The sequence below is a fragment of the Bradyrhizobium sp. 191 genome, assembly GCF_023100985.1.
In the GTDB taxonomy this organism is placed as follows: Bacteria; Pseudomonadota; Alphaproteobacteria; order Rhizobiales; family Xanthobacteraceae; genus Bradyrhizobium; species Bradyrhizobium diversitatis.
This window is the reverse complement of sequence record NZ_CP064692.1, coordinates 57,672-114,256: the sequence shown is the minus strand read 5'-3', so window position 1 is coordinate 114,256 and position 56,585 is coordinate 57,672. Positions and strand designations below refer to the sequence as shown.

Annotated in this window: 55 protein-coding genes and 1 riboswitch (2 of these 56 cut by a window edge); of the genes, 17 read left to right on the top strand and 38 right to left on the bottom strand. The window is 64.5% G+C overall.

The features are described from left to right. Positions 1-136, bottom strand: partial view of an AAA family ATPase gene (locus tag IVB23_RS00535; protein ID WP_247802189.1) — the beginning only. Its footprint begins 632 nt before the window's first position; 136 of the gene's 768 nt are visible here — the first part of the coding sequence; the start codon lies at positions 134-136; its stop codon lies beyond the left edge, outside the window. A 286-nt stretch (positions 137-422) separates the two neighbouring features. Here IVB23_RS00535 and IVB23_RS00530 point away from each other — a divergent pair, with 286 nt between their 5' ends. After that, positions 423-2,495 carry a DUF1217 domain-containing protein gene (locus IVB23_RS00530; RefSeq protein WP_247802188.1) on the top strand — a complete coding sequence of 691 codons (2,073 nt, stop codon included), beginning with the start codon at positions 423-425 and terminating at the stop codon, positions 2,493-2,495. A gap of 13 nt (positions 2,496-2,508) precedes the next feature. On the opposite strand, the gene IVB23_RS00525 is transcribed toward IVB23_RS00530, so the two are convergent. From IVB23_RS00525 to IVB23_RS00515, 3 genes are all read right to left on the bottom strand, one after another. Next, positions 2,509-3,369 carry a DUF296 domain-containing protein gene (locus IVB23_RS00525; RefSeq protein ID WP_247802187.1) on the bottom strand — a complete coding sequence of 287 codons (861 nt, stop codon included), beginning with the start codon at positions 3,367-3,369 and terminating at the stop codon, positions 2,509-2,511. A 9-nt stretch (positions 3,370-3,378) separates the two neighbouring features. Beyond that, complete coding sequence (locus IVB23_RS00520; RefSeq protein ID WP_247802186.1) at positions 3,379-4,980, bottom strand: acyl-CoA synthetase; 1,602 nt, start codon at positions 4,978-4,980, stop codon at positions 3,379-3,381. 105 nt (positions 4,981-5,085) lie between these two features. Next, positions 5,086-5,583 carry a hypothetical protein gene (locus IVB23_RS00515; protein ID WP_247802185.1) on the bottom strand — a complete coding sequence of 166 codons (498 nt, stop codon included), beginning with the start codon at positions 5,581-5,583 and terminating at the stop codon, positions 5,086-5,088. A 93-nt stretch (positions 5,584-5,676) separates the two neighbouring features. On the opposite strand from IVB23_RS00515, the gene IVB23_RS00510 reads away from it, so the two are divergent. Then, a complete protein-coding gene (locus IVB23_RS00510) occupies positions 5,677-6,036 on the top strand; it encodes a hypothetical protein (RefSeq protein WP_247802184.1) in 360 nt (119 codons plus the stop codon). 83 nt (positions 6,037-6,119) lie between these two features. Then, positions 6,120-6,395, top strand: a complete 276-nt coding sequence (locus tag IVB23_RS00505; RefSeq protein WP_247802183.1) for a GNAT family N-acetyltransferase — start codon at positions 6,120-6,122, stop codon at positions 6,393-6,395. A gap of 49 nt (positions 6,396-6,444) precedes the next feature. Here the strand turns inward: IVB23_RS00505 and IVB23_RS00500 are convergent, their stop codons facing one another. Beyond that, entirely contained in the window at positions 6,445-6,840 is a 396-nt protein-coding gene (locus IVB23_RS00500; RefSeq protein ID WP_061881860.1) for an SPW repeat protein, read from the bottom strand. A 319-nt stretch (positions 6,841-7,159) separates the two neighbouring features. Between IVB23_RS00500 and IVB23_RS00495 the strand changes: the two genes are divergently transcribed. Continuing rightward, a complete protein-coding gene (locus tag IVB23_RS00495) occupies positions 7,160-7,435 on the top strand; it encodes a GNAT family N-acetyltransferase (protein WP_247802182.1) in 276 nt (91 codons plus the stop codon). Positions 7,436-7,487: 52 nt separating this feature from the next. Here IVB23_RS00495 and IVB23_RS00490 read toward each other — a convergent pair whose 3' ends face one another. After that, the gene (locus tag IVB23_RS00490) at positions 7,488-7,886 is read right to left on the bottom strand and encodes a DUF3597 domain-containing protein (protein WP_061881776.1); all 399 of its coding nucleotides are present in this window, start codon (positions 7,884-7,886) and stop codon (positions 7,488-7,490) included. 342 nt (positions 7,887-8,228) lie between these two features. On the opposite strand from IVB23_RS00490, the gene IVB23_RS00485 reads away from it, so the two are divergent. Continuing rightward, a complete protein-coding gene (locus IVB23_RS00485) occupies positions 8,229-9,137 on the top strand; it encodes a DUF2189 domain-containing protein (RefSeq protein WP_247802181.1) in 909 nt (302 codons plus the stop codon). Positions 9,138-9,272: 135 nt separating this feature from the next. After that, on the top strand, positions 9,273-10,097 hold the full coding sequence (locus IVB23_RS00480; RefSeq protein ID WP_247802180.1) for a lytic murein transglycosylase: 825 nt from the start codon (positions 9,273-9,275) through the stop codon (positions 10,095-10,097). A 103-nt stretch (positions 10,098-10,200) separates the two neighbouring features. Here the strand turns inward: IVB23_RS00480 and IVB23_RS00475 are convergent, their stop codons facing one another. After that, entirely contained in the window at positions 10,201-10,605 is a 405-nt protein-coding gene (locus IVB23_RS00475) for a hypothetical protein (RefSeq protein ID WP_247802179.1), read from the bottom strand. Between the two features lie 475 nt (positions 10,606-11,080). On the opposite strand from IVB23_RS00475, the gene IVB23_RS00470 reads away from it, so the two are divergent. The 5 genes from IVB23_RS00470 to IVB23_RS00450 all read left to right on the top strand — a co-directional run bounded on the left by IVB23_RS00470 (position 11,081) and on the right by IVB23_RS00450 (position 15,795). Then, a complete protein-coding gene (locus IVB23_RS00470; protein WP_007590701.1) occupies positions 11,081-11,233 on the top strand; it encodes a DUF1127 domain-containing protein in 153 nt (50 codons plus the stop codon). Between the two features lie 124 nt (positions 11,234-11,357). Beyond that, complete coding sequence (gene trmFO, locus IVB23_RS00465; protein ID WP_247802178.1) at positions 11,358-12,785, top strand: methylenetetrahydrofolate--tRNA-(uracil(54)-C(5))-methyltransferase (FADH(2)-oxidizing) TrmFO; 1,428 nt, start codon at positions 11,358-11,360, stop codon at positions 12,783-12,785. Positions 12,786-12,792: 7 nt separating this feature from the next. Next, complete coding sequence (locus IVB23_RS00460; RefSeq protein WP_061881780.1) at positions 12,793-13,887, top strand: serine/threonine protein kinase; 1,095 nt, start codon at positions 12,793-12,795, stop codon at positions 13,885-13,887. 94 nt (positions 13,888-13,981) lie between these two features. Beyond that, positions 13,982-14,539 carry a CAP domain-containing protein gene (locus IVB23_RS00455; RefSeq protein WP_247802177.1) on the top strand — a complete coding sequence of 186 codons (558 nt, stop codon included), beginning with the start codon at positions 13,982-13,984 and terminating at the stop codon, positions 14,537-14,539. Between the two features lie 77 nt (positions 14,540-14,616). Continuing rightward, positions 14,617-15,795, top strand: coding sequence for an aminotransferase class V-fold PLP-dependent enzyme (locus IVB23_RS00450; protein ID WP_247802176.1), 1,179 nt, complete (start codon positions 14,617-14,619; stop codon positions 15,793-15,795). Between the two features lie 19 nt (positions 15,796-15,814). Here the strand turns inward: IVB23_RS00450 and IVB23_RS00445 are convergent, their stop codons facing one another. From IVB23_RS00445 to yajC, 6 genes are read right to left on the bottom strand one after another with little or no spacing between them, the layout of a single operon-like run. Continuing rightward, entirely contained in the window at positions 15,815-17,056 is a 1,242-nt protein-coding gene (locus IVB23_RS00445) for a threonine ammonia-lyase (RefSeq protein ID WP_247802175.1), read from the bottom strand. 45 nt (positions 17,057-17,101) lie between these two features. Beyond that, positions 17,102-17,965: a phytoene/squalene synthase family protein gene (locus tag IVB23_RS00440; RefSeq protein ID WP_247802174.1), complete on the bottom strand. Its 864-nt coding sequence runs from the start codon at positions 17,963-17,965 to the stop codon at positions 17,102-17,104. Further along, entirely contained in the window at positions 17,962-18,345 is a 384-nt protein-coding gene (locus IVB23_RS00435; protein WP_061881784.1) for an Mth938-like domain-containing protein, read from the bottom strand. The genes IVB23_RS00440 and IVB23_RS00435 overlap by 4 nt, the downstream gene beginning before the upstream one ends. 60 nt (positions 18,346-18,405) lie before the next feature. After that, the gene (secF, locus tag IVB23_RS00430; RefSeq protein ID WP_247802173.1) at positions 18,406-19,425 is read right to left on the bottom strand and encodes a protein translocase subunit SecF; all 1,020 of its coding nucleotides are present in this window, start codon (positions 19,423-19,425) and stop codon (positions 18,406-18,408) included. Between the two features lie 10 nt (positions 19,426-19,435). After that, a complete protein-coding gene (gene secD, locus IVB23_RS00425) occupies positions 19,436-21,040 on the bottom strand; it encodes a protein translocase subunit SecD (RefSeq protein WP_061881786.1) in 1,605 nt (534 codons plus the stop codon). A gap of 47 nt (positions 21,041-21,087) precedes the next feature. After that, positions 21,088-21,456 carry a preprotein translocase subunit YajC gene (gene yajC / locus IVB23_RS00420; RefSeq protein ID WP_028179502.1) on the bottom strand — a complete coding sequence of 123 codons (369 nt, stop codon included), beginning with the start codon at positions 21,454-21,456 and terminating at the stop codon, positions 21,088-21,090. A 182-nt stretch (positions 21,457-21,638) separates the two neighbouring features. Between yajC and IVB23_RS00415 the strand changes: the two genes are divergently transcribed. Next, complete coding sequence (locus tag IVB23_RS00415) at positions 21,639-22,631, top strand: ATP-binding protein (RefSeq protein WP_247802172.1); 993 nt, start codon at positions 21,639-21,641, stop codon at positions 22,629-22,631. Between the two features lie 159 nt (positions 22,632-22,790). Here the strand turns inward: IVB23_RS00415 and IVB23_RS00410 are convergent, their stop codons facing one another. Next, the gene (locus IVB23_RS00410; RefSeq protein ID WP_247802171.1) at positions 22,791-24,179 is read right to left on the bottom strand and encodes a LysM peptidoglycan-binding domain-containing M23 family metallopeptidase; all 1,389 of its coding nucleotides are present in this window, start codon (positions 24,177-24,179) and stop codon (positions 22,791-22,793) included. A gap of 108 nt (positions 24,180-24,287) precedes the next feature. Next, positions 24,288-24,938 (bottom strand): protein-L-isoaspartate(D-aspartate) O-methyltransferase, encoded by a 651-nt coding sequence (locus IVB23_RS00405; RefSeq protein WP_247802170.1) that lies wholly within the window; start codon positions 24,936-24,938, stop codon positions 24,288-24,290. A 225-nt stretch (positions 24,939-25,163) separates the two neighbouring features. On the opposite strand from IVB23_RS00405, the gene IVB23_RS00400 reads away from it, so the two are divergent. After that, positions 25,164-25,535: a response regulator gene (locus IVB23_RS00400; RefSeq protein WP_061881864.1), complete on the top strand. Its 372-nt coding sequence runs from the start codon at positions 25,164-25,166 to the stop codon at positions 25,533-25,535. 104 nt (positions 25,536-25,639) lie between these two features. Here IVB23_RS00400 and surE read toward each other — a convergent pair whose 3' ends face one another. The 12 genes from surE to IVB23_RS00340 form a co-directional block, all read right to left on the bottom strand. Beyond that, entirely contained in the window at positions 25,640-26,407 is a 768-nt protein-coding gene (surE, locus tag IVB23_RS00395; protein WP_061881789.1) for a 5'/3'-nucleotidase SurE, read from the bottom strand. Positions 26,408-26,613: 206 nt separating this feature from the next. Next, the gene (locus IVB23_RS00390) at positions 26,614-26,976 is read right to left on the bottom strand and encodes a hypothetical protein (RefSeq protein ID WP_197966455.1); all 363 of its coding nucleotides are present in this window, start codon (positions 26,974-26,976) and stop codon (positions 26,614-26,616) included. A 120-nt stretch (positions 26,977-27,096) separates the two neighbouring features. After that, a complete protein-coding gene (gene serS, locus IVB23_RS00385; RefSeq protein ID WP_247802169.1) occupies positions 27,097-28,428 on the bottom strand; it encodes a serine--tRNA ligase in 1,332 nt (443 codons plus the stop codon). Positions 28,429-28,627: 199 nt separating this feature from the next. Beyond that, positions 28,628-29,440, bottom strand: a complete 813-nt coding sequence (gene tatC, locus IVB23_RS00380) for a twin-arginine translocase subunit TatC (protein WP_197966378.1) — start codon at positions 29,438-29,440, stop codon at positions 28,628-28,630. Continuing rightward, entirely contained in the window at positions 29,437-29,940 is a 504-nt protein-coding gene (gene tatB, locus IVB23_RS00375; RefSeq protein ID WP_197966379.1) for a Sec-independent protein translocase protein TatB, read from the bottom strand. The genes tatC and tatB overlap by 4 nt, the downstream gene beginning before the upstream one ends. An 87-nt stretch (positions 29,941-30,027) precedes the next feature. Then, complete coding sequence (locus IVB23_RS00370; protein ID WP_018317874.1) at positions 30,028-30,261, bottom strand: twin-arginine translocase TatA/TatE family subunit; 234 nt, start codon at positions 30,259-30,261, stop codon at positions 30,028-30,030. A gap of 164 nt (positions 30,262-30,425) precedes the next feature. Next, entirely contained in the window at positions 30,426-31,178 is a 753-nt protein-coding gene (gene scpB, locus IVB23_RS00365) for an SMC-Scp complex subunit ScpB (protein ID WP_061881794.1), read from the bottom strand. 21 nt (positions 31,179-31,199) lie between these two features. Continuing rightward, positions 31,200-32,039, bottom strand: coding sequence for a ScpA family protein (locus IVB23_RS00360; RefSeq protein WP_028179491.1), 840 nt, complete (start codon positions 32,037-32,039; stop codon positions 31,200-31,202). Next, on the bottom strand, positions 32,036-33,064 hold the full coding sequence (gene nagZ / locus IVB23_RS00355; protein WP_247802168.1) for a beta-N-acetylhexosaminidase: 1,029 nt from the start codon (positions 33,062-33,064) through the stop codon (positions 32,036-32,038). The genes IVB23_RS00360 and nagZ overlap by 4 nt, the downstream gene beginning before the upstream one ends. Before the next feature lie 46 nt (positions 33,065-33,110). Continuing rightward, a complete protein-coding gene (locus tag IVB23_RS00350; protein WP_247802167.1) occupies positions 33,111-34,691 on the bottom strand; it encodes an SPOR domain-containing protein in 1,581 nt (526 codons plus the stop codon). 141 nt (positions 34,692-34,832) lie between these two features. Next, positions 34,833-36,623: an arginine--tRNA ligase gene (gene argS / locus IVB23_RS00345; protein WP_247802166.1), complete on the bottom strand. Its 1,791-nt coding sequence runs from the start codon at positions 36,621-36,623 to the stop codon at positions 34,833-34,835. A 9-nt stretch (positions 36,624-36,632) separates the two neighbouring features. Continuing rightward, a complete protein-coding gene (locus IVB23_RS00340; protein WP_197966384.1) occupies positions 36,633-37,841 on the bottom strand; it encodes a deoxyguanosinetriphosphate triphosphohydrolase in 1,209 nt (402 codons plus the stop codon). Positions 37,842-37,951: 110 nt separating this feature from the next. Between IVB23_RS00340 and erpA the strand changes: the two genes are divergently transcribed. Then, positions 37,952-38,281, top strand: a complete 330-nt coding sequence (erpA, locus tag IVB23_RS00335) for an iron-sulfur cluster insertion protein ErpA (RefSeq protein ID WP_024342679.1) — start codon at positions 37,952-37,954, stop codon at positions 38,279-38,281. A gap of 4 nt (positions 38,282-38,285) precedes the next feature. Here erpA and IVB23_RS00330 read toward each other — a convergent pair whose 3' ends face one another. Further along, positions 38,286-40,616, bottom strand: a complete 2,331-nt coding sequence (locus IVB23_RS00330) for an ATP-binding protein (protein WP_247802165.1) — start codon at positions 40,614-40,616, stop codon at positions 38,286-38,288. 133 nt (positions 40,617-40,749) lie between these two features. Between IVB23_RS00330 and xth the strand changes: the two genes are divergently transcribed. After that, positions 40,750-41,547 (top strand): exodeoxyribonuclease III, encoded by a 798-nt coding sequence (gene xth / locus IVB23_RS00325; RefSeq protein ID WP_061881800.1) that lies wholly within the window; start codon positions 40,750-40,752, stop codon positions 41,545-41,547. A 60-nt stretch (positions 41,548-41,607) separates the two neighbouring features. Here xth and IVB23_RS00320 read toward each other — a convergent pair whose 3' ends face one another. The 8 genes from IVB23_RS00320 to IVB23_RS00285 form a co-directional block, all read right to left on the bottom strand. Continuing rightward, entirely contained in the window at positions 41,608-42,435 is an 828-nt protein-coding gene (locus IVB23_RS00320) for a tetratricopeptide repeat protein (protein WP_247802164.1), read from the bottom strand. After that, positions 42,422-44,143: a dihydroxy-acid dehydratase gene (gene ilvD, locus IVB23_RS00315; protein WP_247802163.1), complete on the bottom strand. Its 1,722-nt coding sequence runs from the start codon at positions 44,141-44,143 to the stop codon at positions 42,422-42,424. The genes IVB23_RS00320 and ilvD overlap by 14 nt, the downstream gene beginning before the upstream one ends. 1,391 nt (positions 44,144-45,534) lie before the next feature. Continuing rightward, a complete protein-coding gene (locus IVB23_RS00310) occupies positions 45,535-46,116 on the bottom strand; it encodes a hypothetical protein (RefSeq protein ID WP_247802162.1) in 582 nt (193 codons plus the stop codon). 61 nt (positions 46,117-46,177) lie between these two features. Then, positions 46,178-48,406, bottom strand: coding sequence for a TonB-dependent receptor (locus IVB23_RS00305; RefSeq protein ID WP_247802161.1), 2,229 nt, complete (start codon positions 48,404-48,406; stop codon positions 46,178-46,180). Positions 48,407-48,519: 113 nt separating this feature from the next. Next, a riboswitch (cobalamin riboswitch) is annotated at positions 48,520-48,734 on the bottom strand. 93 nt (positions 48,735-48,827) lie between these two features. Beyond that, positions 48,828-49,085 (bottom strand): hypothetical protein, encoded by a 258-nt coding sequence (locus IVB23_RS00300; protein WP_061881804.1) that lies wholly within the window; start codon positions 49,083-49,085, stop codon positions 48,828-48,830. 267 nt (positions 49,086-49,352) lie between these two features. Next, the gene (locus IVB23_RS00295; protein WP_061881805.1) at positions 49,353-49,565 is read right to left on the bottom strand and encodes a hypothetical protein; all 213 of its coding nucleotides are present in this window, start codon (positions 49,563-49,565) and stop codon (positions 49,353-49,355) included. A gap of 154 nt (positions 49,566-49,719) precedes the next feature. Next, positions 49,720-49,896 (bottom strand): hypothetical protein, encoded by a 177-nt coding sequence (locus tag IVB23_RS00290; RefSeq protein WP_165935731.1) that lies wholly within the window; start codon positions 49,894-49,896, stop codon positions 49,720-49,722. Between the two features lie 102 nt (positions 49,897-49,998). After that, complete coding sequence (locus tag IVB23_RS00285) at positions 49,999-51,735, bottom strand: adenylate/guanylate cyclase domain-containing protein (RefSeq protein ID WP_061881807.1); 1,737 nt, start codon at positions 51,733-51,735, stop codon at positions 49,999-50,001. A gap of 318 nt (positions 51,736-52,053) precedes the next feature. Between IVB23_RS00285 and IVB23_RS00280 the strand changes: the two genes are divergently transcribed. After that, positions 52,054-54,240: a lytic transglycosylase domain-containing protein gene (locus IVB23_RS00280; RefSeq protein ID WP_247802160.1), complete on the top strand. Its 2,187-nt coding sequence runs from the start codon at positions 52,054-52,056 to the stop codon at positions 54,238-54,240. 75 nt (positions 54,241-54,315) lie between these two features. Here IVB23_RS00280 and IVB23_RS00275 read toward each other — a convergent pair whose 3' ends face one another. Then, positions 54,316-54,678: a hypothetical protein gene (locus tag IVB23_RS00275; RefSeq protein WP_247802159.1), complete on the bottom strand. Its 363-nt coding sequence runs from the start codon at positions 54,676-54,678 to the stop codon at positions 54,316-54,318. Further along, entirely contained in the window at positions 54,675-54,863 is a 189-nt protein-coding gene (locus IVB23_RS00270) for a hypothetical protein (protein WP_061881810.1), read from the bottom strand. Before IVB23_RS00270 ends, IVB23_RS00275 begins: the two co-directional genes overlap by 4 nt. 1,056 nt (positions 54,864-55,919) lie before the next feature. Here IVB23_RS00270 and IVB23_RS00265 point away from each other — a divergent pair. Further along, positions 55,920-56,585 carry the 5' end (the start) of a PAS domain S-box protein gene (locus tag IVB23_RS00265; RefSeq protein ID WP_247802158.1) on the top strand. The gene runs 1,320 nt beyond the window's last position, so 666 of the gene's 1,986 nt are visible here — the first part of the coding sequence; the start codon lies at positions 55,920-55,922; its stop codon lies beyond the right edge, outside the window.

Sequence of the window (56,585 nt, the reverse complement as noted above, 5' to 3'; positions counted from 1 at the left end):
TGAGCTCGAAATCATCGGGGAAGATAGGCAGGCAAAACGGATAGGCCTCCCGATCGTGAACTTGCGACGGATCGAGCCAGACCCGCTTCAGATACGGCGCAGGCAGGTTGATCGTTCGAGCGCTTCTTCGGCTCATGCTAGCTCCCAATTCGGACCCATCCCTGAATTGGGACATATCAGGAACACAACCCTCGCGAAAGCTGCATTTGGGAAACATCCAGAAACAACCGGAGATAAACTCGATCTGCGTTACCTGATCTGCGCAATTTGGGCGCGAGCTGAAAAATCTCAGATTGCAGTTCGGAATCGTCCTGGAAAAACGTGACCACGAGACAGTCTTGCTGGCATGAGGCCAGCTTCCACCTCGCGACCCCGCAATGATTGACGGACGTCCGGGACTGCAAAGCCGCGAGGAATGCACGATGGTGACAACGTATTTCAGCTACAGCTACATCACGCACAATCTCAAGCAGTCCCTCACCCGGGTCGAACAGCAACCAGACGTCGCGCGGGAAGCCGCCTATTACAAAGCCAACATCGGCAAGGTGAAAACCATTGACGATTTCATGAAGGACTATCGCCTGTATCATTATGCGATGAAGGCATATGGCCTGGAGGACATGGCGTATGCCAAGGCTTTCATGAAGCAAGTGCTCGAGAGCGACCTCAACGACTCAAAAAGCTTCGTCAACAAGCTCGTCGACAAGCGGTACCGGGAGTTTGCCGCGGCATTCTCCTTCGCCGGCGGCACCACGCCGGTCGCACAATCGGAGCACCAGACCGATGAGATGATCGGCCTGTATACGGCGACCAAGAAAAGCCAGGTGGATGCACTTGCTGACGACTCGAAATACTACAGCGCCCATATCGGTAGTATCACAAGCGCAGACCAACTCCTGAACGACGACCGTCTGCGCGACTATGTCTATTCGGCATACGGGATCGATCAAAGCAAGTGGCCTCGTGATACGATCAGTCAGGTCCTGCGCAGCGATCCATCCGATCCAACCAGCTACGTCAACACCACCTTTGCTTCCCAGTTGAATGGCCTCAAGGCCCAGCTTGCTCAAGCCCAATCCGATGTCAGCGCCGCAAATTCAAGGATAGCCGACTACACGGCGCAACTATCGCAACCGGGAGCCAATGTGACCCAGTTGAAGGTCCAGATACTGGTCGAAAAACATCACCTGGAGTCTTACGCGAGCAGCATTTCCGGCCTCAGCGGCCAGATCGCGACCATTAACGGGTTCGTGGACGTGGCCGGCGCCTTCGAGTTTTCGCCCGACGGATCGCTTCCGTCAGGCGTGTCCGCACAGACTGCTGCAAATGTCACGATCACGAAACAGCGGTTCGACGACAGCAAGGCGGCCGTCTATTCGGCGGCAAGCCCGCTGAACGAAGCTTTCGCAATCAGGCAATTCAGAACGGCTCTCCTCACCGTCAATTCGGTCGACGCGTTCGTATCGACGCCGGATGTGTATGTCTTTGCGCTGGGCGCCGTCGGCCTCGATCCCAAGGAGGTCTCCCAGGCCACGATCAAGGCCGTTCTCGAAAGCGACCTCAGCGATCCCAAGAGCTACGTCCATACCCTCAAGGACGATCGCTATGTCCAGCTCGCGCGCGCCTTCAATTTCGATGCAAAGGGCAATCTGACGACCCCCCTGGTAGCCCAGGACCCTGCTGAAGTGCTCAAGATCACAAAGGACTACGTCATTTCAGCGGTGAAGAGCGCAAGCACGGCGAGCACCCAGCAGCAGGCGGCAGTTCGGGCACAGGCGACCAAGGATGCGACGGATTATCAGGAGGCGATTGCAGGCATCGACAGCGTGTCCGATCTTCTTGCAAACAGGCCGATGGTCGATTTCATTCTCTTGGCCAAGGGTTTGGATCCCAGGAAGGTCAGCACCGATTTTCTCAAGAAGATCTTCGCCTCCGACCTGAACGACCCAAAGAGCTTTGCGAACACGCAGAGCGATCCCCGCTTTGCCGACATCGTGGCGTCGTTCAACTTCGACGGCAAGGGCAACGTCGCACGCCTCCCGATGATGGGCCCCCAGAAGCGGGATCAATTCCGGGAAACACAGGCGAACTATCTCCAGCAAAGCCTGGAGCAGCAGCAAGGAGACACGAATCCCGGCGTGCGCCTGGCGCTCTACTTCCAGCGAAAGGCGGGCGACATCACGTCGGCATACGACATCCTCGCCGACAAGGCGCTTTCGGAGGTGTTCAGGACCACCTTCAATTTGCCTGATCAGATGGCGGCGATGCCGATCGACCGGCAAGCCAAGTACGTGGACAAATTCATGAAGATCAAGGACCTGTCCGATCCTGCGAAGGTTGCAAAGCTGTTGAATCGTTTCTCCGCCATGTATGACATCAAGAACAGCCAGAGCACCGGCCAGGCTCAATCTCCCTTGCTCAACCTGTTTCAGGGATCAGGCTCAGGGATAAGTCAATCGACGTTCTTGGCCATTGCCAAGCTACGTGCTCACTGACCGCTCGCCGCAACTAGTCCTGCACCTCGAGCACCAGCTCCATGGTCATCAACACAGGATTATCGCCACGGATCAGCCGTCCCTCCGCAATGCCGCCGGTGTAGTCGATCAGGGCAACTTCGAGCGCGGCTTCCGGCGCGCCGGAGGCGCCGGGCGCGATCGCCCCGGCTGTTATGGCAAGCTCCGTCGCAAAAGGCTCGGTCATGCCGCCATGGGTGAAGCGCGCGCCGATGGTCGAGCCGACGCCGCCATGAATCCTCGCGCGCGCGATGCCGTGCGCGCGGCAGAAATCTTCGAGGCAGAAGGCAAAGTCCTGATTGGGCCGCAGCCGCAGCGCGAAGGCGCGGCTCGTCGTCCACGCGCCGGTGCTTTCGGCCGACACCGGCCCGAACAGCTTGAAATTGGTCTCCGGATCGGGCTCGGCGGTGAACATCGCGCCCTCGATGCCGAAGGCCTCCACCTCGAACGGTTCGGCAACCATGGTCTCATCCGGCATCATGTGGCCGCCGCTCGCCTTGCCATCGGCCTCGGTCCACAGCCCATGGCAATGAAAGAACGGCGCGCCGTCGCGCATGCCGAGCGTCATGCTGCCGAGCTTCGTGCGGGTCACGCCGCCGGGCCGGTAAGTGTCGCTGTAGAACGCGGCGTTCTCGCCGGTCTTCGACAGCGCCGGCATGACATAGGCGAACGGTCCAAGCGTGCCGCGCCGGAAGTTCAGCACGCCGCCGGCAAAACCTTCCGCGGCAAAACCGCGCCGCGCGGCTTCCAGCAGCGGCAGATCCGCTTGAAGCGTGAATGCGAAAGCGCGCCCCCTCGCCTCCATCCATTGAATGCGTTCCGGGACTGGCGCGCCCGGCTGCTTGATACTGCGCATCACCTGCGCTCAGCCCGTCTTCGCTTTGTCGAGGTCGAGCAGCCCGCGCGCCTCGAGTTCGTCACGCACCATCCGCTTCGGCACCTTGCCGTACCCGGACTTCGGCAGCGCCTCCCAGAAGAAGAACCGCTTCGGCATCTTGTAGCGCGGCACTTTTGGCGAGAGGAACGCCGCCATCTCCGCTTCGCTCACTGGCTTCGCGCCTTCGCGCGCAACGCAGACAGCTATTCCGATCTCGCCCCAGGTCGCATCGGGCACGCCGAGCACGGCGACCTCGCCCACCGCCGGATGCGTCAGGATCTTCTCCTCGATCTCGCGCGGATAGATGTTGGAGCCGCCGGAGATGTACATGTCGGAGGCACGTCCCGTGATGTAGACGAATCCCTCCTCGTCCATGTGGCCGAGATCGCCGGTGCGGAACCAGCCGTTGCGAAATGCCTTCGCATTGGCTTCGGGATTGTCGTAGTAGCCGGCGAACACGGCAGGCCCGATCACGCAGATCTCGCCGCTCTGGTTGGCTTTGAGTTCGCGGCCCTCGTCGTCCTGGATCGAGACCTGCATGCCGGTGCGTTCGAAGCCACAGGTGCCGATCTTCGCGTGCGGGCCGTCCTCGGGATCGTGCAGCGCGGCCGGCAGCACGGTGATGTTGCCGGTGACCTCGCCAAGGCCGAAATACTGCACGATGACCTTGCCGAGCTTCTTCAACGCGGCCTTCTGGTCCTCGCGATACATCGGCGCGCCCGCATAGATCACCTGGCGCAGCGAGGAATGATCGTATTTGTCGGCGGCGGGATGCTCGACCATCATCTTGAGGATCGTCGGTACGGTGAAGAGATTGCGGACGCGATGCGCCTCGATCAGGCGGAACGCCTCGTTGATGTCGAATTTTTCTGTCGGCAGCAGCACGGTGCATGCGCCACGCGCGGTCTGCATCAGCTGGTGCACGCCGGCGCCATGCGACAGCGGTGCGACCACCAGCGAGGCATCCTGCTCCGTCACGCCTGGCGTCAGATCGGCGAGATGATTGGTGACGACGAACCCCATCTGGCCGTGGGTGAGCACTGCCGCCTTGGAACGGCCGGTGGTGCCGGACGTGAAGAAGAACCAGCAGGGATCGTCGTGCTCGACAGCGACATTCTCTACAACAGCTCCGATATGCGAGGCTACGGCGTCAGCCACCGAGCGCTCGGCGAACGCCGCCTTGCCGTCGATGCTCCAGGTGAATTCCAGCGCCTTCACGGCCGCAGCGTGCTCGGGGAAATCGACATGGCACAGGAACGCCTTCGCCCCGGAGGCCTGCGCGAGATAGCTGACCTCGTCCGGCATCAGGCGGAAATTGGTGGGTACCCAGACCGCGCCGAGCCGGAACGCGGCGAACATCGAGACGAACATCTCCTCGCCGTTCTTGGAATGGACGAGGATGCGGTCGCCCCTGGCAATGCCGCGCGCGGCGAGCGCCGCGGCCAGCGCCGAGACCTGTGCATCGATCTCGCGCCAGGTCCAGGACTTGTCACCCCAGACGAAGCCGGGGCGCGATCCATGCCGCCGCGCATTCTGGGTCAGCATGTAGGCGAGATTCATGACGCGGCGGGACATGCGCAGGGGCTGCATCGGGCTTCCTCTTCGACGACGGGCGGCGCACAAGCTGCCCGCTCATTGCCGCCCATTTATCGCCATCGCCAGCGCCCCTGCAAGGCCGGCGGCTGCGAACGAGCTCTACGGCTGCCTGAACGCAAACGGCGTCGCCGCGATGGTCTTCTGCTTGATGCAGGTCTGCGGACCGAAGCCGCCGCAGAAGCTGCCATGCAGATCGAAGCGGATGGTGCGGGCGGCGCCGCGCTTCGACGGCGGCGCCATGATCCTATAGCGGAGAACATGGCCGCCAAACACCTCGCGCACCCTGCCCTCCGGCAGCGTCACCAGGATCTTCATGACGCAGCCGCCGGTTCCGCAATACGTCGTCTCGCGGTCGCCGCATTTGGTGTCCTGGAAATCGACGATGTAGTCCTCGCGGCCATCGCCGGTGAGGTCGATCTTGCGCACGGTGTTTGGCGCGAAGGTCACCTCGCCGCCCTCCTGGGCGTCGCATTCCTCATTGGCGTAGTGCAGCGCGGTCTGCACGCCCGGTGGATAGTCGGCCGGACTGAACGGCTTTGCGTCGTCGGCGCGCGCACTGGCCACGAGCAATGTGAGCAGGAGGATCAGAGATCGCATTGGCGTTGGTCGCAGCCACGACTGCAATTGTTCAGTGAATCTTAAACATGATCGGCGCACCCTCCATCCGTCTCCGCGTACAGAGTGCATTCCATGATCAAAGCGCCCGCCGTCCTCCTGCTCACGCTGGCGCTCGCCGGATGTGCCGTTGCGCCACAGGCGCATCTGGCTTCCGATCCCGCCTTCAAGCCTGCGCGTTATGCCTGGGATGGCGCCGGCGAGGATCCCAACAGCCCGCGCGCTGCTTCACGACCAACGCGCACCGCTGCCCACTCCGAGCGCAACAGGTCGCAAGCCGGCGTTCAGCCCTATTCGAAGGAATGGTGGCAGGCGCAGGACGGCATCGAGGCCGAGCAGGACGCCAGGGTCAACCGCTCCCTGGTCATCTGCCAGGGTTGCCTTCGCCAGCCGCCGCAGCCCGAAGATGCCAGGCTGGCCAAAGCGACCGATTGAACCGAACGACCGCATCGGAAACCTGCCGACCCGACCACGCGTTACGGCCTCGTGCGCGAGGCTGGCAGCTGGAGGGCCACGACATGAGCGACGTCATCAACAACAAGGTGCAACACCGCTACGAGCTCGCAGTGGAAGGTCATCTCGCGACCGAACATTACAAGCTCGATGGCGACGTGATCACGTTCGAGCATACGGACGTGCCGAAGGAACTTGGTGGCAAGGGCATTGGCTCGAAGCTGGTACAAGGCGCACTCGACCAGGTCCGCGCCGCCGGATTGAAGCTGATCCCACAATGCCCGTTCGTGAAGGCGTGGATCGACAAGCACCCGGAGTATGCAGATCTCGTAACAAGATGAGTGCACGGGCCCGCCGCCCATGACCGGCGGGCCTGCCGGCATCTACGGCCTATTGCCCATGCTTGAGCAGGTCCTGGTCAGTCTGATCCCAGTCCTGCCACAGCTGGAGTATGCCGAGCAGCACCACCACCGCACCGAGGGTCGTGTGATAGATGCGGAGGAAGCCGTCGGCGGAATAGCCGATCACGTAAGGCGAGGCGATGAGCCACAACCCGACCAGGATCGTGGTCACCTCTTGCCACCGCTGCAAGGCGACGTATTCGAGCTGGCTGAGGCCAAACACGATCAGACCGATCGCGACGGTGTTGAGGATGGCCGTCTGGTGCCCGGTGATCGCCGGATCCTGAACGGGAAACCACGGCGAAGCCACGATCGCCGCACCAAGCAGCATCCCGCACCAGTCCTCCCATGTTCGATGAGTCTTCAAGAAACCAGAGTCCGACATCGTACCCTCCTGCAAAAGAGGCATACGTCTGCGGCTGGCGATCACGACACTCCGAATGTCTGGCGACCTGCCGGCCGCATTCGGGCGTATGTCCTCTCCAGGACGTGGGAACCGAAGTTCGGCTTGCAAGAGCCGTATCGAGGATTATTTGCGGTCGCCGCACCATGCTCGCAGAACACTATTTCCATACTGCACTGCGGTCACGGCCGCACCCATTTGCGGATATCTCCTCTGCGCCAATCTGCCTTGGTCTCACCTTGGCAAGGACGGAATTCGCCTCCTAGATCACAAGGCAATCTGCATTTCGGAAGGATCCCTGATGGCGGCATCGGTACGCGACAACAAGGACAGGAGCCGCTTCGAGCTCGATGTCGGCAGCGACGTCGCCTTCGCCAATTACCGGCTGACGCCGTCGGCCGTCATCATCACCCGTACCGAGACGCCGCGCGCGCTGCGCGGCCGTGGCATCGGCTCCGAACTGGTCAAGGGGGCACTGGACCTGATCCGGCGCGACGGCAGGAAGGTGATCGCCGGCTGCGGCTTCGTCGTCGACTATCTCGACAGGCATCCGGAGGATGCAGATCTGGTCGCCTGAGTGCAAAAGGGCCCGTGAGATCGCGGGCCCCTGCGGCACGACCCGGCGCGGGTCAGTGCTTGATCTCCGGCGGCAGCTTGCCGCCGTTGGCGGCGAGCTTGGACATTACCTGCTTGTGCAGCCAGACGTTCATGCTGGCCGAGTCGTTCATGTCGCCGCCGTACCCGAGCTCCTTGGCAAGATCCTTGCGCGCAGCGAGGCTGGAATCGATGTCGAGCGCCTTCATGAGGTCGACGATCGAGGTGCGCCATTCCAGCTTCTCGCCCTTGTGGGCGGCCGCCGCCTTGTCGACGATCGCCGCCACGTCGACGGCAGCCATGGGCGCGGCAGCCGGCGACGAAGCGCCTGGCGCGCTTGCGGGCGCGCCGGGCGAAGCTGTGCCGCCGGCGGGCGCGGCGGAGGCCGGCTGGCTGCCGAAGATCGCGCTCATGATTTTCCCGAAAATGCTCATGTCTGCTCCCCGAAAAGGAATCCGTTGGAAGGGCCTTGAGTGGCACTTATAGACGAAGTTGCCGCGCTGCGCCCGCGAAGTTCCGCAGGCTAACAGCAGCATCAGCTTATCTGCGGCGAAATGACGACAGAATGACGTCGTTGTGGTTGCGGTTGCGGCGCGGCATCGAATTTCACCCAAGCATGAGGGACAGGACTTGGACTTGGGAGTATGGTTGGCGTTCAGCTCGCGATGCCAGCCGGAATTCGCGTGTGGTCGGGATCGCGAGATTTCAGAGAATGGCGGCCGCTTGCGCCGTTTACCGGCGCCGGTCTTGGCTGCCCGGCAAGGGAGCTAGCGACCATGGCCACACTCTACCAGGGCAATGTCCCCACGATGGCCCAGCCCGCGGATGCGGCTGGACCGGTGATCCGAACCATCCGACTGTCCGATCTGCGGGACGCGCTCAGGCGCGGGTGGGAAGACTTCAAGGCCGTTCCGAGCCACGCCATCATCCTGTGCGTGATCTACCCGGTGCTCGGCCTCGTGCTCGCCCGCGTGGTGATGGGCTATTCGGTGCTGCCGCTGTTGTTTCCACTGGCTGCCGGTTTCGCCCTGATCGGGCCCTTCGCGGCGCTCGGACTTTACGAACTCTCCAGCCGGCGCGAGCGCTATGAACCGGCCAGTGCCTGGGATGCCATGGAGGTGCTGCGCTCGCCTTCGTTCGGTGCGATGCTGGGCCTCGGCACGTTGCTGCTCGCCCTGCTCGTCACTTGGGTCGCGACCGCGCAGGCGATCTACATCGCAGCGTTCGGCTATGAGGGCGTGACCGGCCTCTCGGACTTCGTGACGCGTGTGCTGACGACTCAGCAAGGCTGGTGGCTGATCGCGGTTGGCTGCGGCACCGGTTTCCTGTTCGCACTCGCCGCGCTCTGCATCAGCGTCGTGTCGTTCCCCTTGATGCTCGACCGTCATGCCGGCGCATTCGAGTCGATGGTGACGTCGCTGCGGGTCGTCGCAAGAAACCCCGTGCCGATGGCGGCGTGGGGCTTCATTGTGGCGGTGCTGCTCGCGCTCGGCACAATACCGGCCTTCGTGGGCCTTGCCGTGGTGATCCCGCTGCTCGGCCATGCCACGTGGCACCTCTACCGCAAGGTGATCGTCTCGGAGCCCGGGGCGCGCCCGGTGCCGCCCCCGCCGCATCGTCCGCGCAAGCCGGCCGCCGACTTCCCGGCCAACCTCTTCCCCTGGCGCAATCGGACCGACGCCTGACGATATCGTGACATGCGATCCTGCCTTGCCCTGGTTCGGGCAGGATCGCACCCTGCTGTGCGCCTTGCTTTGGCCGCGGTTCCGACCGAGATTGCACCGACCGGTCGGATCGCTTCACGGAATTCATTTACTCGAATGACCCCGACGATTTCTCGTCTTGCTCTCGCAGCCTTCGCCCTCTCCGCTTCAATCCTGTCAGGCCAGCCAGCGCTCGCTGCTGTTGCCTGCGGCTCGGGCAATTTCGATGCCTGGCTTGCGGATTTCAAAACCGACGCTGCGACGAAAGGCATCTCGCAGCAGGCCATCACCGCGGGGCTTGCCGGCCTGACGCTCGATCAGAGCGTGCTCAACCGCGATCGCTCGCAAAAAGTCTTCAGCCAGAGCTTCGAGGAGTTCTCCGGCCGCATGGTGCCGCCGCGATTGGAACGCGGATCCAACAGGATGAAGCAATACGGCTCGGTGCTGTCGCGCATCGAGCAGACCTATGGGGTGCCCGGCGAGGTCTTGGTTGCGATCTGGGGTTTGGAGACCGATTTCGGCGTCAACATCGGCAAGTTCGCAACGATCCGTTCGCTGGCAACGCTCGCTTACGATTGCCGTCGATCCGAGCAGTTTCGCGCCGAGCTGATGGACGCGCTGCGCATCGTCCAGCGCGGCGATCTTGCGCCTGCCGACATGAAAGGCGCCTGGGCCGGTGAGCTCGGCCAGACCCAGTTCATGCCGTCATCCTGGATGAAATATGCCGTCGATTTCGACGGCAATGGCAAGCGCGATCTCCTGCACAACGCGCCCGACGTGCTCGCCTCCACCGCCAACTATCTCGCCGGCTATGGCTGGCAACGAGGCAAGGATTGGCAGCCGGGCAGTCCGAATTTTGCGGTGCTTCAGCAATGGAACAAGAGCGAGGTCTATTCCAAGACCATCGCCTATTTCGCCACCCAGCTGGCGCGCGCCCCTTAGCCCCTCGGACAAGCGAGTAAGGGCCGATCGCGCGGCGATCGGCCCTCTCTTTGATGCCCTGACTTCTCAGTTTTTATTTGGTTCTATTTGGTTTTATTTGGTTCTATTTGGCCATGCTAGCCTGCATCGCCTTGTTCAGATGCGCACCGCACACACCCATCTTGCCGTTGAGCAGCGCGTCCTGCGCCGCCGCGATTTCCTTCTGCGCGACGAGCTTGCTGTCGCCGTCGGCCATGTTCTCGATCGCGGTCTCCGTCTTCTCCAGATTCGTCCCGCTGCAGCCGCCCGCGGCGTGCTTGGCGGCCTCAGCCGGCGCAACGGCGAACGCGACGGTAGCAATTGCGATAACCCCGAGTAACTTCGACATGACGTTACCTTCCTTCTTGTCCTTGCACAGACCAGCGACATTGCCGGATTCTGCGGCACGACTTTCATCTGAGCGCGTCAACTTGTCGCAATAAATTCTTCGCGAGAATTGCGTGATGCCGCGCATGGCGCAGAGCGGCATGCAGAAATGCTGTCTTCATGAAAGCGATGCTGCACGCAAAGCGTGCACTCAGCGTGCAGGGACGTTCACCGGTCGAAAAAGCGACAGACATCAGGGCGATCCGCAGCAGATACGAATGAATTAATATTCATATCTTTTATTCCTGACTCATGCGAATCGCGCATGTGTGACTTGGGTTCAGTAGCTAGTGCGGGTCCTAGCGGGCGCAGGAAACGCAACATATTTCCCTGACGCATCGCAGCTCACTCTGGCGCGATAAGTCCGTGAATTCACGGACATTTGTTGCTCGCTCCACGAGACTCTGCCCGTTGCTTGGGCGGAAGCGCCCTCAGGTTAATCGTTCGTTACAGACGCTATGCACCCCGCGCTTAGCTGCATCGCAACATAGGAACTTTCGCACTGCACTACTCCCATCTATATTCACTTCAACGATGAGGCTCGGGCAAGAGCTGAATCGAACTACAGGAGACTACCAATGCTGCTCTCGCTCATCCGCATGATCCAGGCCTTCCGGGACTATCAGCGCAATGTTGCCGAGCTGTCCCAGCTCAGCGATCGCGAACTGGCCGATATCGGCCTCGATCGCTCGGACATCCCGCGCGTTGCCGCCGGTCAGTATCAGGGCTGATCATTTCAGCCCCGACCGGACGACCCGATAGCGCCCGCCTCGTGCGGGCGTTGTCGTCTCTAGTGGCAGAAAACTCGATCTCGGCGATTCCACTCTCCGCCGAAAAGCGCTACCTGTCCGCCCCATGACAGGACCCCAATCCAACATCGTCCACGTGATCGGCGCCGGCCTCGCCGGTTCTGAGGCTGCCTGGCAGGTGGCGAAATCCGGCGTGCCGGTGGTGCTGCACGAGATGCGGCCGACCCGCATGACCGAGGCGCACCGCACCGATGGGCTCGCCGAGCTCGTCTGCTCCAATTCGTTCCGATCGGACGACGCCGCCAACAACGCCGTCGGCCTCCTGCACGCGGAGATGCGCCGGCTCGACTCGCTGATCATGCGCGCGGCCGATGCCAACCAGGTGCCCGCCGGCGGCGCACTCGCGGTCGACCGCGACGGCTTCTCGGCGGCCGTTACCAAGGCGCTGAAAGATCATCCCCTGATCGAGATCGCCCGTGGCGAGGTCGCGGGCCTGCCGCCGGCCGACTGGAGCAACGTCATCATTGCCACCGGCCCGCTCACCTCCGCGCCGCTGGCCGACGCCATCCGCGAACTGACCGACGAGAACGCCCTCGCCTTCTTCGACGCCATCGCGCCGATCGTGCACCGCGAGTCCATCGATATGTCGGTGGCATGGTTCCAGTCGCGCTACGACAAGGTCGGCCCCGGCGGCAATGGAGCCGACTACATCAACTGCCCGATGACAAAGGAGCAGTATGACAGCTTCGTCGCCGCGCTGATGACCGGCGAGAAGACCGAATTCAAGGAATGGGAGACCAATACGCCCTATTTCGACGGCTGCCTGCCGATCGAAGTGATGGCGGAGCGCGGCCCCGAGACGCTGCGCCATGGTCCGATGAAGCCCGTCGGCCTCACCAATCCGCACGATCCCGCCACGAAGGCTTATGCGATCGTGCAGCTCCGTCAGGACAACAAGCTCGGCACGCTCTACAACATCGTCGGCTTCCAGACGAAATTGAAGTACGGCGAGCAGCAACGCATCTTCCGCACCATTCCCGGTCTCGAGAAGGCCGAGTTCGCCCGACTCGGCGGCCTGCATCGCAACACCTTCCTGAATTCGCCGAAGCTGCTCGACACCCAATTGCGGTTGCGGGCACAGAAGCGGCTGCGCTTTGCCGGCCAGATGACGGGCTGCGAGGGCTATGTGGAATCCGCCAGCGTCGGCTTGATCGCCGGTCTCTATGCGGCAGCGGACGCACGCGGCGGGATGCTTGTCAGTCCGCCGGGCACGACTGCGCTCGGATCGCTGCTCGGCCACATCACCGGCGGCCATATCGAGACCATCGAGCCGGGCACACGGTCGTTCCAGCCGATGAACGTCAATTTCGGCCTGTTCCCGCCGCTCGCAACGGTACCGACGAAGAAGCCCGACGGCACGCGATTGCGCGGCAACGAGAAGACGGTGGCCAAGAAACAGGCGCTGAGCGCACGGGCGCTCGCCGATCTCGATCGCTGGATCGCCGATCATCTTCGCATTGCCGCCGCCGCATGAGTCTTCGATGAGCCTCCCTAAAGACGACGCCGCAGAGCTGTCGGCGCGCTGGACCGAAGGCGTGCTGCTCAAGCGCGACGTGTTCTCGACCGTGGAGCGCGGCCGCTTCCGCGCCGAGAGCGGCGAGACCGACGCGGTGCTGCGCCGGCTCGACGAGGTGCCATGGTGGTCGTTTCTGCTGGCACGCCATCTGTTCGCCCGCGAGAAGCATGCACTGGTGCGCGCCAAAGGCCTCAACGTCGGTCCCGAGCTGCTGTGGGCCGGACGCCGCGCGCTGGTGCGCGGCTTCGTCGACGGCGTCGCGCTGCATCTGGCAAAGCCGCATGGCGATCTCGCCTATTTCCGCTCGGCCAAGGCCGCGCTGCGCCGGCTGCGCCGCGCCGGTATCTGCCACAACGATCTCGCCAAGGAGCAGAACTGGCTGGTCGGCCGCGACGGCCGCGCCTACGTGACCGATTTTCAGCTCGCCGCGTGCTTCAGCCGTCGCGGCCGGCTCTATCGCATCCTGGCCTATGAAGACCTGCGGCATCTTCTGAAGCACAAGCGCTCCTACGCGCCGGAGGCGCTAACGCCGCGGGAGCGGAAGATCCTGGCGAAGAAGTCGTTCGCCGCGCGCCTGTGGCTCGCCACCGGCAAGAAGGTCTATCGCGCCATCACCCGCGGCCTGTTCAACTTTACCGACCGCGAGGGCGGCGGCCGCCGGCTCGTCAACGACGCGCCGGTGCTCGCCGAGCTGATCCGCCGGAATCCTGCCGTGCGCGACACCGCCATCGTCGCCTTTGCCGACCGCCGCTCCGGCGTCGGGCTCTATGCCTTCGTCGAAGCCGATCAGGCCGCGCTCGAAGGCCAGCTCCGCAGCGAGCTTGCCGCCGCCAAGGGACCGAAGCCGCCCGAGCACATCCAGATCGTGCACGCCTTGCCGCGCAACGCGAGCGGCGCGCCGCGCACCGAGGTTCTGCAACTGGTCGCCATGAACCAGCTCGACCTGATCGAGCCGATGATGAAGAACGAGCAGGACCGCGCCTTCCTCAAGGATATCCTGGAGCAGCGCAAGAACCTGCGCGACCGCTTCAATTTCGAGGCGAAGCTGCCGGCGGGTTAGTATTGCGGCGTGCCTTGAAGCGTCCACATTGGCGATAGAGAAACGCTTGGATGGCGCAGGGCTGGCAAAGCTCATGGGCACTCGGGGGAGGATGATGCATCGTGTGATTGGCGGGATGATGGCCGGCCTTCTGCTGCTGGCAGGCGCGCCCGCGATGGCCGACTCGCCGGCCGAGCTGATCTCGAGCTTCCGTCTCAAGCACGGCGAGGTCCGCGTCGTTCGCGACGCCACCCTCGACCGCATTGCCATGGATCAGGCCCGCGCGATGGCGGCGAAGGACGACCTCAGTCATGATGCGCTCGGGCCCTTCAACCGCCGCGTCGCGCCGGCGGGCGCGGGCCGCGCCGCCGAGAACATCGCCTACGGCTACGACAATTTCGAGAAGACGCTGGGACAGTGGATCGACTCGTCCGGGCACCGCAAGAACCTGCTGCTGCACAACGCCTCCCGCGTCGGCATCGCCAGCGCCAAGAATGCCAGCGGCAAGCGCACCTATTGGGCCATGGTGATCGCCGGCGATTACGAGCCGAAGGGCAAGGGTAAGGGCAAGAAGGACAAGGAGCCGCTGGTTGCCGTGAAGCGCGAGGCGGCGCCCGCAACCAAACCCAAATCCAGCACCTGCACCATCAAGCTGCTCAGCCTCTGCATCTGAGCAAGACTGCGCCGTCTTGCTCGCAGTCCTCGACGCGTCTAATTCATGCATGAAGATCGCGAGAAGCGGAGGCGCAAGTGATTGACCTCGACCGGATACGCGCCGACACGCCTGCCGCCTCCCGGCTCGCATACCTGCACAATGCGGGTGCGGCTCTGATGCCGGCGCCGGTCGTCGCGGCGGTGAAGGGACATATCGACCTGGAAAGCGAGATTGGCGGCTATGCCGCCGCCGACCGTGAGTCCGATCGGCTCGACGCGGTCTATGGCTCGGTCGCGCGCCTGCTGAATGCCGCCCCAGACGAGATCGCCCTCGTGGAGAACGCGACGGTTGCCTGGCAGATGGCGTTCTATTCGCTTCCGTTTCGCCAGGGCGACCGGATCCTGACCGCCGAAGCGGAATACGCCGCCAACTATGTCGCCTTCCTCCAGGTCGCCAAGCGCACCGGCGCGATCATCGACGTGGTGCCGAGCGATGCCAGCGGCGAGCTCGACCTGCACGCGCTGGAGCGCATGATCGACCGACGCGTGAAGCTGATCGCCATCACCTGGGTTCCGACCAATGGCGGGCTGGTCAATCCGGCAGAGGCAATCGGCAGGATCGTGCGGGCGCATGGCATTCCCTATCTGCTCGACGCCTGCCAGGCGGTCGGGCAGATGGCGGTCGACGTCGAAGCCATCGGCTGCGACATGCTGTCGGCCACGGGCCGCAAATTCCTGCGCGGCCCGCGCGGCACCGGCTTTCTCTACGTCCGCCGCGCACTGCTGCAGCAGCTCGAGCCGCCGATGATCGACCATTTTGCAGCACCCTGGGTCTCTCGCGATGAATATCGGCTCCGCGACGATGCGCGCCGGTTCGAGACCTGGGAGAATAATTATGCGGCCCGGCTCGGGCTCGGCGCTGCCGTTGACTATGCACTCGATATCGGCATGGGTCCCATCGAGCAGCGCTGCCGTCTGCTGGCGGACCGCCTTCGGGGCGGCCTTGCGTCGGTCCGCGGCCTCGCCATTCGCGACCTCGGCCGCGCGCCGGGCGCCATCGTCAGCTTCACGATGAACGGGTATGAGGCGGACGCCATCGTGGGCAGCGCTGCCGCCGCCGGCATCACGATCGGCGCGTCGGATCCAGCAAGTACCCGCATCGATGCCGAGCTCCGCTCGCTGCCGCCGCTCGTGCGGGCATCGCCGCACTATTACAACACCGAAGCCGAGGTCGATCGGCTGATCGGTCACCTCGTGGCTCTGGCGTCGCGGTAGCGGCATGCCCGCGCACCGCTCAGGTGCAGCGCGCGCTCAGTCCGGATGCGCTCAGTCTCGCCATCACCTCGTCGAGATGCGCGCTGTCGCGGGTCTCGATGACCAGCTGCAGCAGCGTCGCCTTGGCCGGAAGATCTGAGAAGGTCCGCTGATGCGAGACCTCGATGATGTTGGCGCCGGCTTCGGCCAGCAGCGCGGCCACGGCGGCAAGCTGCCCGGGGCGATCAGGAATATCGAGCGACAACTGCGTCAGCCGCCCCTCGCGCGCCAGCTCTCGGGTGAGGACGGAGGCAATCAGCCGCGTATCGATGTTGCCCCCGCTCAGCACCAGGCCGACCTTTTGGCCGGCAAAACGGGACGGATCGGACATCAGCGCGGCGAGGCCCGCGGCGCCGGCACCCTCGACCACGGTCTTCTCGATCGAGATCAGGGTGGCGACCGCGCGTTCGAGCTCGGCTTCGCTGACCAGCGCTATGTCGTCGACGAGGCGGCGCACGATTTCGGTGGTGATCTTGCCCGGCGATTTCACCGCAATGCCCTCGGCGAGCGTGTCGCCGCGCGCCGGCAGATTGCCGTCATGGATGGCGTTGTACATCGAGGGATAGAGCCAGGCCTCGACGCCCAATATCCGCAGCGACGGCTTGATCGATTTCGCGGCAATGGCGATACCGCTGATCAACCCGCCGCCGCCGATCGGAACGACCAGCGTGTCGAGATTCGGTACCGCCTTCAGCATTTCCAGCCCGATCGTGCCCTGCCCCGCGATGACAAGCGGATCGTCATATGGGTGGACGAAGATCATGCCGCGCGCTTCACCCTGGCTGCGCGCAAAGGCGGCCGCCTCTTCCAGCGTCGCGCCCGTGACCACCACCTCGGCGCCGTGATGCCTGGTGTTCTCGATCTTCACCATGGGCGTGCCGATCGGCATCACGATGGTGGCGGGAATGCCGAGCCGCTTGGCGTGGTAGGCGACGCCTTGCGCGTGGTTGCCCGCGGACATTGCGATCACGCCCCGCACGCGCTCTTCCGGCGTCAGCGCGGTGAGCCGGTTGAGCGCGCCGCGCTCCTTGAACGAGGAGGTGAACTGGAGGTTTTCGAATTTCAGCCAGATGTCGCAGCCGCAGATGCTGCTCAGTGTTCGGCTATGGCTGCAGGGCGTCTCGACGACGGCGCCGCGGATGGTCTCGGCGGCCGCAAGAATGTCGCTTGGTGCGACCGGAAAGCCGCTGAGATCGGACGTGCTTCGGGATAAGTCAGCCATAGGACAGCATAGAGCATTTAGCGGGCTCAGGCGATAAGCCAGCCGCTATTTGGTAAATTCACGCGATCGCGAGGCGCGCCACAATGTCCAGAGCGTGCGCAGCCGCGACGACGGCTGCAGCGTAAACGGGTTGCGTCCCGGACGCGACAGGCGCTCGAGATCGGCCTGCGCCTGGCTCAGCGGCAGAAACGCCGGCCGCGTCGACGGTGCCACCTGTGCCAGCAGCGACGAAGCCGTCGTCAGATGCTGGCGGGCTTCACCCGCAAGCTGCTCCAGCACCGCATGGAGATTGGGTGTCTCCTTGCCGGCGAAGACATCCTCGATGCTGCAATTGTGTCTCTCCATCAGCTGCTGCGGCAGGAACAATTGCCGGTGCGCGGCGTCGCGCGGCAAGTTGGCGATGACCTGCACGATGCCCTGCGCCAGCCCGGCATGGCGGGCGAGATGATCGACCGCCTCCGACGGAGGTCCCAAAACCTGCGCCGCCAGACCGAACAGCGCCGATGAGGTCGCGGCCAGATAGCCTTCCAGCGCGGCCATGGTCGGCATCGGGTCGTTGTAGAGATCGAACTGGTGCTCGTCGGCAAGCAGCGACAGCGGCTCGACCGGAAGATTGAAATCACGGATCGCGCGGAGCAGCTCGGCCGCCACCGGATTGCCCTCGGCGCTGCCATGGACATGGCCTGACAGCATATCGGTCCACCATTGCAGGCGGATTTCGCCCGGCAAAGGCTGGCTCACCTGGTCGCGGACGCGGACGATCTCGACGTTGAAGGCATACAGGGCCAGCAACGCACGGCGCTCGGCGACCGGCGCGAACAGGGTCGCGGCGTAGCGTGGAAAGTCATGGCTGCGCACCAGCTCGGCGCAGAAGGCAACGGAATCGGGCGGCGGCGCAGGGCTGCTCATGGCACGGCGATCAGCGCAGCGGCAACCCGCCGCCGTTCGCCGATCATGATGTTGTAGGTGCGTACGGCGGGTCCGGTCTGCATCGTGTCCAGCACCACCCTCACCGCCTTGAGCGCCTGACGCAGCTCCGGCGGCGGCAGCCAGAGCCCGGTTCCGGTGCCGACCAGGAGCGTGTCGATGCTGTTGGCGGCCGTGAAGACGCGATCCAGCGAATAGCGATCGATCTTCTGGGGGTCCGTCACGTCCCAGGCCCAGATCGCGTCCGGCAGGCAGAGCAGCGAGCCCCGATGCGACATGCCGGCAAAGGCAAAGCCGCCCTTGCCATAGGCATCGATCGGCGCCGAGCGCGGGAAATGCGGAGCATTGGGATCGCCGGCCATGAGCTTCGTCCGAATGGGCTTACTGCCCTCGCAAACTCCTGCGAGGGCACGAGGTTCGGATCATGCCTTGTTTTTCTTCGCCGGCGTAGCCGTATCGGGCGCATCTTCGCGATGCTCGCCGACGCCGAGGTAGATCAGGATCGGGGCCGCGATGAAGATCGAGGTGTAGGTGCCGACCAGCACCACGCCGAACATCATCACTGCGGTAAAGCTGTGGATCGCGTGTCCGCCGAACAACAGCAGCGCAAGCAGCGCCAGCGTCACCGTGAAGTGAGTGATGATCGAGCGCGAGAGTGTCGAGTTGATGGACTCGTTGAGAAGCTGCGGCATCGGCATCTTCTTGTAGCGCCGCAGCATTTCACGGATACGATCGTAGATGACGACGGTGTCGTTGAGCGAATAGCCCAGGATCGTCAGCAGTGCGGCGATGCTGGTCAGGTCGAAATCGACCTGGCTGATCGACATGAAGCCGATGGTCAGCACGATGTCATGCACGTTCGCGATCATGGCGCCGAGCGCGAACTGCCATTCGAAGCGGAACCAGAGATAGATCAAGATGCCCAGGATCGCGAGCATCAGGCCGAGCATGCCGTAGGCCAGCAATTCGCCTGAGACGCGCGGGCCGACCACCTCGACGCGGCGGTATTCGACGGAATCGTCAAGCGCGGCGCGAACCTTCTGCACGGCCTCCTGCTGGGCGGCGTCGCCGCCCGGCTGCTCCGCGACGCGGATCAGGACGTTCTCGGGTCCGCCAAACTGCTGCAGCTGGACTTCGCCAAGACGCAAGCCATCCAGCGTCGTGCGCATCGCCGCGATGTCGGCGGCGCCGGATTTGGCCCGCACTTCGAGCAGCGTGCCTCCCTTGAAATCGATGCCGAAATTCAGGCCATGGGTGAAGAACAGCGTGATCGCGACGATCGACAGCGCCGCCGAGATCGGGAAGCTGATGCGGCGGAAGCGCGTGAAGTCGAAATGCGTATCGTCGGGGACGATGCGCAGCGACGGCAGCCAGCCGAACACCGAGACCACGGTGAGAATGGCAATGAGGACGCCGAGCCCGATGAGAACGGTGTGAGTCACGATCAGGCTCCTAGATCGGCACGCTCTGCGGCCGCTTCCACCGCACCCACCAGGCGACGATCAGCCGGGTCATGGTGAAGGCGGTGAACACCGTGGTGATGATGCCGATTCCGAGCGTCACGGCAAAGCCGCGCACTGGGCCGGTGCCGATGTAGAACAGCACCGCGGCGGCAATGAAGGTGGTGATGTTGGAATCGAGGATGGTCGCGAGCGCCCGCTTGAAGCCGGCGTCGATGGCCGAGATCGCGTTGCGGCCGCCGCGCAGCTCCTCGCGGATGCGCTCGTAGATCAGCACGTTGGAGTCGACCGCGATGCCGACAGTGAGCACGATGCCGGCGATGCCGGGCAAGGTCAGCGTGGCATTGAGCAGCGACAGCAGGCCGAAGATCATCGCGACGTTGATCGCCACCGCGATGTTGGCGAACACGCCGAACAGACGGTAGGTCAGCAGCATGAAGACGATGACGAGGATCGAGCCGACATAGGCCGCAAGCTCGCCCTTCTCGATCGAATCCTGGCCGAGGCCCGGACCGACGGTGCGCTCCTCGACCACCGTGAGCGGCGCCGGCAGCGCGCCGGCGCGCAGGAGGATCGCGAGATCGTTGGCCGATTGCACCGTGAAATTGCCGGAGATCTGGCCCTGACCGCCGGTGATCGGCTCGCGGATCACGGGCGCCGAGATCACCTTGTTGTCGAGCACGATCGCGAAGGGCAGTCCGACGTTCTCCGTCGTGGCCTGCGAAAACTTGCGCGCGCCCGAGGAGTTGAACTTGAAGCTGACGACCGGCTCGCCGGTGCGCTGGTCGAAACTCGCCTGGGCGTCGGTCAGGTCGCCGCCGGCGACGAGCACCTGCTTCTTGACCACGTAGGGCGTGGGCGGCGGCGATGCGCTCATCAACAGCTCGGATTCCGGCGGCAACCGGCCCTGCTGCGCCTGGTCCGGCGGCACGGAGGTGTCGACCATGCGGAATTCCATCTTCGCGGTCTTGCCCAGCAGTTCCTTGAGGCGCGTCGGGTCCTGAAGACCCGGGACCTGCACCAGGATGCGGTCATTGCCCTGGCGCTGGATCACGGGCTCGACGGTGCCGAGCTCGTTGACGCGGCGTTCGACGATCTGGATCGACTGCTCGATGGTCTTGCGCATGCGGTCGAGCATCGCGGCCTGCGGGATGCTCAGGCGAATCACACCACCGCCGGCATCAGCCACCTCAAGGTCGCGCTGACCGCTGGATCCCATCAGGCCGCCCAGCGGCTGGGACAGCTCCCGCAGCTTGGCGAGTGCAGCCTGCGCATCGGCTTCCTTGGTGATCCGAACCTCGACCGCGTCGTTGCGCACGGTGACGCCGCCGGTGAAGCCGATCTTGGCATCGCGCAGCGTCCGGCGAACGTCGTCGCGGACCTGGTCGAGCCGCTCCTTCTTCACGTAGTTGGAATCGACCTCGAGCAGCAGATAGGAGCCGCCCTGGAGGTCGAGGCCGAGCACGAGCCGGCGCTGCGCCCAGGCGGGCCAGGTCTTGACCTGCTCCTCGGGGAAGAAGTTGGGGATCGCGCAGAGGCACACGATCAGCGCCGTCAGGATAATCCCCAGCGCCTTCCACCGCGTGAAATACAACATCGACTGGACCTGTCAGATCAGGAGACTTGAGAGACTCGCGCGAGCGCTCACTTCGCCGCGGTGTCGTCCTTGGCGCTATCCTTCGAGCTTTCTTTCGCCGGCTCGCCCTTGGCTCGCACGCCGGAGATCATCTGGCGCATCTGCCGCACGCGCACGCCGTCGGAAATCTCGAACTCGATCTGGTCGTCGTCGACGACCTTGGTGACCTTGCCGACGAGGCCGCCCGAGGTCACGACGGTGTCGCCGCGGCGGATGTTCTTCACGAGCTCGGCGTGGTCGCGGACCTTCTTCTGCTGCGGACGCAGAATCAGGAAGTACATGATCACGAAGATCAGGGCGAACGGCAGCAGCGACATCAACATGCTGTTGGTGTCGCCGGCGCCCGCGGCCTGGGCATACGCAGGGGTAATCAGCATTCGGACGATCCTCGTGAGAACGGGGGAAAGCCGGTCAGGCCCTCGAGGGCGACCGGTTCGGTCAAATTCGCGCGGACTATAGCGGCCATTGCCCCAATTGCAACGCTGCCAGACCGCCCTTTTGCGCCACCTTGCGGCGCGCCGTCAGGCCCGATAAGGCTGCGTTCTCAGGAACTTCGGACATGCCCAAAAACCTTAGCAAAAGCCCGGCCGGCAAAGGCCCCCGCACCCCTGCCAGGAAGCCCGCCCGCGTCGCGGCAAAACGCCCCACGGCAGCCTCCAAAGCCATAGCCAAGGCAGCCCCAGACCTTTCCCAGGAGCGCATCGTGCGCGCGCTGGAGACGATCGCGGCGCACCTCTCCGCCCAGGGCATGCCGGCCGCCGAGGCCGAGTCGTTCGAGCGCGCGGACGCCTATGTCTGGCATCCCGACGGGCGCCTCGCGGCCGTGCCCCGCGTCAGCCGCGTCGAGCTGTTCCTGCTGCAGGGCGTCGACCGGATGCGCGACATCCTGATGGAGAACACCGAGCGCTTCGCCAATGGCCTGCCGGCCAATAACGCCCTGCTCTGGGGTGCGCGCGGCATGGGCAAGTCGTCGCTGGTGAAGGCAGCGCATGCCAGCATCAACGCGGAGCGCAAACCGGCCGACAAGCTGAAACTGATCGAGATCCACCGCGAGGACATCGAGAGCCTCCCCGCGCTGATGGAGCAGCTGCGGGCCTCGTCCTTCCGCTTCATCGTGTTCTGCGACGATCTCTCCTTCGACGGCAACGATGCCTCCTACAAGTCGCTCAAGGCCGTGCTCGAAGGCGGCATCGAGGGCCGGCCCGAGAACGTCATTCTCTACGCCACCTCGAACCGCCGCCACCTGCTGGCGCGCGAGATGATCGAGAACGAGCGCTCGACCGCGATCAATCCGGGCGAGGCGGTCGAGGAGAAGGTGTCGCTGTCGGATCGCTTCGGCCTCTGGCTCGGCTTTCACCGCTGCAGCCAGGACGAATATCTCGCCATGGTGCGCGGCTATTGCAGCCATTTCGGCATCAGGATCGATGACGAAGCGCTGGAGCGCGAGGCGCTGGAATGGTCGACGACGCGCGGCTCGCGCTCGGGCCGGGTCGCCTGGCAGTTCGTGCAGGAGCTGGCGGGACGGCTGGGTGTGAAGCTGACGGCGAAGTAGCGCGAGCTGTTACCCCGAATTCAACTGTCATCGCCCGGTCAAGAAAGCGGGCGATCCGGTACGCCGCGGCTTATCGGCTCAATAAATTACCGTCTCTGAAATACCGGTCGCCCGGTCGAGCCGGGCGACGACGCCGTTCGTGCGGAGGCTGCGGAGGCCTCACGCCCCGTTCAGAAATTGAAGCGGGTCAACCGGGCTGGATCCCTTGCGGATCTCGAAGTGGAGCTGCGGCGACGCCACCTCCCCGGATTGACCCGACTTGGCAATGACCTGGCCGCGCTTGATGGTGTCTCCGCGCTTCACCAACAGCTCACTCGCATGGGCATATGCGGTGACGTAGCCATTGGAGTGCCGAACCAGGACCAGATTGCCGTAACCTTTCAGCTCGTTGCCGGAATAGGCGACGACGCCGTCTTCGGCCGCCTTCACGGGCGTCCCTTCGGGCACCGCGAGATTGATGCCGTCATTGGCTTTGCCATTGGTCTTGGCGCCGTAGCTCGTGACCACCTTGCCGCGGACGGGCCAGCGGAAGGTCGGCAGCGCACCGGTGGCCTCCGCGGCCTTCGCCGGCGTCTCGGCGGGTTTCTCTTCGACATTGGCCGTGGCCTGGGCCAGGCGCGCGCTCTGCACCGGCGTGGCCGCCGCCATCTTGGTGACAGGCGCGGGAGCGGCCGCTACGGGCTGGAGCGTTCCGGCCACCGGAGCAGCCCCGACCGGAGCCGCAGCAACCGGCGCCGCGACGGCCGCAGTCTTCGCGCCGGGCACGGTCAGCTTGGTGCCGAGCTTGAGTTTGGCCGACGGATCGAGGCCGTTTGCACGGGCGAGTTCAGCCGCCGAGATACGATTCTTCCGCGCAATGCTGGCGAGCGTGTCGCCGCGATTGACGAAATGGGTGCTCGACGGCGCAGCCATGGCCGCAACCGGCTTGGCCGCGGGCGCTGCCGCAACGGGCACCATCGCCGGCGCGGGCACCGGCGCAGCGGCCGTCGCCGGATGCGGAATGATCAGCTGCTGGCCCGGCGAGAGCGCGCGCGGCCCCTTGTAGCCGTTGGCGGCAAGGATCGCCTGCGGCGTGACGCGATAGCGCTTCGCCAAGACGTCCAGCGTGTCGCTGGTACCGACGATGATCTTGGTCCCGCCGGTCGGCTGGGCGGCCGCAACCGAGCGCGGCGGCACGGTGGCCGTGGTCTCGAGACGCGGCTGCGCCGGAGGCGCATAGGAGCCGACGCCGCGTCCGCCACCGGACACTCCCCCACCCGACGCGACCGGATAGGATTGCGGCGCGGACACTGCCGGCGCCGGCAAGGGCTGCGACTGATAATAGCCGGGTTGCGTCTGCGGCCGCGCATATTGCGGCAGCTCACGTTGCGGCGGCGGTGCCTGCTGCACCGATCCCGTGGATTCCGAGGCGAAGGGATTGGAGAAATTCGTCTGGGACAGACGCGACGACATGTCGGCGCTGCACCCTGCAAAGCTGAAGGAGATCAGCGCCAGCGCCGCGACCTGCGGCACGCGGCGCGAGTAAAGCAACTCGGCGACAGCGGACATGGTTACTCACTCGTACGCAACAGAACTGGTCTTTTAAGTAAACACCTGCCGAGTAAATAACGGCTTAACCCTCCCAATAAGGTGTTGGCGGCACAGCCGATCCGGGTTCTACAGTTCCCGCGCCACCCCGGGCAGTGCCGGTACGAAGCGGACCTCGACGAGTTCCCTCCGCTCGATTCCGGCCTCGCTGCGGGTCAGGCGGGTCAGCGTCTGCACGCCCTGATGCGGGCCGACCGGGGCGATCAGGACGCCTCCGACCTCCAGCCGCTCGATCAGGTTGTCCGGAATCTGCTCCAGCGCGGCGGTGACGATGATGCGATCGAACGGACCGATATTGGGAGGCAGATTGAGGCCGTCGCCGAGCATCACCTCGACATTGTGACAATCGAGCTTTTCGAGTCGGGCGCGTGCCGTGTCGGCGAGCTTGCGATAGCGTTCGACGGTCAGCACCTGGCCAGCAAGCCGCGACAGCACGGCGGCCTGGTAGCCAGACCCGGTGCCGATTTCGAGCACCCGGTGCTGCTTCTTGAGCTGGAGCTGCTCGGTCATGTAGGCGACGACGAAGGGCTGGCTGATGGTCTGCCCGCAGGCGATCGGCAGCGCGCTGTCACGATAGGCGCCGTCGCGATCGGCGTCCTCGACGAAAAGCTCGCGCGGCACTTCCTCCATGGTCCTCAGCACGGCCTGATCGCTGATGCCCCGACGCCTCAGCGTCAGCTGAAACATCATCTTTTCCGGCGGGTGCTGATGGGACGTCATAGCTGCTGTTGCTCATCTCGTCTGGCGCATCGCGTTGCACCGCAAGAACCCGAGACGAGAATCTTGTTCCGGCTCAGGAACTCATGATAGCCTTTCGGCGCAGCATTTGACCACAACCGGGCTTTCAAAGCGCTAAGCCGTTTGCGGGTTTGCGTTCGCCGAAACGCGCATTGCGCCCCCTATCGTTATCTGCGAACGTTCACGAAAATGGACAAGGACTCACCAATGACTGCGACAGGGCTTTCGGGCCGCTCTGTTTTCCTCGTCGAAGACGAGGTCATGATCAGAATGATGGTCGCGGACATGCTGGAGGAGCTCGGCTACAAGGTTGCCGCCGAAGCGGGCGACATCACCGAAGCCATGCGGCTTGCGCAATCCACCGAGTTCGACCTCGCCATTCTGGACGTCAACGTCAACGGCAAGGTCATCTCGCCAGTGGCCGACGTCATCATGGCGAAGGGCCGCCCATTCATCTTCGCCACCGGTTACGGCTCTTCCGGCCTGCCCGAGCAATACCGCGACCGGCCGTCGCTGCAAAAGCCGTTTCAGCTCGATGCGCTCGGCAGAACCATCGAAGCCGCGCTTCGCGGCGGCTAGAGGGTTTTCGAGCGAAGTCGACGCCGGTTCGCGTCACGAAAACGCGTCGAAACAGGAATCCAGAGCCCCGTTCCGATTCCATCGGAACGGCAAGGGATCGAGCCCTATTTCAGCGTGAGGCTCAGCTCTTCCGAAAATGCCTCGTTGGTGCGATCGAGCCTGAGCGGCGTGACGGAAACGTAGCGCTCGCGCAACGCCGCGAGATCGGTGCCGTCGGCGGGCGTATCCATCATCGCGGTGCGCTCGAAGCCGATCCAGAAATAGGGATTGCCGCGGCCATCGCTGCGCTCGTCGATCTTGAGGAAGCCGAGATTGCGCTTGCCCTGGCGCGTGACGCGGACGCCCAGCACATCCTCCGGCGCACAGGACGGGAAATTGACGTTGATGACGGTGTCTTTGGGAACGCCGGCAGCGATCACCTTGCGCAGGATGTCGGGCCCGAATTTGCGCGCGGTGTCCCACGGCGGCCGTTCACGGGTCTCGACACTGAATTCCTGCGACAGTGCGAATGACGGCAGCCCCAGGATGGTGCCCTCCAGCGCGCCGGCAATGGTGCCGGAATAGACCACGTCCTCGGCGACGTTGCGGCCCTTGTTGACGCCGGACAGCACGACATCAGGCAGCTTGGCACCCAGGATATGGCGGGCCCCCATGATGACGCAGTCCGTCGGTGTGCCGCGCACGGCAAAGTGCCGCGGGCCGACCTCGCGCAGGCGCAAGGGATCGTTCAGCGACAGCGAATGCGACACGCCGGACTGGTCGAGCTCGGGCGCCACCACCCAGACGTCGTCCGACAAGGCGCGCGCGATCTCCTCCACGACCTTGAGGCCGGGAGCATGGATGCCGTCGTCATTGGTGCAGAGAATGCGCATGCGCGAGGTCGATTCCGAAAACCGTTTGATCTGTCATATCCGGCCGCAGCCCATCAGGCAAACCGGCTGATCAGGGCCCGGCAGCAGGTTCCCGGCCTGGTCCCGCTAGAGCATGATCCGGAAAAGTGTAAAGCGGTTTTCCGAAAAGATCATGCTCAATCAAAGACCTAAAGCGCGATGACGATTCATCCAAATCTCATCGCGCTTTAGCGGCGAATGCGCCATTGCGGCAGGAAACGCGCGAGCCGGCCCTCCGCTCGCAGTTGCATCGCCGGCACGACCGGATTCAGGACGGGAGCCTCGATCACACCGAGCGCCTCCAGCTGCGCGACGAACGGGTCAGGTGTCGGCGCCTGCGGAAACCGTTCGCGTGCCACCGTCAGCGCTTTGTCGAAATCCGCAGCATTCACTCCGGGCTTGGCTCGTCGGCTCTGCACGAGATCGTCGTCCCAGAGCCGCGCGATATCGATGTCAAGCACGCCGCGAAGACGCTGATCGATGGCCTGGATCCCGGCACCTGTCACCGCCCATTGTCTGCCGATCCAGAAGATGTCGCGGTGCAAGGGCATGAAGGGTGGGGTCGCGTTGAGGGGCCGGCAGGATAGCCGGCCGTCCGATCTTCGCAACGCGATTCTCGTCATGCCGCGTTTTCTTGACGCGAACCGGTATCCACTTCGCTCGCAAACGCTTTAGTCGCGCGCGATCACCTTCAGCCCGCCCATATAGGGCTGGAGCACGCTGGGGACCGCAATCGAGCCGTCCTCCTGCTGATAAGTCTCCATCACCGCAATCAGCGCGCGGCCGACTGCGGTGCCGGAGCCGTTCAGCGTGTGCACGAAGCGCGGCTTGCCGTCCGGCCCACGCGAGCGCGCATCCATGCGCCGCGCCTGGAAGTCGCCGCAGACGGAGCAGCTTGAGATCTCGCGGAACATGCCGCCATCGCCCTGTCCGGGCATCCAGACCTCGATGTCATAGGTTTTCTGCGACGAGAAGCCCATATCTCCTGCGCACAGCGTCATGACGCGATAATGCAGGTCGAGCTTCTGCAACACCTGCTCGGCGCAGGACAGCATCCGCTCCAGCTCATCCTTGCTGGTTTCCGGCGCGGTGATCGAGACCAGCTCGACCTTGGTGAACTGGTGCTGGCGGATCATGCCGCGCGTGTCGCGCCCGGCCGCGCCCGCCTCGGCACGGAAACACGGCGTCAGCGCGGTGAGCCGCATCGGCAATTGCTTCTCGTCGAGAATGGATTCGCGCGCGAGATTGGTGAGCGACACCTCGGCGGTGGGGATCAGGCCGAGGCGCTCGGTCTTCAACCGCTCAAGGTCGGGCGAGGCGAGCAGTTCGCCCTTGATCGCCCAGAACTGGTCGTCTTCGAATTTCGGCAGTTGCCCGGTGCCGAACATCACCTCGTTGCGCACCAGGAGCGGCGGATTGATCTCGGTGTAGCCATGCTCGGTCGTGTGCAGATCGAGCATGAACTGGCCGATGGCGCGTTCGAGCCGCGCCAGCCCCTTCTTCAGCACGACGAAGCGAGCGCCGGAGAGTTTGGCCGCCGCCTCGAAATCCATATAGCCGAGCGCGATGCCGAGATCGTCATGCAGTTTTGGCGCGAAGCTGTAGTTGCGCTTGTTGCCGAACACGTGGTGCTGGACGTTGCCGTGCTCGTCGACGCCGTCAGGCACTTCGTCGAACGGAATGTTCGGAATCGCCGACAGCTCTTTTGTCAGCTCCTCGTCGGCTGCCTTGGCGGCGGCTTCGAGCTGCGGCATCGTGGTCTTGAGCTCGGCGACCTCGGCCATCAGCTTGGCGGCGCGCGCCTCGTCCTTGGCCTTCTTGGCATCGCCGATCTCCTTCGAAGCCGCATTGCGCCGCGCCTGCGCCTGCTCGGAGGCGAGGATCGCCGCACGCCGCCTCTCGTCGATCGCCAGCAGCGAGGCCGACATCGGCTTCAAACCGCGCCGTGCGAGGCCGGCGTCGAAGGCTTGCGGATTGTCGCGGATCGATTTGATGTCGTGCATGGCCGTGGTCCTGGATCAGCGCGCAAATAGTCAACGTTTATGCTGACAACTTACATTGGCGCGCTTTCCCCTAGCATTCTGTCATCGCCCGCGAAAGCGGGCGATCCAGTATTCCAGAGACGTCAGTGTTTCCCCGAGGGGCCGCGGTGTACTGGATTCCCCGCTTTCGCGGGGAATGACACCGGTGGGCTTGGTCGCCCTACTCCGCCGGATTGGCCGGCGTCGACACGTCGGTGCCGGTGGCGGCCTGCGAAGCCGCCGCCTTCTTCTCCACCATGGCGACCGCGATGATCGAGCCCTCGTAGAGCGCCATCAGCGGAATGGCCAGGGAGCACTGGCTCAGCACGTCGGGCGGTGTCAGCACGGCCGCGATGACGAAGGCGATCACGATGAAGTAGCGGCGCTTCTCGCGCAGCATCTTCGAGGTGACGATGCCGATGCGGCCGAGCAGCGTCAGGATCACCGGAAGCTGGAAGGCGATGCCGAAGGCGAAGATCAGCGACATCATCAGCGACAGATATTCGCCGACCTTGGGCAGGAGCTGGATCTGCGCGGTCTCGTCGCTACCGGCCTGCTGCATGCCGAGCGAGAAGCGGACCAGCATCGGCAGCACGACGAAATAGACCAGCGCCGCGCCGAGCACGAAGAAGAACGGGGTGGCGACCAGATACGGCAGGAAGGCCTGCTTCTCATGCTTGTAGAGCCCGGGCGCCACGAACTTGTAAATCTGCGTCGCCACGATCGGGAACGAGATGAAGCCGGCGCCGAACAGCGCGAGCTTCAGCTGTGTGATGAAATATTCCAGCAGCGCCGTGTAGATGAACTTGGAGTTCTCGGGCCCTGCGACCCACACGAACGGCCAGACCAGAACGTTGTAGATCTGCTTGGCGAAGAAGAAGCAGAAGATGAAGGCAATGCCAAAGCCGAGCAGCGCCTTGATCAGCCGCGAGCGCAGCTCGATCAGATGGTCCATCAGCGGGGCTTTGCTGGCCTCGATATCGGCGTCGGTCATGACGCTTTGGCGTCCTTGATCGCCTCGGATGGCGCGGTGTCCTGCGCAACCGGTGCCTGTTCGACGTCACGCGTGATCGCGAGAGGCTCGTTCGCAGCCGCATGCGCTTCGGCTTCCATGAAGGTCGCAGGCGTCGGCGTTTCCGGTGCCGTCGGTGTGAGGGGCGGATCGATGGCGGTGGCGGCAGGCGTCTCGGCCGGCTTGTCCAGCGCATCGACGCGGAGCGCGTCGCTGACGTCCTTCTGGAGCGAGGTCAGCGGATTGTTGCTGGCAAAGCCGGTGGCGGCTTCCTTGACCTCGTCAAAGCTCTTCTTGAGGTCGGCCATCTCGGCCTCGCGCATCGCTTCCTGGAATTGGCCCTGGAACTCCGCAGCCATCTTGCGGGCCTTGCCCATCCATTGCCCGACCATGCGCAACACGCCCGGCAGCTCTTTCGGGCCGATGGCGATCAGGGCCACGACCCCGATCAGGACCAGTTCACTCCACCCGATGTCGAACATGAGGTCTTCCGTTCACGCCAGCCGGAGCCGGCCCAATCCTCGCGCGCAGGATCGGGGCCGCTACCCGTGTCTCGCGTGCTCTCTGGCTTAGACGGCCTTGCTGCCGACGTCGGACCGTGCGGCAGTCGGCGCACCATTGTGCTCGATCGACTTGGCCGGCTCGGGCTTCTCGGCGGGCTTGTCGTCGTCCTGCATGCCCTTCTTGAAGGCCTTGATGCCCTGCGCCACGTCGCCCATCAGATCCGAAATCTTGCCGCGGCCGAACAGCAGCAGGACCACTGCGATCACCAAGATCCAGTGCCAAATGCTGAGTGAACCCATCCTGCAACCCTCCAAACGCGCATGGCCGGGGACCCGGCCGATCTTCACCGAAACCTAGGCTTGGCAGGTCTCAAAAACAAGGACCAAGGCAGCGCCAATTCGCTGTCGGCACTACGCAATCTTGCTAGTGTTAACCGGTCGCAGGTCCCGTAAGCGGACGGGCATCAGTCCTCGGCGCCGCCTTCGCTGCCGCCCTCATTGCCGCCTTCCGGCGTCTCGGGCTCGACCGCAGGCGCCAGCGCGAGATCGAGGTCCTCGCCCGGTTCCAGCGGATCCTCGTCCTCGCGCAGAGCCGGGTCGTCGGACGGCGTCGGCACGCTAAATCCAGTCGGCAGCCGCGAATCCAGCAGGCCCGTGCCCTTCAGCTCTTCGAGGCCCGGCAGGTCGCCGAGCTGTTCCAGGGTGAATTGCGACAGGAATTCCTCGGTGGTTCCGAAGGTCAAGGGGCGGCCGGGCGTCTTGCGGCGGCCACGCGGCTTGATCCAGCCGGTCTCCAGCAGCACGTCGAGCGTGCCCTTTGAGGTCACGACACCGCGGATCTCCTCGATCTCAGCACGTGTCACCGGTTGGTGATAGGCGATGATCGCCAGCACCTCGATCGCCGCACGCGACAGGCGGCGGGTCTCGGTGGTCTCCCGCGTCATCAGCCAGGCGAGGTCGCCGGCCGTGCGGAATGTCCATTTGTTGGCGACACGCACGAGGTTGACGCCGCGCGAGGCATAATCGGCCTGGAGCTGCTCAAGCGCGGCCTTCACGTCCACGCCCTCGGGCATGCGCTTGGCCAGCGTCGCGGTATCCAGCGGTTCACTCGACGCGAACAGCAGCGCTTCAAGCAGCCGCAATTCTTCGGGACGTGCCTGGGATTCGTTCTCCATCGGCTCGGCCTCTTCTACCCGCACTTCAGCCAGGCTTGCCATGGCAGATTCTCCTTCTTGCACTTAGGCGACCGGCGCGTCGGGCGCAGGGGCTGCGTCCGGGACCGGCTTTGGGCGTCCCTTCCGGAAATAGATCGGCGCAAACGCCTCTTTCTGGTTCAGCTCAAGCTGACCTTCGCGCACCAGCTCGAGCGCGGCGGCAAAGCTCGAGGCGAACACCGTTGCCCGCTGCGTCGGATCGGCGACATGCCGGATCAGAAAATCGTCGAGCACGCCCCAGTCGTCCTGTTCGTTGAGGCTGCCGACCAGCCGCTCCAGCGTGGCACGCGCCTCGGCGAGCGACCACACCGTGCGCTTGGCCAGATGCACGCTCGCCAGCACGCGCGACTGGCGCTGTGCGGCGTAGGCGGTGAGCAGGTCGTACAGCGTCGCGGTGTATTTCGGATGCTTGATCTCGGCGATCTGCTCGGGCTCGCCGCGCGGGAAGATGTCGCGCTGCAATTGCGGCCTGTTCATGAGTCGGTTGGCCGCTTCGCGTATGGCTTCCAGCCGACGCAGGCGGTTGGCCAGTGCCGTCGCCATCTGCTCCGCGCTCGGGCCTTCCGCACTCGGCGGCTCCGGCAGCAGCAGGCGCGACTTCAGAAAGGCAAGCCAGGCCGCCATGACGAGATAGTCGGCGGCAAGCTCGAGCCGGATCTTCCGCGCGGCCTCGATGAAGTGGAGGTACTGGTCGGCCAGCGCCAGGATCGAAATCTTGGCGAGGTCGACCTTCTGCTGTCGCGCCAATGCGAGCAGGAGGTCGAGCGGGCCCTCATAGCCCTCGACGTCCACCACCAACGCCGGCTCACCCTCGGCGAGCTCTGCAGGCCGCCCGGTTTCGAACGATAGGATTTCTGCGGTCATGCCGATGCCGTGTTTGCCCGTGCGATCAATGCGTCCAGTTCCGCGCGCGCGGCGGCCCGGTCGAGTGGCTGCGGCGGCTTGCGTGCGGCGAGCGCGGCTTTCGCCCGCTCCAATGCCCTGCCCGACAATTCAGGTGTCTGGCCGGCGACGTCGCGCATCTCCTCGATGTTGCCGTTGCAATGCAGGGCAACGTCGCAGCCGGCCGCGAAGATGGCGCGGGTCCGCTCGGCGATATTCCCCGACAGCGCGTTCATCGACACGTCATCACTCATTAACAAACCCTGGAACCCGATTGCGCCGCGAATCACGTCAGCAATCATTGTCGCAGATGTCGTCGCCGGATGGGCGGGGTCGACCGCGCTAAACACAACATGTGCAGTCATGGCCATCGGCAGATCCGCGAGTGACTTGAACGGGGCGAAATCGGTCCGTTCCAGCTCGTCCCGGGGCGTGTCGACCGTCGGCAGCTTGAAATGGGTGTCGGCGGTGGCCCGGCCATGACCGGGAATATGCTTGAGAACCGGCAGGACGCCGCCCTGCTCCAGGCCCTCGGTGACCGCACGGGCAATTGCCGCGACCTTGCCCGGCTCGGTGCCATAGGCCCGGTTCCCGATGACGGCGTCGGCACCCGGCACGGGCACATCGGCCAGCGGCAGGCAGTCAACGGTGATGCCGAGATCAGCGAGATCGGCAGCGATCAGGCGGGCGCTAAGGCGCGCCGCGGTGAGCCCAAGCGCCGAATCAGTGTCGTACAACGTCGCGAATACGGCGCCCGGCGGATAGACCGGCCAGTGCGGCGGGCCCAGCCGCTGCACCCGTCCGCCCTCCTGATCGATCAGGACCGGAGCATCGGGAGCATTGGCAACCGCCCGCAATTCCGCAACCAATGCAGCGACTTGGGCTGGCGTCGCGACGTTGCGCTTGAAGAGGATGAAGCCCCATGGGCGTTCGGCACGGATGAACTCCCGCTCGGCGGCGGTCAGTTCTGTTCCGGATACGCCGGTAATGAAGGCCCGCGTGCTCATAACGGCCGATTAACCCTGCCCCGCGAGGGGGTCAAGGAAACGGCCGTTAATTCCTCTGGATGAAGCAGGCGGACAGGCCGGCAGCCTTCAGGCTGTTGCAGGCCTGCGTCGCCTCCTCGGCCGAAGCGTAGGGACCCGCGAAGGCGCGATAGACGATCCCCTTGCCCTTGTCGGTCAGATCAACCCGCTTGATCACCGGCGAACGGGAGCCGAGCACGTTGCCGTACTTGCTCTGAAGCACTCGGTAGGACGCCGCGGCGCTGTCTTCGCTTTGCTGCGAGGACACCTGCACGATGTAGCCGCCACCGTTGCTGGCGGGGGCGATCTGCGTCGGGTTGGTGGCAGCCATCCGGTGCGCAGGCTCGGCCGTCGGTCCCGACTGCGGCGCGAGTGAAAGCGGCTGGTTGAGGCTGGCATTTGCCGAGGTCGGCGAATTGTGCGGCGCCGCCGTCGCTGCGGGCGCGGCAACAGGCTTGGGCGCGACGATCGTCGGCTTGGCGGCGGCCGATTGCGGCACGGTGCCGTCGGTCTGGTCGCCCTTTACGGCGACGGTCCGGATCGGGCGCGGCGAATTGCTCGGCAACGTCCCATTGCCCGGGACCGGCCCCGTGCTGGGCGACGGAACCGCAGATGGCGAGACGCTGGCCACCGACGGCGGGTTCGCATTCTGGTTCAGCGGTGGGAACACGACGCGAGGACCGCCCGCCTTGGCGTTGACGTCGACGGGCGCCTCCTCGCGCGGCACGATCTTCTCGGTGCCGTCACCGCTGGCCATACGGTCCGGCACTTTGGCCGATGAGTCCGTCGGCGCCGGCACGATCTTGGTCGGCGTGTTATCGGCCTTGATGATCGGCGGCTCGCCGCTGCGGGGCGAGCCCATATAGGTCTTGTAGGCGAAGGCCGCACCGGTACCGACCACGGCGAGCGCGAGGATCGCCGCGACCGTCATCATGCCACCGCGCTGCTTCTTCGGCTCTTCGATTTCGGCGTCGTCGGGGTAGTCGCTTTGGAACGCGTAAGGGTCGTCCGGATAGGCGGGATCGCGCTGATAGTCCTGCTCGCCTGTCTCCAGCCGGCCGTAGAGCGCATCGTCGTAGCGCGACGGATCTGTCTGCGCGTACGATTCCTGCTCGGCCTGATCCTGGTAAGCTTGGCCGTGCTGCTGGTAGGCTTGAGCTTGATATGCCTGATCCTGATATGGGTGATCCTGATAGGCCTGAGCCTGATGAACATCGGGTTCGGGCGCGGCAGGCTTGGCCGAATAGCGATGCAGCGGATGAACCGGGCTGACCGAGACGGGATAGTCAGGCTCCGGCGCGGGTGCGGGCTGCACGTTGGCGCGTCGCATCCATGAGGGCGGCCCGGGCGGCGGCGGGGCCTGCTCGGCATAATTCTGTTGATCATCGTCCTGGCGAAAATCGTCCTGGCGATAATCGTCCGGATGATAGCTCCGGGTCGGCGTTGCCGGCGCGCGCGCGGTCGGCCGGCCCTGCGCTGCAAACGGATCGGTTTGTCCGATCAGGCGGGCGAGCTCGGCCAAGGGATCATTTTCCGCCTTCCCACGCTGATCGCCGCCGCGACCATAGTCATCGGAAGGAAACGGTCTATCCTGATATCGTTCGGCCATCGTAATGATGCGTCCCTTCGGGAAAGCCGCGCGCCCCTCGACCAAGGCGCGGCCTTCGACCCACAAGGCTTTCAACCAAGTCTAAGCGATCCGGCTTCTGCCGGTTACCCCCCGAATTCCCCTTAAGTAGTTCGCCCCAAACTACCGCATCTCGTCCGGGGCATGGACGCCGAGGATGGCGAGGCCCGATGCCAGGACCGAGACGACGCCCTGGACCATGGCCAGTCGCGCCTTTGTAAGATCTGCATCATTATTGATAATGAAGCGTAAATAGGGCAAATCACGCCCCTTCGTCCAAAGTGCGTGAAATTCGCTCGCTAACTCATAGAGATAAAAGGCAATTCGGTGCGGCTCGTGGGCCGCGGCAGCGGCCTCGAGCATGCGAGGATAAATTGCGAGGCGCTTGAGAAGATCGAGTTCGACCGGGTCCGACAGCCGCTCCACGGCAGACTCACTGAGCCAGGCGCTCCGTTTGCCGCTATCCTCAGGTAGTTCCGGGAACACCTCGGCGCGAGCGTTGCGGAAGATCGAGTGGCCGCGGGCGTGACCGTACTGGACGTAGAACACCGGATTGTCGCGCGACTGTTCCATGACCTTGGCGAGGTCGAAGTCGAGCACCGCGTCGTTCTTCCGGTAGAGCATCATGAAGCGGACGGCGTCCTGACCGACCTCATCCACCACCTCACGCAAGGTGACGAAGTCCCCGCTCCGCTTCGACATTTTGACCGGCTCGCCGTTGCGCAAGAGCTTCACGAGCTGAACGATCTTGACGTCGAGCGCCCCCTTTCCGGAGGTGGTCGCCTTTACCGCCGCCTGCATGCGCTTGATGTAGCCACCATGGTCGGCGCCCCAGACGTCGATCATTTCGGCGAAGCCGCGATCGAACTTGTTCTTGTGGTAGGCGATGTCGGAGGCAAAGTAGGTGTAGGAATTGTCCGATTTGATCAGGGGACGATCGACGTCGTCGCCGTAGGCGGTCGCCTTGAACAGCAGCTGCTCGCGATCCTCCCAATCCTCGACCGGGGCGCCCTTCGGCGGCGGCAGGCGACCTTCGTAGATGTCGCCTTTGGCACGCAGGAAATCGATGGTCTCGGCGACCTTGTTGTTGCCCGCCTCGAGCAGCGAGCGCTCGGAAAAGAACACGTCGTGACGGATGTTGAGGGCGGCGAGATCGTCCTTGATCTCGTCCATCATCATCGCGATGGCCTTGGCACGCACCGGGGGCAGCCATTCCGCCTCGCTCATCGCGAGGAGCTTGTCGCCGTGCTCCTTCGCCAGCGCCTGACCGACCGGCTTGAGGTAGTCGCCGGGATAGAGCCCTTCGGGGATCGCACCGATATCCTCGCCGAGCGCTTCGCGATACCTCAGGAACGCGGAGCATGCGAGCACGTCGACCTGAGCGCCGGCATCGTTGATGTAGTACTCGCGCGTGACGTCGTGGCCGGCGAACTGGAGCAGGCTCGCCAATGCGTCACCGAACACGGCACCGCGGCAATGGCCGACATGCATCGGTCCGGTCGGATTGGCCGAGACGTATTCGACGTTGACCCTTGAGCCGCCCCGGACGCGGCCGTAATCGGCGCCCTCGCGCAGTACCGTCCGCAGGGCTTCGGCCCAGGCGGCCGGCTTCAGCGTCAGGTTGATGAAGCCGGGACCGGCGACGTCGACCTTGGCGATCAGCGCGTCGGCACGGAGCCGCTCGGCGATCTTCTCGGCGAGGTCGCGCGGCTTTGCCTTTGCCTCTTTCGCAAGCACCATGGCAGCGTTGGTCGCCATGTCGCCGTGGGAGGCATCGCGCGGCGGTTCGACCACCACGCGTGAGAAATCGATGCCCTCCGGCCAATTGGCGTCCGCCGCAAGCGCGCGGCAGGCGGCGTGCACGCGCGCGAGCACGTCGGCGAACAGATGCAGGGATGAGGGTGTCTGGGGCATGGCCGCCGCCTAACGCAAATCCGGGGTCGAGTCAAAGAGCCGCTGGTGCTCGGTCAGTGCGAAACGATCCGTCATTCCGGCTATGAAATTGCCGATCCGCCGGGCGCGATCGCCCTCGTCGTCTGCCTCCGCCCCGAGCAGCCATTCCGGCGGCAGCTCGCCGGGGGATTTCAGGTATTTTGCGAACAGATCGAACAGGATCTGCTCCGCCTCCCCCATCACCCGCATCACCCGCTTGTGGCGGTACATGTGCTGGTACAGGAAGGCCTTGATGGCGGCCTCTTCCTCCGCGACCTCGGTGGGGAACGCGATCAGCGCCCGGCCCTGCTGGCGCACCTCCTGAGCTGATTGCGGCTTGGTGGCGGCGAGGTTCTTCCGTGCCTCCGCAAACACCGCCCCGATCAGGTGCGAGATCAGCTCGCGCACCAGTTCGGCGCCGCGCCGGACGTCCTCGAGATCGGGATAATGCGCAGCGATCCCGGCGATGATCTCCGCGGTCAGCGGCATCACCTTGAGATCGTCGAGGTGAAACAGGCCGGCGCGCAGGCCGTCATCGATGTCGTGGGCATCGTAGGCGATGTCGTCGGCGATCGCGGCGACCTGCGCCTCCAGCGACGCGAAGCTCCACAGTTCGAGGTCGTAGGTCCTGATGTAGTCGGCGATGCCCACGGGAATGCCGTGCTCGCGATAGCGCCCGACCGGCGCGCCGCTGCGGTCGGTCAGCGGACCGTTATGCTTGACGATGCCCTCCAGCGATTCCCAGGTCAGGTTGAGCCCGTCGAACTCGGGATAGCGGTGCTCGAGCGAGGCGACGACACGGAGCGTCTGGGCGTTGTGGTCGAAGCCGCCGAATTCCTTCAGGCAGGCGTCCAGGGCCCGCTCGCCGGCATGCCCGAACGGCGGATGACCGAGATCGTGCGCAAGCGCGAGGGTTTCGGTGAGGTCCTCGTCCAGCCCAAGCTGCCGGGCCAGCGCCCGGGCGATCTGCGCCACCTCCAGCGAATGGGTCAGCCGGGTGCGGTAATGGTCGCCCTCGTGGAACACGAACACCTGGGTCTTGTATTTCAACCGGCGGAAGGCGGTGGAATGGATCACCCGGTCGCAATCCCGCCGGAACGGGCTGCGGGTCCGGCTCGGGGGCTCGGGGACCAGCCGGCCGCGGCTGCGATCGGGATCGCAGGCATAGGGCGCACGGGGGGCTGCCATTCCGACGGACACGGCGAATTTAGTCCCTATCCATTTGATTCTGCGTATGGTGGCACTTAACTATGTCGGGCGCGGGATACCAAATGAATTGGGTATGACTGCGGGACTATCGGAGACGAACGATGACGACTGCCGTGACCATCAGCGACCGGGCCGCACGCCGGATTGGGGAGATCCTCAAGGGCGAAGGTTCCGGCGCGATGCTGCGCATCTCTGTCGAGGGCGGCGGCTGCTCCGGCTTCCAGTACAAGTTCGACATCGACCGTGCCCGCACCGACGACGATCTCGTGATCGAGCAGGACAATGCGGTGGTGCTGGTCGATTCCGCCTCCCAGCCATTCCTGGCGGGCTCGCAGGTCGATTTCGTCGACGATCTGATCGGCGCCTCGTTCCGCGTCAACAATCCCAATGCCACCGCGTCCTGCGGCTGCGGGACCAGCTTCTCGGTCTGACCGGCTACGCGCCCGTCATCTGCCTTTCCTCCTCCGTCCACTCCACCTCGACCGGCGTCAGGCCCGGCTGGAGCGGCGCGTCCTCCGACATGACGTGGCCGTCCAGCGCGCGCAGGAGTGCCGCGACCAGCGCGGGCTTGCGCAGCGGCTTGGCGAGGAAGTCCGACATGCCGGCCTCGCGGCAGATCCTGATGTCCTCGGGGAAGGCGTTGGCGGTCAGCGCGACGATCGGCAAGGCTTCGAAGCGCCCGCCTTGCGCGCGGATCGCGCGGGTGGCGGCAAGTCCGTCCATGTCGGGCATGCGCACGTCCATCAGCACGATGTCGTAATTGCCCTCGGATGCCGCCGCGACGGCTTCGGCGCCATCGGCGACGACGCGCAGCTCGACGTCGAAGGACCCCAGCATCTTGCTCACGACCATGCGATTGACGGCATCGTCCTCCGCGACCAGCACCTTCAGCGGCCGGTCGAGGCCGGCAATGCGGGCCTTGAGATCGTCGGCCTCGTCGCGGCCGTCCGCCTGATCGGGCGTCTGCGCCTGGCTCCAGGGCAACACCAGCGTGAAACGGAAGATCGAGCCTTCGCCCGGCGTCGAGGTGACTCCTATGGTGCCGCCCATCTGCTCGATGATGCGCCGCGAGATCGCAAGGCCGAGGCCGGTGCCGCCGAAGCGACGGCTGATCGAGGCATCGGCTTGGGCGAAATCGCTGAAGAGCTGGCCGAGCTTTTCGGGGGCGATGCCGATGCCGCTGTCGGTCACCGTCCATTCGACGGTCGCCAGCAGGTCGCGTCGCGCCTGGCAGGTGACCGAAATCGTCACCTCGCCTTGGTCGGTGAACTTCACCGCGTTGGACGCGAGGTTGAGCAGCACCTGGCGGATGCGTGCGACGTCGCCGCGCAGGGTCGGCGGCAGGTTCGGATCGAGTTCGACCTTGACCGTCAGCCCCCTGTTCTTGGCGCTCGCGCGAATAACGGTCGCGACAGCCTCGACCAGCGCCTGCGGGGCGAAGTCGATCACCTCGAAGGTGAAGCGCCCGGCCTCGAGCTTGGACAAGTCCAGAATGTCGTTGAGGATGCGCTGGAGATTGTCGCCGGAGTCGCGGATCGTGGTGACGGCTTCGCGCTGTTCCGGATCGAGCTTGGTTTCGAGCAGCATGCTGGCGAGCCCGAGCACGCCGTTCATCGGCGTGCGAATCTCGTGGCTCATCACTGCGAGGAAGTCCGACTTGGCGCGGTTCTCGGCCTCGGCCTTTTCCGCGCGCCAACGCTCGGTCACGTCGCGCCCGAAGCCGCGATAGCCGAGGAAATGTCCCTCGCGGTCATAGGCGGGCTTCGCCGTCAGCGACCACAGCCGCGCCTCGCCGCCGGCAACGACCTTGAGGTTCATCTCGTGCAAGGGCTCGTTCTGCTCCATCAGGCCGACAACGTTGTAGGCTGCGCGCTTGTCTTCCGGGCAGAGCATGTCGAGCACGTCGGCGAAATAGGTTCCCTTCAACAGCGGAAGCGGCAGCTGCGCGACGTCCGCGAAGCGTTGGGGCACGTCGATCAGATGCCCGTCGGCGTCGGTCTGCCACAGCCAGTCGCTGGCGTTCTCCTGAAAGTCCTTCAGCAGCAGCGAGATGATCTCGGTCTGGCGCTTGAGCTCGAGCTGGGCCTTGAGATTGCCGAGGAACAGATTGCCCTGCGAGACGATGTTGCGCGCCATGAAGAATGCGAACAGCAGCAGGAACACCGAGGTCACGAGATAGGGCCCGGTGCCGCACAGCAGCAGCGCGCCGGCGCAGGCGACGGTCATGGTGGCGAGATAGACGAGGCCCGCGCGCGGGAAGGTCGAGAGCGTGAAGGCGCCGCCCGACATCATGCCGACCATCAGGCAGGCCAGGATGAGCTGGCTGGTCGGCTCGATGCGGCTGAACAGCGCGAGCGGTAGCGTGCCCCAGATCGCGGCGAGGAAGAATGCCTGCCGCAACATCCGGCGCGCGACGCGGGGCGAAGCCTCCTGCGGCGGGTTCTGATGCGACCGTTGCCAGGAGCGCACCGCGAGCGAGGCGGTGACGGCAAGCGTCAGGCCCCAGATCGCGAGGAAGTCGTTCCAGCCCCTGCCCCAGAACAGGATCAGCACGATGGCGACGTTCAGCATCGTCACCGCCATCGTCACCGGCATCAGCCGCGTCACGGCGTCGATCTGCTTGGCGCGGATGCGGCGGATCTCGCGCTCGCTGAGATCGGCGGTCAGGCCGTCCTCGATCTCGAAGCCGCCAAGCCAATACAGGAATGCGCCGATCAGGCCGTCGTGCGGCTCAGTTCGCTTCATCGACTCGTCCGGCCAACCCATCCGCGGAACCTTTCGATCATCAATGGCCCGCCGCCTGCTTAGACCGGGTTAATTTTGTGGGAGATTTTGCGGCGTCCTTGACGGGCGCGTTTGCAGTTTGTTCTAACCATGGCCCCGCCCGGAGCCCCTCCCTATGTCCATCAGAGTAGCCACCTGGAACGTGAACTCGGTCCGGCAGCGGATCGATCTCCTGCTGACCTGGCTGAAGGAGTGCCAGCCCGACATCGTCTGCCTTCAGGAGATCAAATGCGTCGACGAGGCCTTCCCGCGGCTGGAGATCGAGGCGCTGGGCTATAACGTCGTCACCCATGGGCAGAAGACGTTCAACGGCGTCGCCCTGCTCTCGAAGCTGCGATTCGACGAGACCAAGTCGGGGCTTGCCGGCGACGACGAGGATGCGCATGCCCGCTTCCTCGAGGGCGTGGTCACGCTCAAGCGCGGGGTGCTGCGCATCGCCTGCCTTTATCTGCCCAATGGCAACCCGGTCGGGAGCGACAAATATCCCTACAAGCTCAAATGGATGTCCCGGCTTCTTGAATATTCGAAGGAGCGCCTCAAGGCTGAGGAGCCGCTGATCCTTGCGGGCGACTTCAATGTCATCCCGCATGCCCGCGACGTGCACAATCCGGCCGCCTGGACCGAGGACGCCCTGTTCAAGACGGAGACTCGCGAGAGCTTCCAGTCCCTGCTCGGCCTCGGCCTGACCGACGCCTTGCGCGCCGTCACCGATGAGCCCGGGCTCTACACTTTCTGGGACTACCAGGCCGGGGCGTGGCAGAAGAACCAGGGCCTGCGGATCGACCACCTGCTGCTGTCGCCACAGGCCAGCGACCGGCTCGCCAATGTCGGCATCGACAGCTATGTGCGCGGCTGGGAGAAGCCGTCGGACCACGTCCCGGTGTGGGCGGATCTGGATCTCGACGCGGCGTGAGCGCCGATCGGGCGGTGGGCACGGCGCCAAGGCGCCCTTGCCCATCCCACGGGACCTAACCTAGTCCCGGCGGCCCTGCACCCACTGCTCCAGCATTTGCAGGCACATGGCGCGGTCGTCGTCGGAGGCCTTGGCGAAGGCGCGGTTGTAGCTTTCCTTGATCCAGGTCTCCTCGGCGCCGGCGCTGTCGCGCGCCAGGGTCAGCCACATCAGGCCGCGCGCGGCCTGGCGCGGCAGGCGGTCGCCGTTGAACAGCATCTGGCCGAGCAGCGCCTGCGCCTGGTGCTGGCCCTTCTGCGCGGCGAGGCCGAGCCAGCGCGCGCCATAGCGGAAATCCTCGCGCGAGGCGTCCGGGGTCTTCAGGTACAGCCGCGCGAGATCGTATTGCGCGTCGGCGTTGCCGAAATAGGAGGCCGCATAGGAGAACATCTCCCGCGCCCGTTCCGGGTCCGACTTGATCTTCGAGTTCGGGATGCCGCTGAGATAATAGCGGCCGAGCGCGACGAAGGCGTTGGCCACGATCTGCGCCTGCGGCGCCGACGGGCTGTCCTCGGCATGCGCGTTGGCGATCCGGCTGAAATATTCGAATGCACGCAAATCGTCCTGGGCGACGCCGTCGCCGTTGGCATACATGCGGCCGAGCTTCCACTGCGCGATGGGGTGACCACCCTCGGCGGCATATTGCAGCGCGCTGAGCGAGGTTTCCTGGGGTACGACTGCCGGCGGAACCTTGGTGCGCACGGCGCCTGCGGCGCCGGGCAAGGTGGTTACGACCGGGATGGCCGCGTCCTTGGGGTTGACCGGCGCGCCGTCGAAGGCGAGCGCCGGCGCGGCCAGCGCAGCCGCCCCCAACACAAACGCAACTATGGCACGCCTAGATGTCCGCATAGCACTGTTTCTCGTGCGCGCCGCCTGGATGGGTTACCGCCCCACCGACCGCCGGTCCGACCTGCTGAGCATATTTCCAGAGCACACCCGACGTATGGTTAGTCACGCGCGCGCTCCATTTGGTTTTGCGCTGGGCGAGCTCGGCGTCGCTCAATTTTACGTTAAGGGTACCGGCGACCGCGTCGATCTCGATGATGTCGCCGTCCTCGAGCAGCCCGATCGGGCCGCCGACCGCCGCCTCCGGCCCGACATGGCCGATGCAGAAGCCGCGGGTGGCGCCGGAGAAGCGGCCGTCGGTGATGAGCGCGATCTTGCCGCCCATGCCCTGGCCGGTCAGCGCCGCTGTGGTCTGGAGCATTTCCCGCATGCCGGGGCCGCCCTTCGGCCCCTCGTAGCGGATCACGATGACTTCGCCTTCGCGGTAGGTGCGGTTCTGGACCGCCTCGAACGCATCCTCCTCACGGTCGAAGCACCTGGCCGGACCGGTAAACCTGAGGTTGGACATTCCCGCGACTTTCACGATCGCACCTTCTGGCGCCAAATTGCCCTTCAGACCGACCACACCGCCTGTCACGGTGATGGGCTTATCTGCCGGGTGCACCACGTCCTGGTGCGGATTCCATTTCACGCTCTTGAGGTTTTCGGCGATCGTGCGGCCCGTGACGGTAAGGCAATCACCGTGCAGGAAGCCATTGTCGAGCAGCGTCTTCATCAGAAGCGGTATGCCACCTACTTCAAACATGTCTTTGGCGACATAACGGCCGCCCGGCTTCAAATCCGCGACATAAGGTGTCTTTTTGAAGATTTCAGCGACGTCGAACAGGTCGAACTTGATGCCGACCTCGTGCGCGATCGCCGGCAGGTGCAGCGCAGCATTGGTCGAGCCACCGGAGGCCGCAACCACGGCAGCCGCATTCTCCAGCGCCTTGCGGGTGACGATGTCGCGCGGCCGGATGTTCTGGGCGATCAGGTCCATCACCTTCTCGCCCGCGGTCATGCAGAACGCGTCGCGAATTTCGTAGGGTGCCGGGGCACCGGCCGAGTACGGCAAAGCGAGGCCGATCGCCTCGGAGACGGTCGCCATGGTGTTGGCCGTGAACTGCGCGCCGCAAGCGCCCGCCGACGGGCAGGCCACACGCTCGATCTCGTCGAGATCCTCGTCCGACATGGCGCCGACCGAGTGCTTGCCGACCGCCTCGAACATGTCCTGCACGGTGACCTGTTGCCCGCGGAAATTGCCGGGCAGGATCGAGCCGCCATAGATGAAGATCGAGGGCACGTTGAGGCGGACCATCGCCATCATCATGCCCGGCAGCGACTTGTCGCAGCCGGCAAGGCCGACCAGCGCGTCATAGGCGTGACCGCGCACCGTCAGTTCGACCGAATCGGCGATGCATTCGCGCGACGGCAGCGAGGAGCGCATGCCGTCATGGCCCATGGCGATGCCATCGGTGACGGTGATGGTGCAGAATTCGCGCGGCGTGCCGCCGGCCGACGCCACGCCCTTCTTCACCGCCTGGGCCTGGCGCATCAGTGCGATGTTGCAGGGAGCAGCCTCGTTCCAGCAGGAGGCGACGCCGACGAAAGGCTGGTGGATCTGATCGGTGGTCAGCCCCATGGCGTAGAAGTAGGACCGATGGGGCGCACGCGCAGGGCCTTCCGTTACGTGACGGCTCGGCAGCCTCTGCTTGTCAATCTTCGCGACCATCGCAACCAGCTTCCCCGGCCAACCCTTTCAGACCCGAAAAATCAGAGCCAAGATTTGAATCGACCTTGGGACTTTCTCGTCGCCTTCGAAGACCGCCACTGCCTTAAAACATTAGAGTGATTTTATTCATGTTCGGGTGTGGCCAAAAAGCGGCGACGATGCGAACCGCCGGTGATGAAGGTTAAATGCGGCATGAGTGTTGCGAAGTCACAACAATCGTGGCGTAGAAGACACGGCTAAGGCTACTTCGATACCTCCGCCGAGAAGCCATCTGACAACTTCAGATTTTGCAACGGACGCAGTGCTCCCATTTCTGCCCCCGAGAACAACGCGCCATGGCGGCTGAGTCGGCTTGGGCATTGGGTGCCAATATCTGCCGCGGCCACACGGTATGCGACACAGCAGTATGGGCCCCGGCTCTGCAACGCACCGTCGAAGAGACGCTGCGCTGCGTCCGGGGCACGAGAGTGGAGTTTGGCGCACGCTCTCTCCTCCGCGTCATTGCGAGCCACCGGGTCGGCGCGAAGCGCCGCCCGATGACAGGCTCCGCGAAGCAATCCAGAGCCTTTCTGCGGTGGGATTCTGGATTGCTTCGTCGCTACGCTCCTCGCAATGACGGTGGATGTGGCTGCGGACATGCACTCGCATTCCCGCGGCCGAATTCGCCCGAGTTTTGCTTCGTCGCTCACCCTCTCGAGCCAAGAGGGCACAGGGAAGGCCGGGTGCTGACAACGCACCCGCGGTCTGCTGCGCAAAAGGCACACGCAGAAAACCGCACAGCAGCATACAGGTGGTGCCAATCACTCGGCCTTCCCTGCGCGATGGTCGGACGGCTTATGCCGCGCTCTCCCGGGAGCCGAGTTCGTTCTGGCCTCCCTCACCCTCGCAAAATTCACCGACCTCCGCGCCGGTTGACGCGATTGCCGCCTCCGCAAGAGCTTGACCGTAGCAACGACGGCCAGGACCACACGGTTTTGCCGTACGCGCGGTTCGCCATTTCGCCGCAGTTTTTCCAGCCCTGTCGACGGAGCTGGAAACTTACAGGCGAGACGAAGCCTAGCAGCGCCGTTCGTCCGCGCGCGGCCACGAGCTCACCGGGGACTACCCTCCCTGCCCGCACCTTTCGCGCCCGACGCTGCCGCGTCCACCGCAAGCCCGGCTCGCGACAATGACGACCTCATGATCGCCCCTCAAGGATGAGCCGGGATGGGCGACACATACGACAAATCCGAATTTCTGTAAAGTCGAATATTTTCACACTGGCGGATTGACAGAGGACGACACAGGCGACGCCACCCGGATGGCGCGGAAGCGTAGTCCGGGAGGTGTCGCGCTATGGAACGATTTGTCCCGGATTTCGCCGCGCTCCAACCAGGCGCCGCGAGGACTGCTCAGGCCGACATCACTCCCTTGCGCCCGAACGGATCGAGCAGGCGCACGACCTCGCAGACGGCGACGAGGCCGGCGAGCCAGGCGACATTGGTCAGCCCAATGCGCGTGACGATGGCTGCGGTGAAGGCGGCCTCTCCGCCCAGGAGCGGCGTGGCGGCGAGCAGCGCGAGCTCGTAGGCCGCATAGGCGGCAACGAGCGCGAGCACCAGCATCCGCGTCGTGCGGCTCTGCGGCAGCATGCGGAGCACGGCCGACGCCACTGCGGTCGCCAGCAGCGCAGCCGCGCCAATGACGAAACCCCAGGCGATGGTGCTGCCATCGATGGGATAGTGCAGCGCGCCGAAACCGATGCTCTGGTTCACGAGCCAGGCGCCGGTGACGACGAGCAGCGCCGGACGCAGCGGCAGCATTGCAGCCGCGACCACGGCGAAGGCCGCGAACGGCGTCGCACAGGCGAACGCAAAACTTGCGAGCGCGCACGATACCGTCAGCAGCGCGAAGCCGAACATCGGCGCGAGACGCGGCGCCACCGGATGGAGGCGGAAACCGTCGCCGCCGGACGGCAGGATATTGAGAGCCATAAGTGATCTCCTTCTCTTCGAGTTTTAGTCCATTTGGGCGCCCGTGACAGCCCCATTGAAATCAAAACGTGGCGCCGGCCTTGAGCAGATAGGTGCGACCGGGTAGCGGATAGGCGCTGAAACGACCGTCCGTGAAGGTGCTTGCGACGGCGTAGTCGTAGTAGAGCGCGTTCAGCACATTGTTGACGCTGAGTGACCAGAAGCAGCGCTCATATTGGCCGCTGAGCTTGAGGTCGATCGTGCCATTGGCGGGAATCGGCTTCTGGGTTCCGGCCTGGTCGTTGTCCATGCGACGCTCGCTCCAGAAGCGCGCGGTGGCGTCCAGCACCAGATAGTTCTGCCAGATGTTCCAGGTGAGGCCCGCGCTCGCGGTGTAGCGCGACACCAGCGGCACGTCGTTGCCCGCCCAGACGCCTTCGCGGAAGACGGCCCGTGTGTAGGCCATGCCGGAACGCACCAGCAGGGCGTCGTTGATGCGATAGGAGACGCTGGTCTCCGAGCCGTAGCGGCGGGTCGGATCCAGATTGGTGTTGTAGAACAGGATGGGATTGAAATGGATCTCGTTGGCGAGGTCCATCAGATAGAGGCTGCTCTGCATCTGCAGTCCGCCTCCTCTGATGCGCAGCCCGCCCTCGATGTCCTGCGAGGTCTGGGTCTTGAGCTGGAACGTCTGTGGGAGCGGATTGAAGAACGGGTCGAACGAAGGGCCTGACGACACCCGCTCGTCGACGTCAGGCGTACGGAAGGCGCGCGCAACCCGGCCGAACAGCGCGACGGTGTCGTTGAGGCGATGCTCCGCACCGAGATGCAGCGCATATTGCGTCTCGTCGCTCCCGAGTGGAAGCGCGCCGATATCGGCGTTGAACGGAGCCGCCGGGTCGAAATTGTCACGTGCCGAGAGATTGGTGTTCTGCACCCGGGCGCCGTAGGAGATATCGGTCGCCGGTGCGACGCCGAGCGTGTGCTGGACATAGCCCGCAACCGTCCGCTGCCTGAGATCGTAATTGTGCCAGGGAGCGAGACCCTGGCCGGCGCCGCGGTTCTGCTGAAAGGTCGCATCGTAGTAGTCGACGCCGGTCAGCACTTGCGAGGGCATTCCGAGCAGAAGGCTCTTCACGCTGAGCCGCGGCGTGATCGACCATGTCGTAAGGTCAGCATCGACATAGGTCGACGTGAATAAAGCCGGGACCGGCGCCGGGCTCGAGAAGAACGCGCTCTGCTGCTTCTTGTCGCGCACGCCGCCGTCGACGATGAGATCGACGCCGTTGACAAGAGTTTTCGTGAAGCCCGCGGTCGCGCCAAAACCCTGCTGATTGGCGTAGTTGAAGGGCGTGCTGGTCCCTCGCCGGCTGGTCGCGAGCTCGTCGACGCCGAGGGAGGGATCGACGGTGCGGCCACCCGGCAGTCGCAGCTCCTGATTGTCACCGGTGACGGTCAGGAAGGCGGTCAGGCCCGGCGTCGTGTAGTTCAGATTGCCGACGCCGTTCTCCTGGGAATAGCGATTGTTGTCGCGATAGCCGTCGGTCCTGACGGCATTGCCGTAGAACGAGGTCGACCACGGACCGGAATTGATCGCGGCCGAGACGTTGCCGAGCCTGGTATTGAACGAGCCGAAACCGGCCTCGATGCGCGCCGTCACGGGCGGGCCGCCGACGCCGTTCTTGGTGACGATGTTGATGACGCCGCCGACCGCATTGTCACCATACAGTACCGCACCGGAATTGCCGCGCGTGATCTCGATGCGCTCGATGGCATTGAGCGGGATGGTGGAGAGGTCCACCTGCGCCATATCGATGTCGTTCAACCGCCGTCCGTTGACCAGCACCAGCGTGTTGGCCGTGGCGAAGGCACCGAAGCCGCGCAGGTCGACACTGGTCCTGGCACCGATCTGGCCGCCATAGAACGTCGTGATCTGGGCACCCGGCACCTGCGCCGCGATGATCTCGGCCAGCGTCTGCGACGGTGCATGAGCGATGTCCGTGGCCGTAATGACGGTCGTGGCGGCGCCGACGATCCCGCCATTGCCGGCGGCGGCCTCGTTGCCCGAGCCGGACGAGCCGGTCCCATTCGGCGCCCCGTCCGGCGCCGCTCGGCGCCGCCCCGCCTCGCCCTCGCCGATCGCCCTGGCACGGGTACGGTTCTGATCGTCGGATCTGGTCACCTCGACCGGTGGCAGCTGCTCGGCGACGGACTGCTGGGCGTGGACGATGGAGTGATCGAGCGAATACAGCGAAACGGCCGCAACGATGCCGGCGCAGCGGCGCCCGGCGGCAGTGACAATACGGGACACAATTGTAACCTCGGCATGACGTCAGTGGCACGTCACAGCGAACGAGGCTTTACGGCGGAGCGATCGATGGCTCCGGCAAAGCTAATGTCTGTACTCCCCGACCGACATCTTCGCGTGTGACCACGGCTGACGGCAGGTCTCCTGGCTCGCGGGTCGTTACCTCTGCGTCGCCTTCCCAGGACCGAGATTCCCAGTGGCATAGGACGAGAGATTCACCGCTTACAGTTGCGGGGGCAGCCATGGCATTGAGAAGATCCCGACCTTGGGACATCTCGCACCACGTTCCCTTTTGATCTCCATAAGGAGAACCGTCGGCGGCCAATCTACGGGGCGTCCAGGCCGGGAGTCAATCGACCGCTGGCATCTTGGCGCAGACGCGATCGGCCGGCTCCACAACGAATCGAGCAATGCCCTGCGCCGCCTACGTTCGCCCCCGCGGGCGCTGGGCCTGAGCCCAGGCGACAGCGACATCCCGCGGCGGAGCGTCGAGGCGCTTGATCGGCGTCAGTTCGCCGGACGCCGAGACGATCGCGGTCTCTTCGCGCCGGCAGCGCGTGCAGACGAAACGGACCTCATGCGGGGATGCCGACCAGCTTGAACGTTTCACGTTGGCGGCCATCGGCCAGGCATCGCAATGCGAGCACGATACCAGGAACCGGCCGGGATCGAGCATACCCATTCCATCGGACTCCGCGTCCTGCCCACTGCTTCCAATGACTACCTATGTGAATCGTTCCGGTGCCTCGGCACCGTCGACGCCACGGACGCGGGAGCCTGCGCGTTGCTCGCCGTTCCCACGAGACCTCCGGCGTTGTCGATTTCAAAGCTTGCGAATCTCATACGATGTCCCCCTGCTCCGATCGAGCCTATCAGATCAAAACGGCGGGGACGATGGGGGCCGGGGATCGCGCGGTTGCGACGCCGCGCAAGGCAGAAGGCAATCCGCTCAGCGAGCCCCCTTGAGGGTGCAGGATGTCGTGCAGGTGACCGTGGTGCCGCGATCGCACGATCTGCAGGCGTTGACGCACTGGTTCAGGTCGCGTGGATTGTAGCTGTAGTTTCGTATCGGACAGCTCGACGTCGTCGAGCCGGTGATGTCCCGCTCCTGGTCGCAGGCCGCCGTCATGAGCGCGAATATGATCACGGCAACGAGGCGCATGGGACTTGCCCTGTCAGGCACAGCACGATGATACTCGCGAGGTGCGCTGCATTGCAGCGAACCCCGGCCTTCCCACCACGAGCCATCGCCGATCAGCGATGCCCGCGTGCTGCGAGAATGCGCGCTAAATGTTAAGAACGGATTTCAGCCGGCCTCAGGCCGCAGCCGTGGTCGCGATCGCCTGCCGAATATCCACCGCCAGCTGGCGATACTGTTCCCCGAGCCTCAGATAGAACTCGCGCTTGGTGCCGTCGGTGGCGAGCTTGGCGATCAGCTCGCATTCGGCGGTGAGCGTCTCGAACCGTTCCAACCTGTCCTGAAGTTCTGTCATCGGCGTGTCCCCGTCAAACGCCACAAGGACAGCTAACCTAAATCCGGGAAATAGGTCACGGCGAACATCGTTATGGGGTAGCATCAATTATTCCGCGGCAGCCTATTTCTGCTCGAGCCGCCAGGCGCCGTCCCAAGCGGCATCCGGCGGATTCGCCGCGAACTGCGCGATGCGGCCGAGCATCGCGCGCGAGGGACCGTCGCCGGGGACCGCCTCGAGCGCCGCGTTGAAGGCAGCACGTGCGTCGTCGAAGCGCCGGGCACGATACGCGGCGAGACCTTCGACATAGTGCGTGCGCAGGCTGACTTGCGCATCGGTGAGTGCGCCCGGTCGCGCCATCACCTCGAAGATCGCCTGCGGCGCGCTTTGGCCCGCGACCGCAAGACGGTCGATCTCGCGCAATTCGAGGCGAGATCCAATCGCGTCCGCAGTCGCTTGCGAGACCAGGATGCGGGTGCCGTAGACCTTGTTGACGGCCTCAAGCCGCGAGGCGAGATTCACGGCGTCGCCCATCACGGTAAAGCTCATCATCAGCTCGGAGCCGATGCTGCCGGTCAGGACCTCGCCGGTGGCGATGCCGATCCGCAGATCGCACGGCGCGGGCATGGCGCGGATACCGAGCAGATCGGGCAGCTGCTTCTGCAGCGCGGGCACCTGGTCGGCCATCTCGACAGCGGCAAGCCCGGCGAGTAGGGCCTGCGCGTCCTCTTCGACGAAGGGCGGTCCCCAATAGGACATGATGGCGTCGCCGATATATTTGTCGATGACGCCGCGATTGCTCCTGATGGGGCCGGACATCATCGTGAAATAGTGGTTCATCACCTTGACGAGGCCGCGCGGGGTCATGCCCTCGCTCATCGAGGTGAAGCCGCTCATGTCGCAGAACATGATGGTCATGACCCGGCGCTCGCCGTCGATTGCGACCTCCGGCCGCTCGATCAGCCCCTGCACCACCTTGGGGTCGATGTAGCGGCCAAAGGTCTCGCGGATGCGCTCGTTGTGCCGCAACTGCTCGATCATGCGGTTGAAGGCCGCGGCGAGCTCGCCGATCTCGTCCTGCGTCGAGACGGCGATGGGCTTGTCGAACCGGCCCGCCTCGACCTCGCGGGTGCCGGCCAGCAGCAGCCGTACCGGACGCGTGATGCCGCTGGACACCAGCAGCGCAAAGGCAAATCCGACGATCGCCGCGAGCAATGTCACGACACCGGAAACGATGATGGTCTGGTGCTGGCGGTTGATCACCTGCGACGTCGAGAAGAAGACCTGCGCCAGCATATCGCCGCGGATCGTATCGATCTTCCGGTTGAACTGCTCGCGCGTCACGTCGATGTGTTCCAGCGTGCCGCGCGCCTCGGCCATCTGCTTGGCTTCGACCTGCTTGAGGAGCTTCGCATGGTCCTCGCTCAGGTCGCGCCGCAGCTCGACGACGGCGGTCTCGATGCGGATATCAATCCGTCCAAGCGCGGCATTGTCGGAAAACGTCCTGGGGTCCTCGATGATCGCGTTGATCAGCTTGCGCGCGGCCTCAGCCTCCTCCTCGATCTTGCGGTCCGATTCCTCGACGTCGCGAAGGCGCGCCGTATAGGCCTCCTCATCCGACGGCGCCTCCATCCGGGTCATGACCATCCGCCGCAGCGCCAGCCCCCGCTCCAGCGAGCGACTGCTGGCGCGCGCCAGATGGCTATAGGCCGGGATGTAACGGTTGGTCAGCTCGTCGAGCAGGACGCCGACCTGACTCGACATCACCATCGACAGGATCGAGGTGACCAGCATCAGGACGATCAATCCGAGGGCGATTCCGACAATCTTGCGCCGGATCGACTGGTTGAAAATCGGCATGGGTTGCGGAAGGCAAAGGCCAAAAGAACGGAACGAGGGAACTCCATACACCGGACTGGCTGCGGGAACACGCGCAATCTTGGCCCTCCTGGCGTCCCGTACCATGCAACCGTCGCGCGAGACCGACCGTTAACGAAGGTTAACGATCCTGCCCTTTTCTCCTTTGCGGAAGTTCCCACGGCGCATCCGTTTTTCGCCGCATTGTTGCGACAGCGTCAGGAACGCGGGACGATGCCTCGGCATCGTTCGATATTCGATTCTCAAGCCGCATGTCGTCGCGGACCTTGGTTTGTAGTGGTTTCGCAGGGGGACCATCAAATGAACCAGTGCCTACGCTCGCTCGCGTGTTTCGTTGCTGTGGCCGCGATGGCCCTCCTTCCCACGGAACTGGTCGCGAAAAGCAGCCAGAAATCGGCCGCGCCGAAGAAAACGCATGAAGCGAAAGCCGGCAAGCACCGCCATGCTTCCGCCGGCAAGGCACGGCACGCCAAGCGTGCCGAGGCCAGGCGCAAGTCGAAGAAGACGGTCGAGCCCGCGGATGGGCCGGCACCGCCGCCGCTGACCGGCGACCTCGCCGCGCTGAAGGACTCCATCGATCTCGCGCGCAAGGGCAAGACGGATGACGCGAGCGCGGCGCGCGACCGCATCGCCGATCCCGCCGGACAGAAACTCGCCGACTGGTTCATGCTGCGCCATTCCGAGAGCACGGCCAATTTCAAGCGCTATGCCGCCTTCCTCGCCGCCAATCCGGACTGGCCGAGCAGCGCCCTGCTCCGCCGCCGTGCCGAGGCGCGGCTGTGGCAGGAGAAGGCCGACGCCGCCACCGTGCACAAGTTCACGATGGACCGGCCGACCAGCGCCAAGGGCAAGTTTGCGCTCGCCCGCGTATTGCGCGCTGAAGGCGATACCGACAGCGCCGCCCGGCTCGTGCGCGAAGCCTGGCGCGCCGACGAATTGTCCGAGCGCAGCGAGGAGGATTCCTACGAGGCGTTTCGCGATCTTCTGTCCACGGACGATCACCGCGCGCGCATGGACAAGCGGCTCGGCGCCAAGGATTACGCAGGCGCGAGGCGCGCCGCCAAACGGCTCGGCGAGGATGAGCTCGCGATCGTCAAGGCCTGTGCCGCGGTCACCGGCAAGGAGAGCAAGGCCAAGAATTATCTCGAGGACGTGCCGGCCGAAGCGCGCCGCGATCTCGGCTATGTGCTGTGCCGCGCCCAGTGGCATCTTCAGAACGACCGCATCGACGATGCGGCCGAGGTGATCCTGGCCGCTGCGCCCGGCATGATGTCCGCCCAGGACACCGATGCCTGGTGGCGCGAGCGCCGCATGCTCGCACGCAAGCTGCTCGACCAGGGCAAGTCCAGGACCGCCTACGACGTGGTGCGCACGGCGGCCGTACCGGAAAAGGAGGTGTACCGCGTCGACTATCACTTCATGTGCGGCTGGATCGCGCTACGCTTTCTCGACGATCCAACGACGGCGATGATGCACTTTGCCGCCATCGACGAGGGCTCGTCCAATCCGATCGCGCTGTCGCGGGCCCATTACTGGCGCGGCCGCGCCGCCGAAGCCATGGGCGCCATGGCCGATGCACGCATGAGCTATCGGGCGGCGGCACGCTATCAGACCGCCTATTACGGCCAGCTCGCCCGCGCAAAGCTCGGCCTCGACCAGATCGAGCTGCGTCCGCCCTCCCCTGTGCTGGCCTCGGCCGACACGCCCCCCGAGGACGAGCGCGTGCGCGCAGCCGACATGCTCTACGCCATCGGCGAGCGCAACATGGTGTTTTATTATGCCGAGGACTTCGCCAAGGAGAGCAGCGATGTCGCAGCACTCGAAGCCCTGGGCGAGGTTGCCCACCGCCGCAACGATGCGCGCGTGATGCTGGAGGTCGGCAAGACGGCGCTGGCGCGCGGGCTCGCGCTCGACCACTACGCCTTCCCCACCATCGGCATCCCCGAGCACAAGCAGGTCGCACCAGCGATCGAGACCAGCGTGATCTATTCGGTGGCGCGCACCGAGAGCTCGTTCGATCAGCGCGACAAGTCGCACGCCAACGCGGTCGGGCTGATGCAGGTGACGCCGGAAGCGGGCCGCGATACCGCCAAGCGCTTCGGCCTGACCTATGACTGGAGCAAGATGGTCTCCGATCCCGTCTACAACACACAAATGGGCGCGGCCGAGCTCAGTGCACTCTTTTCGGAATACCGCGGCAACCAGATCATGACCTTCGCCGGCTACAATGCCGGGCGTGGCCGCGTGCGCGAATGGGTGCAGACGCGCGGCGATCCCAGGGATCCCAATGTCGATCCGGTCGACTGGGTCGAGCGCATCCCGCTGTCGGAGACCCGCAACTACGTCCAGCGCGTGATGGAGAACGTGCTGGTCTACCGCACAAGGTTCGAGGGCAGCGGCATGGTCGCGGGCAAGAGCGACCAGCGCGTCGTCACGCAGGAGGCCGGCGCAACGGCACCCGTGGCAGCCGCAGCGCCCGCTCCCTAGGCGACGTCGCCGGGGCTGGACACGGCGCCTGCCAGGTTGCGTCGCTGCGGCTTCCACGCGAGCGCCGTCGCGTAGCTAGGTGTCACCTCCTTCCATCGTGATCGGATCGCGACCGTCCGAATATGCGCTGGTCAGGATTCTTGCGAAGGCGAAGGCGTAGATCGTGCAGCTCCAGCAGAAGACGGCACCCAGGACCGTAAACATCTCGACCGCGTTGCGAGCGGCGACCTCGACGTTCCCGGAGGCCAGCTCGTTGCGCCCTGGCACCGACCATTGCATCAGCAGCGTCACGAGTTCGCCGCGCCGGTAGCAATCGTAGTCACAGTAGAGGCGCTGCGTCCGCACATGCCGGACATAGCCGGACCGGATCGATCGCGAGCAGGTGCTGCACGTGTCCGCGCACAACGGGGGCTCGTGATTGACCACCATGAACTTCATGAAGCCGCCCTCATGCGGTCTTTCGCAAGCGTCTCGCAGAACAGCGCGTAGCACTGATGGTCGCAGTAAGGCAGACGGGTCGCGATCTCGCGGAGATAGCTGCCGCTGATCGGCTCGCAGCACTGCATGCACCAGGTCTCCCGGAACGGGGTCCGGTCGTTCACCAGCACGAACGCGAATCTCATGTGGCACCTCCTAACGCGAAGCAGTAAACGCTATCCAGCGGCGACAGTGCGGGCGGCGGAGCGCAAAGATGGTTTCGGCCGTCCGGATTATCCCTGTTTCGCTCCACCTTTTGCGGTGGAATCAGAATGTATCTCCCGTCCTCCCGGCGCCGCGCATAGATCTGGTCATCGATGTATTTGATATCGGTCGGATAGCAGTCAGCACTGTTGCAACAGCTGACGCTCGGATTATCCGGCATGTGCCAGGTCGAATAGAATTTCTCATGCAGCGCCTGGTCCTGGGGTGGGTGCCGGCGATGTACGGCATCGTGTCCCGCCTCCTGTGCCCGGACCGTCGCAGTGAAGCCGAGGAGAACCATCGAGCACAACAGCTTGCATGAACGGTTCAACGAACGTGCTCCCGGATCAGATCCTCGGACGATGTCAGCTCTCTAATTCGGCCTCACGCGGCCTGAACCCGGAACAACCACCGGTGATCGCGCTCGCGGCGCGTGCGGAAGCGATCGACACACTTCTTGGAGCAGAGCGCGGTGCGCCAGGAATAGTAGCGGATCAGGCCAAACTTGCCGCCGCACACCGCGCAGCCATTGACTGAAGAGCAACATTCGGACTCGGATCGGCCACGCTCAGGAAGCACCGATGTCACGCACATTGTCGTCTTCCTCCCTTGCTCGCGCTTTGCCAGTTCGTTTCGTGCGCTCGCTGCAATACGCCCGATGGTCGTGAGGCTATTCCCCAGGGCACGAGACGCTCAATTGTACGGAGGTAAGTGACCGGTATGACTAGGAATGGAGGAGCTATACCTAGGTTTGTCCGTACTCGCCCGGGGGCTCCCCGCCGGCTCATGTGCAACGAGACGGCGCACGATGCTCCAGCCGCACGGTCACCGTGAAAATCTTGCCGGCATGGCGTACGTGATGCTGCGCACTGGACGGGGCGGCAGCGGTCAAGTCACAGGCGAACGCATGACTGCCCATCCGAGCTTGGCGGGAATTGCTCGTCCCGCTGCAACGTGCTCTACTCGTATTCACGCAGAGAACGCCGGGAGCATCTGCGATGAAGCCTGGCCGAGCAGCGACATTCGGGAAGTCAGCCGCGCAATTCCTCGCCGGCTGCGTAAGGCAAACCGCAACCCCTAAGCCGCGCAGCGAGCCCGATGGTGACGACCTGCTCGAGGCGGTCAAGCAGTGGCAGCAAGTCTTCGAGCACACCCCGGTCATGTACTTCATGGTCGATCCGGCCGGAACCGTGATCAACGTGAACACGTTCGGCGCCGCGCAACTGGGCTACGCCGCCGCGGAACTGATCGGCCGATCGGTGCTGGACGTCTTCTTCGAGGAGGATCGCGACCTCGTCCGCGCGTGTGTCACGCTGTGCCTTGAGACCGTCGACCAGTCCCACACCTGGGAGATCCGGAAGATACGCAAGGACGGCTCGGTGCTATGGGTGCGCGAGAATGCCAAGACCATGCTGCGGGCGGATGGCGGACCAATCGTCCTGATCGCCTGCGAGAACATCACCGAGCGCAAGGAAGCCGAGAATGCGCTGCGACAGAGCGAGGCCTATCTCGCCCAGGCGCAGCAATTGAGCCACACGGGCAGTTTCGGATGGAAGGCCGCAACCCGCGAGATCACCTGGTCCAAGGAGACCTACCGCATCTTCCAGTGCGACGAGGGAACCAAGCCGAAGATCCCGTTCATGCTCCAGCGAATCCATCCGGAC

Coding starts and splice junctions, on each gene's coding strand:
- argS (WP_247802166.1), bottom strand. CDS start 36,623: ATGCCCCAGACACCCTCATCCCTGCATCTGTTCGCCGACGTGCTCGCG.
- IVB23_RS00320 (WP_247802164.1), bottom strand. CDS start 42,435: ATGCGGACATCTAGGCGTGCCATAGTTGCGTTTGTGTTGGGGGCGGCT.
- tatB (WP_197966379.1), bottom strand. CDS start 29,940: ATGTTCGACATCGGGTGGAGTGAACTGGTCCTGATCGGGGTCGTGGCC.
- IVB23_RS00390 (WP_197966455.1), bottom strand. CDS start 26,976: ATGCCCTTGCACCGCGACATCTTCTGGATCGGCAGACAATGGGCGGTG.
- IVB23_RS00400 (WP_061881864.1), top strand. CDS start 25,164: ATGACTGCGACAGGGCTTTCGGGCCGCTCTGTTTTCCTCGTCGAAGAC.
- yajC (WP_028179502.1), bottom strand. CDS start 21,456: ATGCTGATTACCCCTGCGTATGCCCAGGCCGCGGGCGCCGGCGACACC.
- tatC (WP_197966378.1), bottom strand. CDS start 29,440: ATGACCGACGCCGATATCGAGGCCAGCAAAGCCCCGCTGATGGACCAT.
- IVB23_RS00520 (WP_247802186.1), bottom strand. CDS start 4,980: ATGCAGCCCCTGCGCATGTCCCGCCGCGTCATGAATCTCGCCTACATG.
- IVB23_RS00310 (WP_247802162.1), bottom strand. CDS start 46,116: ATGGCTCTCAATATCCTGCCGTCCGGCGGCGACGGTTTCCGCCTCCAT.
- secD (WP_061881786.1), bottom strand. CDS start 21,040: ATGTTGTATTTCACGCGGTGGAAGGCGCTGGGGATTATCCTGACGGCG.
- serS (WP_247802169.1), bottom strand. CDS start 28,428: ATGCACGACATCAAATCGATCCGCGACAATCCGCAAGCCTTCGACGCC.
- IVB23_RS00275 (WP_247802159.1), bottom strand. CDS start 54,678: ATGAAGTTCATGGTGGTCAATCACGAGCCCCCGTTGTGCGCGGACACG.
- IVB23_RS00405 (WP_247802170.1), bottom strand. CDS start 24,938: ATGACGTCCCATCAGCACCCGCCGGAAAAGATGATGTTTCAGCTGACG.
- IVB23_RS00455 (WP_247802177.1), top strand. CDS start 13,982: ATGCATCGTGTGATTGGCGGGATGATGGCCGGCCTTCTGCTGCTGGCA.
- IVB23_RS00470 (WP_007590701.1), top strand. CDS start 11,081: ATGCTGCTCTCGCTCATCCGCATGATCCAGGCCTTCCGGGACTATCAG.
- ilvD (WP_247802163.1), bottom strand. CDS start 44,143: ATGGTCGCGAAGATTGACAAGCAGAGGCTGCCGAGCCGTCACGTAACG.
- nagZ (WP_247802168.1), bottom strand. CDS start 33,064: ATGAGCACGCGGGCCTTCATTACCGGCGTATCCGGAACAGAACTGACC.
- IVB23_RS00490 (WP_061881776.1), bottom strand. CDS start 7,886: ATGAGCATTTTCGGGAAAATCATGAGCGCGATCTTCGGCAGCCAGCCG.
- IVB23_RS00460 (WP_061881780.1), top strand. CDS start 12,793: ATGAGCCTCCCTAAAGACGACGCCGCAGAGCTGTCGGCGCGCTGGACC.
- IVB23_RS00480 (WP_247802180.1), top strand. CDS start 9,273: ATGACCCCGACGATTTCTCGTCTTGCTCTCGCAGCCTTCGCCCTCTCC.
- IVB23_RS00440 (WP_247802174.1), bottom strand. CDS start 17,965: ATGAGCAGCCCTGCGCCGCCGCCCGATTCCGTTGCCTTCTGCGCCGAG.
- IVB23_RS00485 (WP_247802181.1), top strand. CDS start 8,229: ATGGCCACACTCTACCAGGGCAATGTCCCCACGATGGCCCAGCCCGCG.
- IVB23_RS00495 (WP_247802182.1), top strand. CDS start 7,160: ATGGCGGCATCGGTACGCGACAACAAGGACAGGAGCCGCTTCGAGCTC.
- IVB23_RS00330 (WP_247802165.1), bottom strand. CDS start 40,616: ATGGGTTGGCCGGACGAGTCGATGAAGCGAACTGAGCCGCACGACGGC.
- IVB23_RS00475 (WP_247802179.1), bottom strand. CDS start 10,605: ATGCCGCTCTGCGCCATGCGCGGCATCACGCAATTCTCGCGAAGAATT.
- IVB23_RS00350 (WP_247802167.1), bottom strand. CDS start 34,691: ATGGCCGAACGATATCAGGATAGACCGTTTCCTTCCGATGACTATGGT.
- IVB23_RS00300 (WP_061881804.1), bottom strand. CDS start 49,085: ATGGGTATGCTCGATCCCGGCCGGTTCCTGGTATCGTGCTCGCATTGC.
- IVB23_RS00530 (WP_247802188.1), top strand. CDS start 423: ATGGTGACAACGTATTTCAGCTACAGCTACATCACGCACAATCTCAAG.
- IVB23_RS00360 (WP_028179491.1), bottom strand. CDS start 32,039: ATGACCGCAGAAATCCTATCGTTCGAAACCGGGCGGCCTGCAGAGCTC.
- IVB23_RS00270 (WP_061881810.1), bottom strand. CDS start 54,863: ATGAGATTCGCGTTCGTGCTGGTGAACGACCGGACCCCGTTCCGGGAG.
- IVB23_RS00295 (WP_061881805.1), bottom strand. CDS start 49,565: ATGCGCCTCGTTGCCGTGATCATATTCGCGCTCATGACGGCGGCCTGC.
- IVB23_RS00515 (WP_247802185.1), bottom strand. CDS start 5,583: ATGCGATCTCTGATCCTCCTGCTCACATTGCTCGTGGCCAGTGCGCGC.
- IVB23_RS00510 (WP_247802184.1), top strand. CDS start 5,677: ATGATCAAAGCGCCCGCCGTCCTCCTGCTCACGCTGGCGCTCGCCGGA.
- erpA (WP_024342679.1), top strand. CDS start 37,952: ATGACGACTGCCGTGACCATCAGCGACCGGGCCGCACGCCGGATTGGG.
- trmFO (WP_247802178.1), top strand. CDS start 11,358: ATGACAGGACCCCAATCCAACATCGTCCACGTGATCGGCGCCGGCCTC.
- IVB23_RS00285 (WP_061881807.1), bottom strand. CDS start 51,735: ATGCCGATTTTCAACCAGTCGATCCGGCGCAAGATTGTCGGAATCGCC.
- surE (WP_061881789.1), bottom strand. CDS start 26,407: ATGCGCATTCTCTGCACCAATGACGACGGCATCCATGCTCCCGGCCTC.
- IVB23_RS00445 (WP_247802175.1), bottom strand. CDS start 17,056: ATGGCTGACTTATCCCGAAGCACGTCCGATCTCAGCGGCTTTCCGGTC.
- IVB23_RS00415 (WP_247802172.1), top strand. CDS start 21,639: ATGCCCAAAAACCTTAGCAAAAGCCCGGCCGGCAAAGGCCCCCGCACC.
- xth (WP_061881800.1), top strand. CDS start 40,750: ATGTCCATCAGAGTAGCCACCTGGAACGTGAACTCGGTCCGGCAGCGG.
- scpB (WP_061881794.1), bottom strand. CDS start 31,178: ATGGCAAGCCTGGCTGAAGTGCGGGTAGAAGAGGCCGAGCCGATGGAG.
- IVB23_RS00525 (WP_247802187.1), bottom strand. CDS start 3,369: ATGCGCAGTATCAAGCAGCCGGGCGCGCCAGTCCCGGAACGCATTCAA.
- IVB23_RS00505 (WP_247802183.1), top strand. CDS start 6,120: ATGAGCGACGTCATCAACAACAAGGTGCAACACCGCTACGAGCTCGCA.
- IVB23_RS00370 (WP_018317874.1), bottom strand. CDS start 30,261: ATGGGTTCACTCAGCATTTGGCACTGGATCTTGGTGATCGCAGTGGTC.
- IVB23_RS00410 (WP_247802171.1), bottom strand. CDS start 24,179: ATGTCCGCTGTCGCCGAGTTGCTTTACTCGCGCCGCGTGCCGCAGGTC.
- IVB23_RS00435 (WP_061881784.1), bottom strand. CDS start 18,345: ATGGCCGGCGATCCCAATGCTCCGCATTTCCCGCGCTCGGCGCCGATC.
- IVB23_RS00280 (WP_247802160.1), top strand. CDS start 52,054: ATGAACCAGTGCCTACGCTCGCTCGCGTGTTTCGTTGCTGTGGCCGCG.
- IVB23_RS00500 (WP_061881860.1), bottom strand. CDS start 6,840: ATGTCGGACTCTGGTTTCTTGAAGACTCATCGAACATGGGAGGACTGG.
- IVB23_RS00290 (WP_165935731.1), bottom strand. CDS start 49,896: ATGACAGAACTTCAGGACAGGTTGGAACGGTTCGAGACGCTCACCGCC.